This is a genomic window from Flavobacterium sp. XN-5 (assembly GCF_008033395.2).
Lineage (GTDB): Bacteria > Bacteroidota > Bacteroidia > Flavobacteriales > Flavobacteriaceae > Flavobacterium > Flavobacterium hiemivividum.
The window spans coordinates 57,672-115,342 of the sequence record NZ_VOGZ02000007.1; the positions used below are offsets into that span (position 1 = coordinate 57,672).

At 34.1% G+C, this 57,671-nt stretch carries 57 protein-coding genes and 1 pseudogene (1 of these 58 only partly in view); 32 read left to right on the forward strand and 26 right to left on the reverse strand.

The window, feature by feature from the left end; all coding sequences use genetic code 11:
* Positions 1 to 261 precede the first annotated feature (261 nt).
* The 3 genes from FQU23_RS12305 (at position 262) to FQU23_RS12315 (ending at position 2,607) form a co-directional block, all read left to right on the forward strand.
* Positions 262 to 1,233 (forward strand): D-alanine--D-alanine ligase, encoded by a 972-nt coding sequence (locus FQU23_RS12305; RefSeq protein ID WP_147674089.1) that lies wholly within the window; start codon positions 262 to 264, stop codon positions 1,231 to 1,233.
* Between the two features lie 107 nt (positions 1,234 to 1,340).
* On the forward strand, positions 1,341 to 1,796 hold the full coding sequence (gene coaD / locus FQU23_RS12310; RefSeq protein ID WP_132112395.1) for a pantetheine-phosphate adenylyltransferase: 456 nt from the start codon (positions 1,341 to 1,343) through the stop codon (positions 1,794 to 1,796).
* 232 nt (positions 1,797 to 2,028) lie between these two features.
* Complete coding sequence (locus tag FQU23_RS12315; RefSeq protein WP_147674090.1) at positions 2,029 to 2,607, forward strand: PhnA domain-containing protein; 579 nt, start codon at positions 2,029 to 2,031, stop codon at positions 2,605 to 2,607.
* A 221-nt stretch (positions 2,608 to 2,828) separates the two neighbouring features.
* Here the strand turns inward: FQU23_RS12315 and FQU23_RS12320 are convergent, their stop codons facing one another.
* On the reverse strand, positions 2,829 to 4,178 hold the full coding sequence (locus FQU23_RS12320) for a DEAD/DEAH box helicase (protein WP_147674091.1): 1,350 nt from the start codon (positions 4,176 to 4,178) through the stop codon (positions 2,829 to 2,831).
* Between the two features lie 196 nt (positions 4,179 to 4,374).
* Between FQU23_RS12320 and FQU23_RS12325 the strand changes: the two genes are divergently transcribed.
* A complete protein-coding gene (locus FQU23_RS12325; RefSeq protein WP_147674092.1) occupies positions 4,375 to 6,102 on the forward strand; it encodes a M14 family metallopeptidase in 1,728 nt (575 codons plus the stop codon).
* A gap of 168 nt (positions 6,103 to 6,270) precedes the next feature.
* Here FQU23_RS12325 and FQU23_RS12330 read toward each other — a convergent pair.
* Positions 6,271 to 6,872: pseudogene (locus FQU23_RS12330) on the reverse strand (NUDIX hydrolase).
* Between the two features lie 7 nt (positions 6,873 to 6,879).
* On the opposite strand from FQU23_RS12330, the gene pyrE reads away from it, so the two are divergent.
* Both pyrE and FQU23_RS12340 read left to right on the forward strand, forming a co-directional pair.
* Positions 6,880 to 7,530, forward strand: a complete 651-nt coding sequence (pyrE, locus tag FQU23_RS12335) for an orotate phosphoribosyltransferase (protein WP_132112405.1) — start codon at positions 6,880 to 6,882, stop codon at positions 7,528 to 7,530.
* 12 nt (positions 7,531 to 7,542) lie between these two features.
* A complete protein-coding gene (locus FQU23_RS12340; protein ID WP_132112407.1) occupies positions 7,543 to 7,935 on the forward strand; it encodes an SRPBCC family protein in 393 nt (130 codons plus the stop codon).
* Positions 7,936 to 8,016: 81 nt separating this feature from the next.
* Here the strand turns inward: FQU23_RS12340 and FQU23_RS12345 are convergent, their stop codons facing one another.
* Positions 8,017 to 8,745 carry a biotin--[acetyl-CoA-carboxylase] ligase gene (locus FQU23_RS12345; RefSeq protein ID WP_147674093.1) on the reverse strand — a complete coding sequence of 243 codons (729 nt, stop codon included), beginning with the start codon at positions 8,743 to 8,745 and terminating at the stop codon, positions 8,017 to 8,019.
* 95 nt (positions 8,746 to 8,840) lie between these two features.
* Between FQU23_RS12345 and rsfS the strand changes: the two genes are divergently transcribed.
* The 7 genes from rsfS (at position 8,841) to FQU23_RS12380 (ending at position 14,419) form a co-directional block, all read left to right on the forward strand.
* Entirely contained in the window at positions 8,841 to 9,212 is a 372-nt protein-coding gene (gene rsfS, locus FQU23_RS12350; protein WP_132112411.1) for a ribosome silencing factor, read from the forward strand.
* Between the two features lie 16 nt (positions 9,213 to 9,228).
* The gene (gene ftsH / locus FQU23_RS12355; protein WP_147674094.1) at positions 9,229 to 11,154 is read left to right on the forward strand and encodes an ATP-dependent zinc metalloprotease FtsH; all 1,926 of its coding nucleotides are present in this window, start codon (positions 9,229 to 9,231) and stop codon (positions 11,152 to 11,154) included.
* A gap of 115 nt (positions 11,155 to 11,269) precedes the next feature.
* Positions 11,270 to 11,875: an LUD domain-containing protein gene (locus tag FQU23_RS12360; RefSeq protein WP_147674095.1), complete on the forward strand. Its 606-nt coding sequence runs from the start codon at positions 11,270 to 11,272 to the stop codon at positions 11,873 to 11,875.
* 1 nt (position 11,876) lies between these two features.
* Positions 11,877 to 12,722, forward strand: a complete 846-nt coding sequence (locus FQU23_RS12365; RefSeq protein ID WP_147674096.1) for a phosphatidate cytidylyltransferase — start codon at positions 11,877 to 11,879, stop codon at positions 12,720 to 12,722.
* Entirely contained in the window at positions 12,712 to 13,365 is a 654-nt protein-coding gene (locus tag FQU23_RS12370; protein WP_147674097.1) for a phosphatidylserine decarboxylase family protein, read from the forward strand. The genes FQU23_RS12365 and FQU23_RS12370 overlap by 11 nt, the downstream gene beginning before the upstream one ends.
* Positions 13,365 to 13,634, forward strand: a complete 270-nt coding sequence (locus FQU23_RS12375) for an acyl-CoA-binding protein (protein WP_147674098.1) — start codon at positions 13,365 to 13,367, stop codon at positions 13,632 to 13,634. The genes FQU23_RS12370 and FQU23_RS12375 overlap by 1 nt, the downstream gene beginning before the upstream one ends.
* An 8-nt stretch (positions 13,635 to 13,642) precedes the next feature.
* Positions 13,643 to 14,419: a superoxide dismutase gene (locus FQU23_RS12380; RefSeq protein WP_147674099.1), complete on the forward strand. Its 777-nt coding sequence runs from the start codon at positions 13,643 to 13,645 to the stop codon at positions 14,417 to 14,419.
* A gap of 107 nt (positions 14,420 to 14,526) precedes the next feature.
* Here the strand turns inward: FQU23_RS12380 and FQU23_RS12385 are convergent, their stop codons facing one another.
* The gene (locus tag FQU23_RS12385) at positions 14,527 to 16,395 is read right to left on the reverse strand and encodes an alpha-amylase family glycosyl hydrolase (protein WP_147674100.1); all 1,869 of its coding nucleotides are present in this window, start codon (positions 16,393 to 16,395) and stop codon (positions 14,527 to 14,529) included.
* A 291-nt stretch (positions 16,396 to 16,686) separates the two neighbouring features.
* Here FQU23_RS12385 and FQU23_RS12390 point away from each other — a divergent pair, with 291 nt between their 5' ends.
* The 8 genes from FQU23_RS12390 (at position 16,687) to hemN (ending at position 26,802) form a co-directional block, all read left to right on the forward strand.
* Positions 16,687 to 18,333 carry an OstA-like protein gene (locus FQU23_RS12390; RefSeq protein WP_410503915.1) on the forward strand — a complete coding sequence of 549 codons (1,647 nt, stop codon included), beginning with the start codon at positions 16,687 to 16,689 and terminating at the stop codon, positions 18,331 to 18,333.
* 22 nt (positions 18,334 to 18,355) lie between these two features.
* A complete protein-coding gene (locus FQU23_RS12395; protein WP_147674101.1) occupies positions 18,356 to 19,552 on the forward strand; it encodes an aspartate aminotransferase family protein in 1,197 nt (398 codons plus the stop codon).
* A 131-nt stretch (positions 19,553 to 19,683) separates the two neighbouring features.
* Positions 19,684 to 21,078: a tetratricopeptide repeat protein gene (locus tag FQU23_RS12400; protein WP_147674102.1), complete on the forward strand. Its 1,395-nt coding sequence runs from the start codon at positions 19,684 to 19,686 to the stop codon at positions 21,076 to 21,078.
* A 2-nt stretch (positions 21,079 to 21,080) separates the two neighbouring features.
* Complete coding sequence (locus FQU23_RS12405) at positions 21,081 to 21,833, forward strand: shikimate dehydrogenase family protein (protein WP_147674103.1); 753 nt, start codon at positions 21,081 to 21,083, stop codon at positions 21,831 to 21,833.
* 337 nt (positions 21,834 to 22,170) lie between these two features.
* Positions 22,171 to 24,195: a DUF349 domain-containing protein gene (locus FQU23_RS12410; RefSeq protein WP_147674104.1), complete on the forward strand. Its 2,025-nt coding sequence runs from the start codon at positions 22,171 to 22,173 to the stop codon at positions 24,193 to 24,195.
* Positions 24,196 to 24,335: 140 nt separating this feature from the next.
* Positions 24,336 to 24,683: a hypothetical protein gene (locus FQU23_RS12415; RefSeq protein WP_147674105.1), complete on the forward strand. Its 348-nt coding sequence runs from the start codon at positions 24,336 to 24,338 to the stop codon at positions 24,681 to 24,683.
* A 150-nt stretch (positions 24,684 to 24,833) separates the two neighbouring features.
* On the forward strand, positions 24,834 to 25,307 hold the full coding sequence (locus FQU23_RS12420; protein WP_147674106.1) for a hypothetical protein: 474 nt from the start codon (positions 24,834 to 24,836) through the stop codon (positions 25,305 to 25,307).
* A 130-nt stretch (positions 25,308 to 25,437) separates the two neighbouring features.
* Positions 25,438 to 26,802 (forward strand): oxygen-independent coproporphyrinogen III oxidase, encoded by a 1,365-nt coding sequence (gene hemN, locus FQU23_RS12425; protein ID WP_147674107.1) that lies wholly within the window; start codon positions 25,438 to 25,440, stop codon positions 26,800 to 26,802.
* A gap of 159 nt (positions 26,803 to 26,961) precedes the next feature.
* Here the strand turns inward: hemN and FQU23_RS12430 are convergent, their stop codons facing one another.
* The 8 genes from FQU23_RS12430 to FQU23_RS12465 form a co-directional block, all read right to left on the reverse strand.
* The gene (locus tag FQU23_RS12430) at positions 26,962 to 27,663 is read right to left on the reverse strand and encodes a sulfite exporter TauE/SafE family protein (RefSeq protein ID WP_147674108.1); all 702 of its coding nucleotides are present in this window, start codon (positions 27,661 to 27,663) and stop codon (positions 26,962 to 26,964) included.
* Positions 27,664 to 27,719: 56 nt separating this feature from the next.
* Positions 27,720 to 28,169, reverse strand: a complete 450-nt coding sequence (locus FQU23_RS12435; RefSeq protein WP_147674109.1) for a FixH family protein — start codon at positions 28,167 to 28,169, stop codon at positions 27,720 to 27,722.
* Positions 28,170 to 28,285: 116 nt separating this feature from the next.
* Positions 28,286 to 29,704, reverse strand: a complete 1,419-nt coding sequence (ccoG, locus tag FQU23_RS12440; protein WP_147674110.1) for a cytochrome c oxidase accessory protein CcoG — start codon at positions 29,702 to 29,704, stop codon at positions 28,286 to 28,288.
* Between the two features lie 48 nt (positions 29,705 to 29,752).
* Entirely contained in the window at positions 29,753 to 30,640 is an 888-nt protein-coding gene (locus tag FQU23_RS12445; protein WP_147674111.1) for a cbb3-type cytochrome c oxidase N-terminal domain-containing protein, read from the reverse strand.
* Positions 30,641 to 30,664: 24 nt separating this feature from the next.
* Complete coding sequence (locus FQU23_RS12450; protein WP_132112451.1) at positions 30,665 to 30,835, reverse strand: CcoQ/FixQ family Cbb3-type cytochrome c oxidase assembly chaperone; 171 nt, start codon at positions 30,833 to 30,835, stop codon at positions 30,665 to 30,667.
* Positions 30,836 to 30,837: 2 nt separating this feature from the next.
* Positions 30,838 to 33,030, reverse strand: coding sequence for a cytochrome-c oxidase, cbb3-type subunit I (gene ccoN / locus FQU23_RS12455; protein WP_147674112.1), 2,193 nt, complete (start codon positions 33,028 to 33,030; stop codon positions 30,838 to 30,840).
* A gap of 2 nt (positions 33,031 to 33,032) precedes the next feature.
* A complete protein-coding gene (gene ccoS, locus FQU23_RS12460) occupies positions 33,033 to 33,224 on the reverse strand; it encodes a cbb3-type cytochrome oxidase assembly protein CcoS (protein WP_132112455.1) in 192 nt (63 codons plus the stop codon).
* A gap of 95 nt (positions 33,225 to 33,319) precedes the next feature.
* The gene (locus FQU23_RS12465) at positions 33,320 to 35,698 is read right to left on the reverse strand and encodes a heavy metal translocating P-type ATPase (RefSeq protein ID WP_147674113.1); all 2,379 of its coding nucleotides are present in this window, start codon (positions 35,696 to 35,698) and stop codon (positions 33,320 to 33,322) included.
* Positions 35,699 to 35,799: 101 nt separating this feature from the next.
* Between FQU23_RS12465 and FQU23_RS12470 the strand changes: the two genes are divergently transcribed.
* On the forward strand, positions 35,800 to 36,483 hold the full coding sequence (locus FQU23_RS12470; protein WP_147674114.1) for a Crp/Fnr family transcriptional regulator: 684 nt from the start codon (positions 35,800 to 35,802) through the stop codon (positions 36,481 to 36,483).
* Here FQU23_RS12470 and FQU23_RS12475 read toward each other — a convergent pair whose 3' ends face one another.
* From FQU23_RS12475 to def, 4 genes are all read right to left on the reverse strand, one after another.
* Positions 36,484 to 37,941, reverse strand: coding sequence for an APC family permease (locus FQU23_RS12475; protein ID WP_147674115.1), 1,458 nt, complete (start codon positions 37,939 to 37,941; stop codon positions 36,484 to 36,486). It lies immediately after the preceding gene.
* A gap of 223 nt (positions 37,942 to 38,164) precedes the next feature.
* The gene (mazG, locus tag FQU23_RS12480; RefSeq protein WP_147674116.1) at positions 38,165 to 38,953 is read right to left on the reverse strand and encodes a nucleoside triphosphate pyrophosphohydrolase; all 789 of its coding nucleotides are present in this window, start codon (positions 38,951 to 38,953) and stop codon (positions 38,165 to 38,167) included.
* A gap of 109 nt (positions 38,954 to 39,062) precedes the next feature.
* Positions 39,063 to 39,542 (reverse strand): DUF5606 domain-containing protein, encoded by a 480-nt coding sequence (locus tag FQU23_RS12485; RefSeq protein WP_245181117.1) that lies wholly within the window; start codon positions 39,540 to 39,542, stop codon positions 39,063 to 39,065.
* 88 nt (positions 39,543 to 39,630) lie between these two features.
* Positions 39,631 to 40,218: a peptide deformylase gene (gene def, locus FQU23_RS12490; RefSeq protein ID WP_132112298.1), complete on the reverse strand. Its 588-nt coding sequence runs from the start codon at positions 40,216 to 40,218 to the stop codon at positions 39,631 to 39,633.
* Between the two features lie 200 nt (positions 40,219 to 40,418).
* Here def and FQU23_RS12495 point away from each other — a divergent pair, with 200 nt between their 5' ends.
* A complete protein-coding gene (locus FQU23_RS12495) occupies positions 40,419 to 42,647 on the forward strand; it encodes an FUSC family protein (RefSeq protein WP_147674117.1) in 2,229 nt (742 codons plus the stop codon).
* 26 nt (positions 42,648 to 42,673) lie between these two features.
* Here FQU23_RS12495 and FQU23_RS12500 read toward each other — a convergent pair whose 3' ends face one another.
* From FQU23_RS12500 to FQU23_RS12515, 4 genes are all read right to left on the reverse strand, one after another.
* A complete protein-coding gene (locus FQU23_RS12500; RefSeq protein ID WP_147674118.1) occupies positions 42,674 to 44,170 on the reverse strand; it encodes a malate:quinone oxidoreductase in 1,497 nt (498 codons plus the stop codon).
* A 120-nt stretch (positions 44,171 to 44,290) separates the two neighbouring features.
* Positions 44,291 to 44,707: a Holliday junction resolvase RuvX gene (gene ruvX, locus FQU23_RS12505; RefSeq protein WP_147674119.1), complete on the reverse strand. Its 417-nt coding sequence runs from the start codon at positions 44,705 to 44,707 to the stop codon at positions 44,291 to 44,293.
* Between the two features lies 1 nt (position 44,708).
* The gene (locus tag FQU23_RS12510; RefSeq protein ID WP_147674120.1) at positions 44,709 to 44,990 is read right to left on the reverse strand and encodes a type II toxin-antitoxin system RelE/ParE family toxin; all 282 of its coding nucleotides are present in this window, start codon (positions 44,988 to 44,990) and stop codon (positions 44,709 to 44,711) included.
* The gene (locus tag FQU23_RS12515; protein ID WP_147674121.1) at positions 44,980 to 45,213 is read right to left on the reverse strand and encodes a hypothetical protein; all 234 of its coding nucleotides are present in this window, start codon (positions 45,211 to 45,213) and stop codon (positions 44,980 to 44,982) included. The genes FQU23_RS12510 and FQU23_RS12515 overlap by 11 nt, the downstream gene beginning before the upstream one ends.
* Before the next feature lie 173 nt (positions 45,214 to 45,386).
* On the opposite strand from FQU23_RS12515, the gene FQU23_RS12520 reads away from it, so the two are divergent.
* The 3 genes from FQU23_RS12520 (at position 45,387) to FQU23_RS12530 (ending at position 48,119) form a co-directional block, all read left to right on the forward strand.
* Positions 45,387 to 46,202, forward strand: a complete 816-nt coding sequence (locus FQU23_RS12520) for a 2,3,4,5-tetrahydropyridine-2,6-dicarboxylate N-succinyltransferase (protein WP_147674122.1) — start codon at positions 45,387 to 45,389, stop codon at positions 46,200 to 46,202.
* Between the two features lie 65 nt (positions 46,203 to 46,267).
* Complete coding sequence (locus FQU23_RS12525) at positions 46,268 to 47,341, forward strand: glycosyltransferase family 9 protein (RefSeq protein ID WP_147674123.1); 1,074 nt, start codon at positions 46,268 to 46,270, stop codon at positions 47,339 to 47,341.
* Positions 47,331 to 48,119 (forward strand): glycosyltransferase family 2 protein, encoded by a 789-nt coding sequence (locus FQU23_RS12530; RefSeq protein ID WP_147674124.1) that lies wholly within the window; start codon positions 47,331 to 47,333, stop codon positions 48,117 to 48,119. Before FQU23_RS12525 ends, FQU23_RS12530 begins: the two co-directional genes overlap by 11 nt.
* Here FQU23_RS12530 and FQU23_RS12535 read toward each other — a convergent pair.
* Positions 48,116 to 48,886 carry a lipopolysaccharide kinase InaA family protein gene (locus FQU23_RS12535; RefSeq protein WP_245181118.1) on the reverse strand — a complete coding sequence of 257 codons (771 nt, stop codon included), beginning with the start codon at positions 48,884 to 48,886 and terminating at the stop codon, positions 48,116 to 48,118. The genes FQU23_RS12530 and FQU23_RS12535 overlap by 4 nt on opposite strands.
* Before the next feature lie 86 nt (positions 48,887 to 48,972).
* Positions 48,973 to 50,079, reverse strand: coding sequence for a glycosyltransferase family 4 protein (locus FQU23_RS12540; protein ID WP_147674125.1), 1,107 nt, complete (start codon positions 50,077 to 50,079; stop codon positions 48,973 to 48,975).
* A gap of 58 nt (positions 50,080 to 50,137) precedes the next feature.
* Between FQU23_RS12540 and FQU23_RS12545 the strand changes: the two genes are divergently transcribed.
* The 6 genes from FQU23_RS12545 to FQU23_RS12570 all read left to right on the forward strand — a co-directional run bounded on the left by FQU23_RS12545 (position 50,138) and on the right by FQU23_RS12570 (position 54,958).
* Positions 50,138 to 50,707: an L-threonylcarbamoyladenylate synthase gene (locus FQU23_RS12545; RefSeq protein WP_147674126.1), complete on the forward strand. Its 570-nt coding sequence runs from the start codon at positions 50,138 to 50,140 to the stop codon at positions 50,705 to 50,707.
* Between the two features lie 66 nt (positions 50,708 to 50,773).
* The gene (locus tag FQU23_RS12550) at positions 50,774 to 51,121 is read left to right on the forward strand and encodes a GxxExxY protein (protein ID WP_147674127.1); all 348 of its coding nucleotides are present in this window, start codon (positions 50,774 to 50,776) and stop codon (positions 51,119 to 51,121) included.
* A 100-nt stretch (positions 51,122 to 51,221) separates the two neighbouring features.
* Positions 51,222 to 52,637, forward strand: a complete 1,416-nt coding sequence (locus FQU23_RS12555) for a CCA tRNA nucleotidyltransferase (RefSeq protein WP_147674128.1) — start codon at positions 51,222 to 51,224, stop codon at positions 52,635 to 52,637.
* 59 nt (positions 52,638 to 52,696) lie between these two features.
* The gene (locus FQU23_RS12560) at positions 52,697 to 53,719 is read left to right on the forward strand and encodes a COX15/CtaA family protein (RefSeq protein ID WP_147674129.1); all 1,023 of its coding nucleotides are present in this window, start codon (positions 52,697 to 52,699) and stop codon (positions 53,717 to 53,719) included.
* A 61-nt stretch (positions 53,720 to 53,780) separates the two neighbouring features.
* Positions 53,781 to 54,566 carry a CDP-alcohol phosphatidyltransferase family protein gene (locus tag FQU23_RS12565; protein ID WP_147674130.1) on the forward strand — a complete coding sequence of 262 codons (786 nt, stop codon included), beginning with the start codon at positions 53,781 to 53,783 and terminating at the stop codon, positions 54,564 to 54,566.
* A 209-nt stretch (positions 54,567 to 54,775) separates the two neighbouring features.
* Complete coding sequence (locus FQU23_RS12570; protein WP_132112272.1) at positions 54,776 to 54,958, forward strand: CsbD family protein; 183 nt, start codon at positions 54,776 to 54,778, stop codon at positions 54,956 to 54,958.
* 107 nt (positions 54,959 to 55,065) lie between these two features.
* Here FQU23_RS12570 and FQU23_RS12575 read toward each other — a convergent pair whose 3' ends face one another.
* The 4 genes in view from FQU23_RS12575 to FQU23_RS12590 are tightly spaced (at most 49 nt apart) and all read right to left on the reverse strand, a layout consistent with a single transcriptional unit that may run on beyond the window.
* Positions 55,066 to 55,821, reverse strand: a complete 756-nt coding sequence (locus FQU23_RS12575; RefSeq protein ID WP_147674131.1) for a LytR/AlgR family response regulator transcription factor — start codon at positions 55,819 to 55,821, stop codon at positions 55,066 to 55,068.
* 49 nt (positions 55,822 to 55,870) lie between these two features.
* The gene (locus FQU23_RS12580; protein WP_147674132.1) at positions 55,871 to 56,224 is read right to left on the reverse strand and encodes a 2TM domain-containing protein; all 354 of its coding nucleotides are present in this window, start codon (positions 56,222 to 56,224) and stop codon (positions 55,871 to 55,873) included.
* Between the two features lie 15 nt (positions 56,225 to 56,239).
* Positions 56,240 to 56,551, reverse strand: a complete 312-nt coding sequence (locus FQU23_RS12585; protein ID WP_147674133.1) for a 2TM domain-containing protein — start codon at positions 56,549 to 56,551, stop codon at positions 56,240 to 56,242.
* 2 nt (positions 56,552 to 56,553) lie between these two features.
* Positions 56,554 to 57,671, reverse strand: partial view of a histidine kinase gene (locus FQU23_RS12590; protein WP_165425768.1) — the 3' portion only. The gene runs 220 nt beyond the window's last position; only the last 1,118 of its 1,338 coding nucleotides appear in the window; its start codon lies off the right edge, out of view; the stop codon is at positions 56,554 to 56,556.

The window sequence follows — 57,671 nt, forward strand, 5'->3', positions numbered from 1 at the left end:
ATTTTTGATCAATAAGAAATGAAGCTACATTTAAGTTATCGCAACACTAGTTCAGCCAAAAGTGGAACTTTTATAGAGTTGATATTAATTAGGAGCTATTTCCCGTTATCCGCTATATCTTTTTCTTTTTCGTTAAAAAACGAAAAAAGAAAAAGGATGTCGCTTCTACCGGGGCTAAAACACATTCGTTTTCAAAACAACAAGCCTTAAAATTGAGTTTAAATCTAAAAATTTTAAACCTAAAACCTTAAACAACAAAGAATGAAAAATATTGCCATTATCATGGGCGGTTATTCCAGCGAATATAAAATATCACTAATCAGCGGGAATGTTGTGAACCAATACCTGGACAAAACCAAATACAAGGGATTTTGCGTACACATATTACCAGAAAAATGGGTCTATGTAGACGAAGCCGAAAATGAATTTCCCATCGATAAAAATGATTTCTCAGTAACGATTGACGGCGACAAAATCAAATTTGATTGCGTTTTTAATGCCATACACGGTACTCCCGGTGAAGACGGACTCATGCAAGCCTATCTAGAATTGCTAGGGATTCAGCAAACATCATGTGATTATTACCAATCGGCACTTACTTTCAACAAAAGAGATCTACTGTCTGTTTTAAAGCCATACGGAATTAAAAGTGCCCTTTCTTACTACTTAAACAAAGGAGACAAAATCGACACAAATGAAATCGTACAAAAAGTAGGATTGCCTTGTTTTGTAAAACCCAATAAAGCAGGTTCAAGTTTTGGGATTTCGAAAGTAAAGACAGAAGCCGAGTTACCACTTGCAATTGAAATGGCTTATCAAGAAGACAACGAAATCATAATAGAAAGTTTCCTTGACGGTACAGAAGTTTCGGTGGGTGTTATCAATTATAGAGGAAAAATAACTGTTTTGCCCATTACCGAGATTGTTTCCGAAAATGATTTCTTTGACTACGAAGCTAAATATCTTGGGAAATCTCAAGAAATTACGCCAGCCCGCATTTCTGATGAAATGACGGAAAAAGTAGGCACTATCGCAAAGCGTGCTTACGAATTATTAAAAATGAAAGGGTTCTCGAGAAGCGAGTTTATAATTGTAAACGACGAACCCTTCATGTTAGAAATGAATACTGTTCCTGGAATGACGAACGAAAGTTTACTACCACAACAAGCGCTTGCAGCAGGAATTTCACTCGAAGATTTGTTTGCAAATGCGATTGAGTTGGCATTAAAATAAGGGACTATGTCCTCACAGATATAACACAAACTTGTCATTTCGACGAAGGAGAAAACCCATATTAAGAGATTTCTCCTTAGTCGAAATGAAAAATAGAAAAAAGTATAATGAGAAAAGCCATATTTCCTGGATCGTTTGATCCTATAACATTAGGACACGAAGACATCATAAAAAGAGGCGTTTCTCTTTTTGACGAAATAGTCATTGCTATTGGTGTTAATGCCGATAAAAAATACATGTTTTCTATAGAAGACCGAAAGCGTTTTATCGAGGAAACTTTCAAAGACGAACCAAAAGTATCAGTGATTACTTATGAAGGATTGACCATTGATTTATGTCAAAGAATCAAAGCTGATTTCATTCTGCGTGGTTTGCGCAATCCCGCCGATTTTGAATTCGAAAAAGCCATCGCACACACGAACAGACATTTGTCAAAAATAGAAACCGTATTTTTACTAACTGCAGCGCGTACTTCTTACATCAGTTCGAGTATCGTGAGAGACGTTCTCCGTAATGGCGGCGAATACCAAATGTTAGTTCCAAAAGCGGTGAGAGTTAAGTAATTTTCAGGGGCAGTGGTCAGTAGATAGTGTTCAGTTTTCAGTTTTCAGAAAACAGTTAGCCTTGTATTCTAATCAAAATGGAATGCCTTTTTACACCTATAAAATCTATGAATGGATGTGGTTAAAAAATATCATCCCTAATTATTGAACAATAAACTAAATACCACATATCACAAACTTGCAGGAAGTACTTAATAAGCGTATTTTCGCACAATCATAACAAATTTCAACAATGAGTATAGAAAGAGAATTAAACAAAAGAAGCGGATCGAAATGTGAACTTTGTGCAACAACTGAAAACCTAAAAGTATACGAAGTACTACCTACTAAAAAAGGTGGAATAGACGAAAGTATCATGGCTTGCAGCACCTGTATTGACCAAATCGAAACTCCGGGTAATGAAGATCTAAACCATTGGAGATGTCTTAACGACAGCATGTGGAGCGAGCATACGGCAGTACAAGTTGTGTCTTGGAGAATGTTGAGCCGTTTGCGTTCTGCAGGTTGGCCTCAAGAATTAATCGACCAAATGTATTTTGATGAAGATACTCTAGCTTGGGCACAAGCAACAGGTGAAGGAGAAGAAGATGAAAACAAAGTTGTTCACAGAGACAGCAACGGAGTTATTCTGGAAGTTGGTGACTCAGTAGTTTTGATCAAAGATCTAAAAGTAAAAGGTTCTAGTATGGTTGCAAAACAAGGAACTGCCGTGCGTAACATCAGACTAGATCATGAAAATGCCGAATTCATTGAAGGTAAAGTTGACGGTCAAACGATCGTGATTATTACACAGTACGTGAAGAAAATATAGTAATCAGTCGCAGTTTGCAGTATTCAGTGTCCAGTCTCAGTCTCAGTTTACAGTGTTTGGGATGAAAAAGTATTCAGTCTCGGTTAACAGGATTAGCGAGATAAAAACATAAAAAAAAACGTTAGCAGTACATTTTCTGCTAACGTTTTTTTATACATTATTTTTATAACATCAAATGACTCTTTTCATTTTCAGCGCATTCAATAACTGATCACTATAAACTAAGACTCTTCTTCTTTCTTAATCACTTTCCTCGCTACTTCAATTTTAAACTTCTTGCCTTTCATTTTTTGATCTTGAATACTGTGAAGCAAGTCTTTTACTTTATTGAATTTTACGGCCGCAAAAGAAATAAAATCTTTCACTTCGATTAATCCTAAATCGCCTTTTTCTAGCTTTCCTTTTTGAGAAAAGAAACCTACGATATCAATTTTATTCAATTTGTTTTTCTTTCCACCACTAATATAGATGGTTTGAAATTCTGGAGGTTTTGGTAAAGAAACATTTTCTGCTACTTTAAAAACTTCCATTCCATAATCTACATAGTCTAACTTCTTCTCGCTTTCATGTGCAATGATGTAAGCCGTTCCCGAAGCAGTCATACGAGCTGTTCTACCGTTTCTATGTGTAAATTCATCCTCTTTTAATGGTAAATGATAATGAATAACATGATTCATTTCGGGGATATCAAGACCACGAGCCGCTAAATCTGTAGTAATTAAATAACTCACACTTCCATTTCTAAATTGGATTAATGCGCGTTCTCTCTCGTCTTGATCCATTCCGCCATGATAGTAGGTCGAATAGATTCCTTTTTCGTTTAGAGTGTCACTAATGCGCTCTGCAGCGTCTCTATGATTGCAAAAAACGATAGCCGATTGTGATTTCAACGAACAAATAAGCGCAAACAAACTTCCTATTTTGTCCTTTTCCTTAGAAACAACAATTTTTGTAGAGAGATTAGTTTCTTCCTCATTTTCTGGAATAAAATCCAAAATCGTTGGGTTAACAACTCTAGTATATTTTGGAATCTCAATATCTGAAGTTGCCGAAACTAAAACGCGTTTGTTTAGTTTGGTCAATTTCCCAATAATAAACGACATTTGCTCGTGGAAACCCAGTTGCAATGACTTGTCAAATTCATCCAAAATCAAGGTTTGAATTTTATCAGTTCTAAAAGTTCCTCTGTCAATATGATCTGCGATACGCCCAGGAGTTCCTATTAAAACAGCTGGCGGATTGCTTAAATTCTTGATTTCTGTGTCAATAGAGTGTCCACCGTAACATACATTTACTTTATAATCTGTACCCATTTTTTTCCAAACCTGCTCAATTTGAAGCCCTAATTCTCTCGAAGGAACTAGAATCAAACATTGAACCGAAAGGATTTCGGGTTGTAACATTTCTAATATTGGCAATAAAAAAGCCAGGGTCTTCCCTGAACCTGTAGGCGAAAGCAACAGTACATTGTTATCATTTAAGATCGTTTCTTGTGCTGCTTCCTGCATTTCATTTAGGTTATCGATTCCTAAATTAAATAGTATATTATTCGAATGGTGTCTCTTATTCATTTTGCAAAGGTAAATATGAAATATGATTTATAGGTTATGAATTACGAGTTTTATTACTATTGCCATTTGTATTACTATTTTTATTGATACTGCAATTGATGTTCCCGTTGATATTATCATTGAAATTGTAATTGGCATTGCCATTGAAATCCCCATTAAAAAAATATTATATTTGATTTCTGTAAAAAACTAAAACATGAAATTTTTCACTATTCCGCTATTACTTCTCACAATTTCAATTTTTGCTCAAAAAGATGCTAAGTACAGCACACATTTCGAAAAAGGAAACGGAAATCAAACAGCAACTTATCAAGAAACCATTGCATATTACAGCTTGTTAGCTAAGGATTTCGCATCAATAAAAATGATAGAAATGGGCGCAACCGACAGTGGCGAACCCTTGCATCTTGTGATTTTCAATCCCGAAAAGTCATTCGACCTTGACAAAATTCAGAAGAATAAAGCCGTTCTATTAATAAATAACGGTATCCATGCTGGCGAACCAGACGGAATTGATGCCACTATGCAGTTGTTTCGGGATTTGGCTTTAGGAAAAATTAAAATTCCAAAGAACACTGTTGTTTCCACGATTCCAGTGTATAATATTGGCGGAGCTTTAAATAGAAATTCGAACTCAAGAGCAAATCAAGATGGACCTGAAATTTATGGTTTTAGAGGAAATGGCCGGAATTATGATTTGAACAGGGATTTCATAAAGTCAGATACTCGAAATATGAAAAGCTTTACTGAAATATTTCACAAATTAAACCCGGATGTTTTTATAGACAACCATGTAAGCAACGGAGCTGATTATCAGTACAAACTAACCTACATTATGACACAGAAAAACCAACTAGGAACCGTCTTAGGTAACTATTTGGATGGTGAAATGATGCCTTCTATAGTTCTTGATTTACAGAAAAAAAACATCCCAACAACTCCTTATGTGAATGCTTTTAGCGAAACACCAGACAATGGTTTTGCGCAATTTTTCGACAGCCCTAGATATTCCACAGGCTACACTTCCTTATTTAATACCATTGGCTTTGTTGTGGAAACACACATGCTAAAAAAATATGCTGATAGGGTTAAAGTAACCTACGAATACATGACTTCGACCATTGATTTTATGGATGCAAATCACCAAAAAATCAAACAAAAACGTTCTAAAAACGAAGAACAATTCGAACCACGAAAATCGTACACCCTCAAATGGCAACTTGACACCACAAAAGTCTCTAAATTTTCATTTTTAGGCTTCGAAGCCGGACGTAAAAAAAGTGAGGCGACAAGCGGTGACAGACTTTTCTATGACAGAGCTAAACCATTCGAAAAAGAAATTCCCTATCTAAAAGAATACAAATCTGTAAAAGAAATTACGATACCAACGGCTTATATTATCCCAAAGGCATTTTGGAATGTCATAGACTTACTAAAAAGTAACAAAATCGCTTATACCCAACTAAAAAAAGACACCCTAATCGAAGTCGAGAGCTACAAAATCGCAGACTTTAAAACATCAGGTGCCGCTTATGAAGGACATTACATCCATCGAGACACTAAAATAAGTAGTATAAAGGAAAATCTGGCTTTCGCCAAAGGAGACTATGTTGTCGCTACAGAACAAAAAGGCATCAAATATCTATTAGAAACCCTAGAACCAGAGGGAATTGATTCTTTTTTCAACTGGAATTTCTTCGATACAATGTTACAACAAAAAGAAGGTTATTCTGACTATGTTTTTGAAGATACCGCAGCCCAAATCCTAAAAGACAATCCTAAACTAAAAGCAGAACTAGATCAGAAAAAGAAAGAGGATCCCAAATTTGCTAATAGTCCACAAGCACAGTTAGACTGGGTGTACAAACACTCTGTGTATTATGAAAAAGCACATTTGCAATATCCAATTTATCGCGTTTTATAAACTAAAAGAAATATCGCCGAAAGTCTGCTAGGATAAAATTTAGCCACGAATTAGCACTAATTAATTTGTGAAAATTCGTGTAATTCGTGGCTAAAAAAAATTAAGAAACTAAAACGAAATACGCCAAACTATCTAGTATACACCGAAAATATTAACAAAAAAAAACTCTTAATCTAGGAGTTTTTCTTCTTCAAATAATAATTTTATGTTTTCGTAGGAGTTTTTGAGAGCCTCTGGAATGTCCTCTGGCTTCAACCATGCTACTTTTTCTATGCCTTCTTCTATCTGACCTACAGGCGTACCTTCAAAGTCAGAATACATTTCGAACCAATGAGTGATTTTAAGTTTGTATTTCCCATTGCGCTTAAAAACATGATATGTTTTTTGGAGTTTACTTAAAATTCGTAAATTACCTACACCCGTTTCTTCCTCTACTTCTCGCATCGCGGTATTTTCAATCGCCTCGCCCTTATTGATTCCGCCTTTGGGTAAATCCCATTTTCCATTCCTGAAAATAAACAAAATCTCGCCGTGTTTATTATGAACAAGCCTCCTCCAGCCTTACAAACAGGAATCTTAGCTTTCAAAGTCTTCATAATTTCCTTTTCATCGGGATGATAGAGATAGGCTTTTTGAATTTTATTTTGAAATATTTTTACGATAAGTTGCTCAATGTCTATACTCTCGAGTAAGAACAATTGAAAATCTGTTTCTTTTGAAATTATATTTGTCAAAAAAAGTGGTTTGTCGTTAACAAAAACTTTATACATTTGTATTATGATTTTTAATAAAGATACTGCCGAAAAAACAGCCGAATTGCTTTTACAAATAAATGCAATTAAATTGAATCCAGGAAATCCTTTTACATGGGCTTCTGGATGGAAATCACCTATTTATTGTGATAACCGACTAATTCTCTCATTTCCAGCGATAAGAAATTACGTTAGAGATGAATTTTCTAAAAATATAGAAAAACAATTTGGAAAACCAGATGTTATTGCCGGTGTAGCCACTGGAGCAATAGGAATTGGGATGCTTGTTGCCGAGAGCATGGGGCTTCCATTTGTCTATGTTAGACCAGAAGCAAAGAAACACGGGCGTCAAAACCAAGTGGAAGGTTTCTTGCAAAAAGGACAAAATGTAGTGGTTGTAGAAGATTTAATAAGCACAGGAAGTAGCAGCTTGAATGCTGTTGAGGCCTTGCGTGCTGCTGGTGCAAATATAAAAGGAATGGCTGCCATATTTACCTATGGGTTTGATGTTGCTGAACAAAACTTTAAAGCTGCCAATATCGATTTATACACTTTGAGTAACTACCAAAACTTGTTAACCTTGGCTGTTGCCAAAAGTTATATTACTGAAAAAGAAGAAAAAACATTAAGAGAATGGAACGTTACTCCATCAACTTGGGATGTTGAAGCCAAATAAAACTAACAAAATATGAACTTAGAAAGTCCAAAAGTTACTGTTCAAAAATCAGCGCAAGAATTATTTGATTTATTGACAGATGTGAAAAGCTTTGAAAAATTAATGCCAGATAACATCGCAAAATTTGAGGTAATCGGCGACGATGCTTTTATTTTTGGATTAAAAGGAATGCCAGAGATTAAATTGAAAATGAAAGAAAAAGTAGCACCAAGCAAAGTGGTACTTGGAGCTGCAAGCGATAAATTGCCTTTCACTCTAATAGCAAATATTGATACCGTTTCTGATAGTTCAAGTGCTGTTAAACTTGATTTTGAAGGAGATTTCAATCCGATGATGGCGATGATGATAAAAGGACCAATTGGTAAATTTATCGAAACATTAGCTAGTAATATGTCTAAATTGTAACAATTGACCTCAAAATATTTAAAGCCTTTTAGTGCAAACTGAAAGGCTTTTTTATTTTCAAAAAATACAATCTAACCTTCTTCAATACAACATTTGAATTTCCTTGATACTGTATTCGGCAATACTATCATCTTCTAAAAGTACCTGCAGTTTTCCATAAGCTGAAACACCCTGAATAATCCCCATGAAATTCACATTAAATTGATCTTTAAAAGGCATTGGAATTCCTTTTTTAAAAAGTCGATCCGTATATTTAGACCATAAACCTTCTGATTCGCTTTCTATTTTAGCAATGTTTTGTTTCATTTTTTCGACAATAGAAACAAGCAGCTGATTTTTGTCAAAATGAGTACCACAAATCGCGGCTAAGGAAGATGCTTTGGGTAAATTATCGAAGTTTGTTTGATTAATATTAAGTCCTAATCCCACAACAGAAGAAACAGCGCCGTCGCTTTTGAGGCTGTTTTCTATCAAAATGCCACCTATTTTAAAATTATATGACATAATGTCGTTTGGCCATTTTATGCGTACTTCGGGAATATTGTAAATTTCTAAAGCATCAACAACTGCTGTTGCAATGGCAATATTGAGATTATAAATCTGTTTTATGTTTAACAACGGATCTTTTACAAAAACGCTTATTATCAGATTCTTACCCTTCTCAGAGTCCCAAACAGCACCCATCTGCCCTTTTCCTTTAGTTTGTTTTTCGGCAACTACAACAGTAAAATTATCTAATTCCTGCCTATTTGATAGCCCCTTAAGAAACTCATTTGTTGAATCTATGGCATCGAGTTTGATTAGTTTCATTTGTAATTATTTACGCAACAACATTTAATATTATGTTAAGGTCCAAAAATAATCACAAAAAATGGTAACTTTACAAACTTATATAAAAATAATTCATGGCAAAAAAGACGATAAATAATGATGACCTTCTGGCAAACATTATTAAGGGAATCGAAGAAGTAAAAGGAAATGACATAGATATTCTCGACTTAAGGGATATTGACACCGCAGTATGCGACTATTTTGTTATCTGTAACGGAAACTCAAACACACAAGTTAATGCAATTGTTGGCTCCATTCAAAAAACAGTATCTAAAGAATTAAAAGACAAGCCTTGGCATGTTGAAGGTACTGGTAATGCAGAATGGGTACTTATGGATTATGTTAATATAGTAGTTCATGTTTTCCAAAAACAAATCCGCGAATATTACAACATCGAGAGTTTGTGGGGAGACGCTAAAATAACTACGATAGAAAACAAATACTAAAGAAAGAAAAACAAGAATGGCTAAAGATAACAATCCAACTCCTAATAAATTTAAAGTAAGCCCTTGGCTAGTTTATACAGCCATATTACTTATCTTCTTATTTATTAGTTTCGTAACTGGTAGCTCCAGTTTACAAGAACCAGCACAAATAACATCTTCTAAATTTAATGAACTTTTAGAAAAAGGTTCCATTGAAAAGGTAATCGTTTATAACAAATCGGAAGCGGAAGTTTTCCTAAATGCTGCTGCGCTAAAATCATCTGACAACAAAAAAGTTGCAAAAGATATTTTTGATAGTCCTAATAAAGGGCCACATTATACTTTTATTATTGGGAACGACCAAATTTTACAAAACAAACTAGAGAAAGCGGTTAGTGAAGGTAAATTAAAAGATTTCAATTTCTTGTCAAAAAGCAATTGGTCTGATATTTTCATCAGCTTACTACCTATTATCATCATCATTGGAGTTTGGATTTTTATAATGAGAAAAATGTCAGGCGGCGGCGGTGGCGGTAGCGGACAAATTTTCAACATTGGAAAATCAAAAGCAAAACTTTTTGACGAAAAAACAGATGTGAAAACTACTTTTAAAGATGTTGCTGGACTCGAAGGAGCAAAAGAAGAGATACAAGAAATTGTAGAGTTCTTGAAAAACCCAGAGAAATACACAAATCTTGGTGGTAAAATTCCAAAAGGAGCCTTACTTGTAGGGCCTCCAGGAACAGGAAAAACTTTATTAGCAAAAGCTGTAGCTGGAGAAGCGCAAGTGCCTTTCTTCTCGTTATCAGGTTCTGATTTTGTTGAAATGTTTGTAGGCGTAGGTGCTTCACGTGTACGTGACCTATTTAAACAAGCAAAAGAAAAATCTCCTGCGATCATTTTCATTGATGAAATTGATGCTGTAGGTAGAGCAAGAGGAAAAAGCAATATGTCAGGCGGAAATGACGAAAGAGAAAATACGCTGAATCAATTACTGACAGAGATGGACGGTTTTGGTACTAATTCAAATGTAATTGTATTAGCAGCAACCAACAGAGCTGATGTTCTAGATAAAGCATTAATGCGTGCGGGTCGTTTTGACAGACAAATATTTGTGGATTTACCAGACATTCGGGAGCGTGCTGAAATCTTTAAAGTACACCTTGGACCATTGAAAAAAGTTGAAGGTCTTGATACTGACTTTTTAGCAAAACAAACTCCTGGTTTCTCTGGAGCTGATATTGCTAATGTTTGTAATGAAGCGGCATTAATTGCAGCGAGATACAACAAAACTGCAGTTGATAAACAAGATTTCTTAGATGCTGTTGACAGAATCGTAGGTGGTCTTGAAAAGAAAAACAAAATTGTAACTCCTGGAGAAAAGAAAGCAATCGCTATTCACGAAGCAGGACACGCAACCGTAAGTTGGATGTTAGAGCATGCAGCACCACTTATCAAAGTAACGATTGTTCCTAGAGGACAAAGTCTTGGTGCAGCTTGGTACCTACCTGAAGAGCGTTTAATTGTTCGTGCTGACCAGATGTTAGACGAAATGTGTGCAACTATGGGAGGAAGAGCAGCTGAGAAAGTGACTTTCGGCAGAATTTCTACAGGCGCATTAAGCGATTTAGAAAAAGTTACTAAACAAGCACGTGCTATGGTAACGGTTTACGGATTGAATGATAAAATAGGAAATGTTACTTACTATGATTCAACAGGACAAAGTGAATACAATTTCTCTAAACCATATTCTGAAGAAACTGCAAAAGTAATTGATACTGAAATTTCATTATTGATTGAAACACAGTACCAAAGAGCAATTCAAATATTAGAAGAGAACAAAGACAAACTAAATCAACTAGCAGACATTCTTATTGAAAAAGAAGTTATCTTCAAAGATGACCTAGAAGCTATTTTCGGAAAAAGAACATTTGATAAAAACCTTGAAGAGGTGGTATCTTAAAAAAAGACATATATCTCACTTATTTTTAAAATCTTAATTCAAAAATCACTTTTGAATTAAGATTTTTTTATCTTTGAACGGTTTCAACTTAATATATAAAGTACCTTAACAAAATATGAGTCTTTTCAGAAAAATTTTTGGTTCTAGTATTTCAGCTTCAGATGAGGAAAAAGAGAAAGAAAAAAACAGCTCTAGTCCTGACATGACCACTATGTCTATTGACGAACAATTCATCTATAATTTCAAGAAAAATGGCGGTAAATTTCTATACTGCGAAACTTTAGAGGAAGTAAAAGAACAATTCGAAAATATTCTCCAAGAAAATGACTGGTATGAAAGTAACGTACTATGTTATGAGCCCAAATTGTTTAGTTTACTAGATGAAAACAAACTTACTTATGTAAAGGGTGTAGAACCAAAGTTCCTTTTTTCACATTGTGAAAACCTAATCGCCGAAGAAGGTTCTATCTTATTTTGTTCCAAACAAATTAAGCAGCATAAGCCAAATGAATTGCCCATTAATATTGTTGTTGTAGCAACAACATCCCAAATTGTTGCAATAAAAAGCGATGGACTGTCTACTATAAAAAAGAAGTACGAAAGCGATATCCCAACAAACATTACCGCTATAAAATATTTTGAAAAAGCAAAAGAAGAAGACTTCACCCAATATGGTAGTGTCGCTAAAAATCTATATTTGTTGCTTTTAGAAGATCTTTAAAATGAATGAAACCCTTAAGAGATCTATTTCTGGTGCTATTTATGTAATTTTATTAATAGTTTCCATCCTGTATTCAACGGAAAGTTTTTTCATTCTGTTTGGTGCATTTCTCCTTATCGCTACTGTAGAGTTTTGCAATTTGCAACAGCTTAATAAAATAATTCCTGTTGTACTTGCTTCTGCAACTTACACCCTGTTTTATAAAATAACGATTGCTACAACTGGTTTGCTCTACCTATTGAGGTTTAACAAGACATTTGAATTGCTTGTACTCGCTACTACACTAATAGTATTCTTAAAGTGTATCCATTTTCTTTTTGACCATAAAATAGTAAAGATCGATTCTTTTTCAAAGTACGTTTATCTCATAGGATATATTATACTTCCCTTTGTCATCATGACAAAAATACCTTTTGGAATCAGTGGTTATAACCCAAAAATCCTAATTAGTATCTTTATCCTTATTTGGACAAATGATAGTTTTGCCTATATTGTAGGAAAGTCAATTGGAAGAACAAAGTTATTCGAAAGGATTTCTCCTAAGAAAACGATCGAAGGTTTTCTAGGTGGTGTTGTATTTTGCGTTATTGCCAGTTATTTAATTGGAAAATATTATATTCAAATTGCTGAAGGAAAAATGTTTATTTGGATCATAATCGCCTTGATTGTAGGTATCTTCGGAACCATAGGTGATTTAATCGAATCAAAATTTAAACGCGTCGCTGGAGTCAAAGACAGCGGAAAAATCATGCCGGGCCATGGAGGCGTACTAGATCGTCTAGATAGTGTTATATTTGTAGCACCAATTGTATTTTTATTTTATCAAATTTTAAATTATGTTTCATAAAGAAGGAGCCCAAACTATTTTATTAGGTACTATTTTTACAGCCACCGTATTATTACTATCAGACCATTTCATTGATACTATCTGGATTAGTAAGTTAATTCAAATTAGTGCATTATTGATATTAATAATCATCTTACAATTTTTCAGAAACCCAAAGAGATCGGTTATCATTAACGAAAATCAAATACTAGCTCCAGTCGATGGAAAAGTAGTAGTAATCGAAGAAGTTTATGAGGGAGAATTCTTTAAGGATAAACGATTACAAGTTTCTATATTCATGTCACCTATCAATGTACATGTTACTCGTTATCCAATGAACGGAATTGTAAAATTCAGTAAATACCATCCTGGGAAATTTTTGGTTGCTTGGCACCCAAAAGCGAGTGAAGAAAATGAAAGAACGACGATCGTGGTCGAAAATAATTTCTTCGGAGCTGTATTATACCGTCAAATCGCCGGTGCATTAGCGCGAAGAATTGTAAATTATGCTGAAGAAGGTATGCAGGTTGTTCAAGGAACTGATGCAGGTTTCATTAAATTTGGATCCAGAGTAGATTTATTTTTACCTATTGGAACACCTATAAATGTAGTTCTTAACCAAAAAGCAATTGGAGGGAAAACAATTATTGCAACAAAAGAATAATGGTAAAAAAAGATTTAGATACTAGATTTCAGGAAGCAGTAAACAGCGCTTCAGAAATGACTCAGGCATCCTTACCTCAGGATGTACAGCTACGTCTCTACGCTTTTTACAAACATGCAACTTTTGGTACCTTAGACCTAAGACAAACATCAACGTATCATTTAAGGGATGCATTTAAAACGAATGCTTGGATGCAAATCAGCCATTTAACAGCTGATGAAGCAAAAGAACAATACATAGAAATTATTAATTCCCTTTTGAAAAAATAATACTAGCAATGAAAAAATCATCTTTATTACTATCTAGCCTACTTCTGTTGGGCTTTTTAGCTTCATGTAACGATAAGAAACTAACAGAAGTCGTAGAAGTTCCATTACCAACTGCTCAAGAAAAAGTAACTATTGGATTTCCAGACGATGTAAAAGCAAATAACGGCGCATTCCAATTGGAAAAATTACCTTATGCTTACGATGCATTAGCACCCACAATCTCTCCTTTAACATTAGAGATGCATTATTCAAAACACTATTTGACGTATACTAACAACCTTAATAATGCGATTGCGGGGACTGAATATCAAAATCAGCCGATCGAAAGTATATTAGCGAAGCTAGACCTTAATAACGCCGATTTAAGAAACAATGCGGGAGGATATTACAATCATTCCTTATATTGGAAATCGATGGCTCCAAATTCAGGAGGCGTACCTAAAGATACACTTGCATCAGTAATATCAAGAGATTTTGGTTCTTATGAAAACTTTGTAACCGCTTTTAAAAGTGAAGCAACTTCCCAATTTGGTTCAGCTTGGGTCTGGTTGGTAGTTGATAAAGCAGGGAAATTAAAAATAACAAGTACTCAAAACCAAGATAATCCATTAATGAAAAACGCTGTTGCCCCTGGAACGCCCATATTGGCTTTGGATTTATGGGAACATGCTTATTATTTAGGATACCAATACCGCAGAAGAACATATATTGATTCTTTTTTCAATGTGATTAACTGGCCTAAAGTAACTGAGAATTACGAGGCTGCGATGAGACGAAAATATTAAGATCTACTACTATATAAAAAAATGCTGATACACTACCAAAGTAGAATATATCAGCATTTTTTTTTTACCTTCTCAAATCTTGAGAACTAAACCAATTTAATAAAGTCTTATAATTGGTAAATAAAAGACTCAGAAGGCGCTATCTTAATTTGCGCTTTTCCTTCTCCATTAACTACTTTCAACTGTATCGTACTATTTCTATAAAGTTGATCAGTGATCGTGTAATCTCCATCCTTTAAATTCCATTTCCCTATAACATCAGTAGGGATTTTAAGTTCGAATGAACTCGTGGTAATCCAAGAAAAATTAGAAACAACAATTAGTTTTTGAGTATCTGACCAACGTGTGAAGACATAAATACCTGGGTCAAAACCTACTGTTGATTGCCTGTTCACAGTTTGAATTTCTTGAAACTCGCCCATTAATGCCGAGCTACTATTGGAGAAATTAAGCAACCTTTTATAAAAATCTCTAAGTGCTTTTTCTTTGTCCGTCAGTTGGCCTCCGTCAAATTTACCATTATTCATCCAGCGTTGATGACTTGGTACACCCACATAATCAAAAATTGAAGTTCTAGAATTCGTCCCGAAACCTCCGTTCTCCTTTCCAGCCTCACCTACTTCCTGTCCAAAATAAATCATCGTGGGCGCTGAACTGATCGTTGTAGAAACCACCATCAAAGGTTTACCTTTTTCTGGACTACCGGCAAACTCAGGACTAGACAAACGTTGCTCATCGTGATTATCTAAAAACTGCAACATATGCTGTTCTATATCTTTCATTCCTTTTTGAATGTCCGAAAGTCCATCAGGCAATGATTTTCCTTGAATTACTTCTTTCAATTTATCATAGGTTTCCACCTTATCATACAAGTAATCCATTTTCCCTAATCGAATGTAATTGCGGTATTCCTTTGGATTGTAAACTTCAGCCAATAAAAAAGCATCCGGATTTTTCATCTTTATCGCTGAGTTCATATAACTCCAAAACTCATAAGGAACCATTTCGGCCATGTCATATCGAAATCCATCTACTCCCTTAGCTGTCCAAAACAGAGCAATATCCTTAAATTTTTTCCAAGAATCAGGTACATCTTTTCCTTGCCAAAACTCAAAATGCTCCGCAACTGATTTTGTATCGAATCCTGCTGGTAGCTCTGGAAAATCTTTTGAGCCATCAGGACGAATTCCATAATTCACTTTTATGGTTTCATACCAATCATTTTTATCTGGTTTAGCCATTCTAGATCCATTTCCAGTCCATTTAGCAGGAATTTCAGTGAACTTTCCGTCGCTTAATGGATTTGCTTCCCCATTTAATGGTTTAGCTGTATCTGGCACTTCAAATTTAGAATTTGGAATATAATAGAAATTATTATCTCTTTTGTATTCTACTTTAACATCGTCATTTGTTCCGAAATCAGTTACTCCTGCAGGATTATTTCGTCCTTCATATTTTCGTGCAATATGATTGGGAACAATATCAATTAACAACTTTAGCCCTGCATTATGTGTTCTAGTAATAAGCGCTTCAAATTCTACTAACCGATTGGCTGGATTAACGGCCAAATCAGGGTTTACATTGTAATAATCCTTTACTGCATAAGGTGAGCCCGCTCTTCCCTTTACAACATCGGGATCGTCATTTGAAATACCAATTGAAGTATAATCTCTAACTAAGGCATGGTGTGGTACTCCAGTGTACCAAATATAGTTTGCACCCAAATCTTTGATTTCATTAAGCGCTTTTGCTGTAAAATCATTGAACTTCCCCACTCCATTTTCTTCGATGGTTCCCCAAGGTTTGTTTGCAGTGTTTTTATTACCGAATAATCGGGTAAAAACCTGATAAACAACTATTTTATTTTCGACCTTTGTATTTTCTTTCGCTGTATTCATTGGTAAAGCTGCAGTCTTACAAGCTGCGGTGACAAGAATTAAACTTATTCCTGCAATAAGAATCGTTTTTTTTATCATTTTAAGTTAGTGTTACTAGCTGTGCCATTGGATTCTTATAAAGCAAATGACCTAGGTAATTAGCTTTTAAAATTAACCTATTTTTTTAAAATTAGGAGTTCTATTTGTCCAGCATAAACCAATAAACTATAGAAAACAGGTACTACAACGAGAGAGTTAGACTATTTGTTGATAACTTAATAAGCGAAGTAAAACCAGCATTTGTAATTGATAATTTTGAATTTATAAATAAATGCTAATATCCATTAGGATTGTTTCCTTTTTCTTAAATTTGAACAAAAAATAAATCCATTGAAGAAGTCCTTATTTTTCATCTGTTGTTTGGCAATACTAAGCTCAAAATCCATTTTGGGACAAGCACCAAAAAAAATTATTGTTGAGCATTCTGATTTTGCAGATGTAAATCAGGCGGAGATGCCAGATGCCTTTTTGCTTACCGGAAACGTACGTGTGAATCATGATGGCGTTGTTTTAACCTGCAATAAGGCGTATTATTTTCAAAAAGAAAACTACATAAAAGCTTTTGGAAATGTGCAACTAGTTCAAGGAGACACTCTTTTTCTAAACAGCAAATATGCAGAATACAGCGGTAATGTAAAGAAAGCATTTGCTACCGGCGAGGCTTTTATGAGTTCGCCAGATGCTACACTAGCAACTGACACGATAAACTTTGATCGTAATTCTCAAGAAGTATATTACAATACAAAAGGAACCATTGTCAATAAAGACAATACATTGGTTAGCAAATCTGGAAAATATTATGTGACGCAAAAAAAATTCCAGTTCTTGACTGCAGTTACAATCACTAATCCTACCTATGTAATTAAATCCAATCATGTGGATTATTTCACCAACTCAGGTCACTCTTATCTTTTTGGTCCATCCACAATTACTAGTAAGAAAAATTATATCTACACCGAAAAAGGATTCTATGACACCAAAAAAAATGTGGGGCATTTTCTTCGAAAGTCCTACATAAAATATGAAGATCGGTTGATTGAAGGCGATAGCTTGTATTATGATCGAACTAAAGAATTTGCTTCGGCCACAAGAAATGTAAAAATAACCGATTCTGTCAATCGCGGAATTGTAAAGGGACATTATGCCGAAATGTATAAAAAACAAGATTCTATGTTTGTTACCAAAAGAGCGGTCGCTGTGAATTTTGTCGAAAATGACTCCGTTTATATTCACGGTAAAAGATTGATGGTAACTGGTAAAGAAGACAACCGGATTATTCGCGCTTTTAATAATGTGCGTTTTTTTAAAACAGACATGAGCGGAAAATGCGATTCAATTCATTCCAGTGCAAAAACTGCGATTACAAAATTGATAGGAAATCCAGTGCTATGGAACGGAGAAAGCCAGATTACGGGAGATGTGATGCATCTTATAGGGAATAATACTTCTCAAGAACTCGATTCACTCAAAGTACTCAACAATACTTTTCTGGTCTCCAGAGACACTATAGGAACTGGCTATAATCAGGTGAAAGGACAAAATCTGTATGGGAAGTTTAAGGAAGGAAAACTACATGATGTCGATATTGTAAAAAATGCAGAGGTACTCTACTATATGCGAAATGACGCTAATGAACTAATTGGAATCAATAAAAATGTAAGCAGTAAAATCAATCTCATTTTAGAAGATAATGCGGTAGAAACCATTACTTTTTTCAACCAAATTGATGGTGATATTTACCCTGATGCTGAGTTGCCCGAAAACGCAAGAAAACTGAGAGGACTTGTCTGGCGGGGTGATGAAAGAATAAAATCTAAAGATGATATCTTTTCGGATGAAGACAACGAACTCAATGATAAAATGATAAAAGAGGGAAAAAAGGAAGATGCAAAAGAAAACGTCCCGATGAAAATTCGAAAGGAAACCTTGAATTACGATAAGAAAAAAAGTCCCTCTTCAAAAAAAGAGGTAAAGTAAAACAATCCAATAATATATAATTTTGAATACTGATTTCATAAAATACCAAGCACAAACCTCTCCGTATCCCTTGGGTATGGAAGTATCTCATGCCAAAGGATCTTATATCTACGACACTAACGATAAAAAATACCTGGATTTTGTGGCAGGAGTTTCTGCTTGTACGCTGGGACACCAACCCGCAAGAGTAAACCAGGCCATTAAAGATCAGCTAGACAAATATTCGCACGTAATGGTTTACGGAGAGTATTCTCAAAGCCCAGCCGTGGAATATTGCAAACTACTTGCCTCCCTCCTACCGGCACCATTAGACAAGACCTACCTCGTTAACTCAGGAACTGAAGCCATTGAAGGCGCACTAAAGTTAGCTCGACGCGTTACGGGTCGCAGTCAATTGATTTCTTGTCACAATGCTTATCATGGAAATACTATGGGCTCGATGAGTATTATGGGCTTTGAAGAACGAAAACAAATCTTTCGTCCCTTGATTCCTGACGTAGATTTCATTACCTTTAATAATGAAGCCGATTTAGAAAAAATCACTTCTAAAACTGCTGGAATTGTACTAGAGACAATTCAAGGTGGAGCTGGGTTCATTCAACCTCACAATGACTTTCTAAAAAAAGTTAGAAAACGCTGTTCTGAAGTTGGAGCCCTTATGATACTAGACGAAATCCAACCGGGTTTTGGACGAACAGGAACACTTTTTGGATTCCAGAATTATGATGTCGTTCCTGATGTTATTGTTATGGGAAAAGGAATGGGGGGCGGAATGCCCGTAGGCGCTTTTACAGCTTCGGCGTCAATGATGGATTTATTGAGCGATAATCCAAAACTGGGACATATTACGACTTTTGGTGGGCATCCTGTCATTGCGTCAGCCTGTTTAGCGACTTTGCAAGAAATTACTGAGACCGATCTAATGGCCCAAACTCTAGAGAAAGAAAAATTATTTAAATCACTTTTGGTACACCCTTTGATACAAGACATTCGAGGAAAAGGGTTAATGCTAGCAGCTATGACAAGCAGTACGGCAATAACTAATGAAGTGATTTTAAAATGTCAAGACAAAGGACTTATTTTATTCTGGTTACTATTTGAAGGATGTGCGATAAGAATTACGCCGCCACTTACAATTTCAGAAGATGAAATACGTGAAGGCTGCGCAATAATGTTAGAAGTAATGGATGAAATACTATTGTCGAGTCAAATTGATTAACACACCATAACAGCTTATAAATAAAAATTCTATTTTTTGTTAATTAAATTGTTCACAACAATTCTGAATTTTCTTCGCAACAAAAGTAAGGATACCTAATTTTAAATAGGCCAAATTCTAAAAAACAAAGTATGCAATTAAGCAACGAAGAAGAAGACTATAACTTATCTCTTTCAAAATTTGAGTCTATGTTGAAAACCAACAAAGTTCTCTTTTTTGACTCCGAGGAATTTGAAGAAATTATTCTTCATTATCTGGATATGGGTAAGGCCGCACTGGCAAAAAAAGCACTAAAGCTTGCACTGGATCAACACCCAAAATCAACTGGATTGAAGTTGGTTCAAGTAGAAATGCTCGTGTATGATGATAAACTGGATATAGCCGAGAAATTACTCAATGAGCTATATGCCATCGAACCTACAAATGAAGAAATCTTCATTCAAAAAGCCAATATCTACTCTAAAAGAGACCAACACGAGAAGGCTGTTGAATTTTTAAATACCGCTCTGGAATATACTGATGATTATGCTGATGTGTATAATTTAATTGGGATGGAATATCTATTTATGGATAATCTGGAACTTGCAAAGCAAAGTTTTATCAAATGCCTAGAAGAAGATCTCGATGATCAATCAGCACTTTATAATGTGGTGTATTGTTTCGAATTTTTAGACCAAAATTTAGATGCGATTGCCTATTTGAATAAATACATCGATAAAAATCCATACAGCGAAATAGCTTGGCATCAAATGGGTCGTTTGTATTATGGAGTTAAAGATTATGAAAACGCCATACGCGCTTTTGATTATGCTACCTTAATCGATGACGAATTCCTTGGTGCATTCATGGAAAAAGCAAAAGCTTTTGAGCGATTGAAAAAATATGAAGAGGCAATAGAAAGCTACAGCCGTACTATCGAGTTAGACGATGCCACTAGTTATGCTTTGCTTCGAATAGGAAAATGCCATGAAAAACTAGGCAATAAAGTTTTAGCCCTAAAGTTTTTCGACCAAACAGTTCATGAAGATCCTTTATTAGACAAAGGATGGATTGCGATCACCGATTTTTACATCCGTCAAAAGAACTATCAGAAAGCCTTATTTTATGTCAATAAGGCTTTAGCAATTGACAACCAAAACCGTTTGTACTGGAAGCGTTTTGCCACTATCAACAAACACATGAACCTATTTGAAGAAGCTGAATTTGGTTTTAGAAAAGCAGTGGAGTTTGGTGATCATGAATTAGACACTTGGTTATTTTGGGTGGACATTCTGCAGTTTTTAGGTGAGTTTGAAAGCGCTATTCAAACCTTGTTACAAGCATCTGAATATTATCCTGAGGAAAATGAAGTCGAATACCGTTTAGCGGGATTGTACTTTATGATTCAAGACAATACAAAAGCAAAGTTCCATTTGAGTAATGGCTTGCGATTGAACTTTGATAATTATATTATTCTCGAAGATTTATTTCCTGTCGTTTGGATCAAAAAGATGGTGCAAAATTACATTGCAAAAAATAAAAAATAAAAATGTTAGAGAACGCTAGAAAACGCTTTGGTTTATTGGGTCGAAATATTAGCTATTCTTTTTCGAAAGGCTATTTCACTGATAAATTCAACAATGAAAATTTTGAAGGTTGTACATACGAAAATTTTGATGTTCAGAACATCGCTGAATTTGCAGATATTATAAAAAACAACTCCAATTTAAAAGGAGTTAATGTTACTATTCCGTATAAGGAAGCTGTACTTCCTTTTTTAAGTAAATTATCAAAAAAAGCAGCTCTTATTGGAGCTGTAAACACCATAAAAGTCACAAAAAAAGGGAAGTTAAAAGGTTATAATACGGATTACTACGGCTTCAAGAAAGCGCTAAAACCTTTATTGCAGAAACATCATAAAAAAGCACTAATCCTAGGGACTGGAGGCGCTTCAAAGGGCGTTGCTTTTGCTTTATGTGAATTAGATATAGAATACACTTTTGTTTCCAGAGAAGCTAAGGAAAACGCTATTGCTTATAACCAAATCGATGCGAGTACTTTTGATACGTACCAAATTATTATAAACACATCGCCAGTAGGAACAAGCCCTGATATCGAGGCATCGCCAGCACTTCCTTACGAATACTTCACGGCGAGACACATCGCTTTTGACTTGATATACAATCCTGCTGAAACTCAATTCCTAAAAAAGGCAAAAGAGCAAGGTGCCCAAATTAAAAACGGTTATGAAATGCTTGTTTTTCAGGCGGAGAAAGCATGGAAGGTTTGGAATAAAGGATAAGTAGATTCCTAACTTCATAATGACAATCCTCTATTCAATGGTAACGCCTCGGCAATTCCATTTAATAAAGGATTTTTCATTTCTATAAATAAACCTTCTCATCACTGCACCACTATACGCTAGCCCTGATAGCAGCGGCATCCTTTTTATCTTGATCTTAGTTCAGGATACTGAGCTAAAGTAAGGATTAAAAGATATAGCGAATAGCAGGAAATTGCTTCAAAAAAAGCAAATCACTAAGCTAAAACGACTATAAATAAGGTAATTATTTTGTATTTTAACATTCCTTTACTATCTTTCGTTTTCGATAAAATAGGAACCTTACACATTTAAAAAAATGTTAGAAGAAAAGAATGACAACCTGCCAACAGCAGATGGAAATGTACCAAATGATTCAAATGAATCTATTCAAGTAGAGAGCGTAACCGCAGAAAACGAAGCAACTACCGCAGAAACAGCTAATGAAACAGTTGAGGCTGCAGCAGAGAATACTGCCGTAACAACTGAAGAAGAAGTGGTTAAGGTGGATACTGAAACGGAGCACGTAAATCAAAAAGCTTTAAACTCAATAGATGATTCTAATGCTGAAGAAAGTGAAGACGAGACTTTAAAAGACCGTCACCACATCCCGATGCAAGATTATGACACATTATCGATGGAACAACTTGTAGATGAACTTCTAATTCTGGTTGCAACCGACAAGGTAATGTCAGTAAAAGAGCATGTTGAAGAAATAAAAAAAGCATTTTTAGCGAAGTACAACCATTTTATCGAAGAGAAAAAAGAGGAATATCACGCTGAGAATCCTGATACAACCGAAGATTTTCAATACCATTTCCCTTTAAAAGTGAAATTTGATCAGTCCTACTCTACTTATAGAGATAATAAAAACACTCATTTCAAGAGCTTGCAAACCAACTTGAAATCGAATTTGGAAAATAGATTAGCTATAGTTGAAGAATTAAAAGAGCTGATCAATCCACAGGAAAACATCAAAGACACCTTAAAGCATTTTAATGAGTTAAGAGAAAGATGGAAAAATGCAGGTTCGATTCCGAAAGACAAATACAACCACGTATGGAATAATTACCATTTTCATGTAGAGAATTTCTATGATTACTTGCATTTAGATCGTGAAGCCAGAGACTTAGATTTCAAACACAATCTAGAGCAAAAGCAAAAAATTGTTGCGCGAGTTGAAGAATTAGTGAACGAAGCTGATGTAAATAAAGCTTTTAGAGAATTACAAGACCTCCATAAAATCTGGAAAGAAGATATAGGTCCAGTTTCTAAAGAACATCGTGATGAGATTTGGAATCAATTTAGTGATTTAACAAAAAAAATGCACGACAAGCGTGAGGTTTTATTTGAAAAATTAAGAGGTACTGAACTAGAAAACCTAGAAAAGAAAAAAGAGATTATTGCTGCAATTGAAGTTTTGGCTACTGTAAAAGTAAATAGTCATTCGCAATGGCTTGCTCAAATTGAAAAAGTAGAAGCCTTAAGAGCTGCTTTTTTCGCTGCAGGAAAAGTACCTTCGGATGTCAATGAAGAAACTTGGGGAGCATTTAAATTAGCCGTTAGAAATTTTAATTCTTTTAAAAACTCTTTCTATAAAGATATTAAAAGAGAACAAAATGAGAATTTAGAGAAGAAAAATGCGCTTGTCGCTAAAGCACAAGAATTACAGGAAAGCACTGACTATAATGCTACTACTCCAATCATGAAGAAAATTCAAGAGGAATGGAAACAAATAGGTCATGTCCCAAGAAAATACTCTGATAAAATCTGGAAAGAGTTTAAAGATGCTTGCAACAATTACTTCAATAAATTAAAAGAGCAAAAAGACGAACATAACGCTGAAGAAATAGAAGCTTTTGATAAAAAGAAGTCTTATCTAGAGACCTTGCGTGAATACCAATTGACTGGCGATCATAAAACCGATTTGGATGCTATAAAACTGCATATCGAAAATTGGAAAAACTTGGGGAAAGTCCCTTTTCCAAGAAGACATATTGAAGGAAAATTCAATAAAATCCTGGATGCCTTGTTTGATAAATTGAGTTTAAGTAAAAAAGACACTGATCTTTTGCGCTTTACAAATAGAATTGAAGGTTTATCTGAAAATAACGATACTCGAAAGATCGAAAGCGAAAAGATTTTCTTGATGCGTAAGATTGATGAAGTGAATAATGAAATCTTGCAATTAGAAAATAACATTCAGTTTTTTACAAATACCAGAAATGCAAAAAAAGAAAATTCAATTGTATTAGAAGTCAGAAAAAACATTGCTATTCATAAAGAAAGCTTAGACGGCTGGAAAGAAAAACTAAAGCAATTGCGAAACTTGAAAGTAGAATAATTTTTTTTAATTCATAATCAAGATACTAAACCTCGAACAGTAAATGTTCGAGGTTTTTTTATAAAATGATTTTAAACTATTTAACCTTCATTAACACTAAATAATTTTATAAACTCAATGTTAAGCTCTATATTTACCGCATGAATTGGATAAGGAAAACCATATTTATTATGGGGCTTTCATTAGTTTTATTGTTTGCTTTTAATGCAGATAAATCTCTGGGTCATTCCATCGAAATAGAAAAATCAGTTTCCGTTTTTTCGTCTGATAACATCCATACTTCCGCTTTCATTCAGCCGCAGATTAGCAATATATTTGTTGTACTTCAAAAAACTTCCAATTCTTCACTTTTAAAATATCTGGATAGTTTCTTGACTGCAATTCCAGATTTTAAAATTAAAACCCTCTTTCATCGTTTTGCAAATCAAGACATCAATCGATGTGAAATGGTTTCACTACTATTATTTCCCTATCATTCTTTTTGGTAATTTAAAATCTCAAATAATTATACAAGCACAGTTAATACTTAAACTGGTTTGTTTTTAGAGGGCCTGTTTTTCGTCCTTTATCGAATTGCTATCTTTTGATAGACAATTCAAATTATCTTGTTACATAAATCACTAAAAAAAATAAAAAAAATGGACACATCCATAATCATAATAGGCATTGTAGTAACATTTCTATTTGCTATACCTTTCTACTATTCCGCAAGATCTTCATCAGTTAATAAATCAAAAATAAAATCTATAAAAGATCAATTCAGTCAAAATGGTCATTTCAACTTTGAGGTAACAGAAACTTTAAATAAAAAAGTATTGGCTTTAGACGAAAAAAATAAAGGTTTCCTATTAATGGATTTTAATTCTAAACCAGAAATCGTTTCTTTTGTGAATTTAAATGATATTCTATCCAGTAAATTAGTAGTAAGTACTGAAAACAAAACTAATACAACTAATAGAATCGAATTGGAATTTAATTATAAAGAGAATAAAAAAGCAGCAACTGCTTTGTTTTATAAAATTGAGAACGATCAACTTGGACAGATTCGTTTGCATGAAGATCATCAACTAGCAAAAAAATGGAAAGACAAAATTGACAGTTGTATTTCCTAATTATAACTAATTAATATTCAATGAAAGAGGCTCAAAAAAGCCTCTTTTTTTATGTTTTTTTTAATATGATAATTATCATTTTAAATATTTAGCCTTAGTATTACTTTTGATTAATGAAAATTGATATCTCATGAAAAAATCGCTGATTCAAAAATATAATGTTCCCGGTCCACGATACACCAGCTACCCAACGGTTCCTTACTGGAATGAATCGCACTTTGTATATCAAAACTGGATCGATACTTTTAAAAAATCATTCACCCAAAGCAATTCAGAAGAAGGCATCAGTCTTTATATACATCTACCTTTTTGCGAAAGCTTATGTACTTTTTGCGGTTGTAATAAACGCATAACTAAAAACCACACTTTAGAAAGTCCATACATAGATGCTGTTTTAAAAGAATGGTCTTTATACTGTGAAATCTTAGATAAAAAACCCGCAATCAAAGAAATCCATTTGGGCGGAGGAACACCCACGTTTTTCTCTCCTCAAAATCTAGAGTATTTAATTGACGGTATTTTTTCATTAGCTACAAAGGCAAAAGACTATGAATTTAGTTTTGAAGGACATCCAAACAACACTACGCACGAACATTTACAAAAGTTATATGATTTAGGATTTAGAAGAGTAAGTTTTGGTGTTCAAGATTATTCTGAAAAAGTTCAAAAAGCCATTCACAGGGAACAACCTTTTCACAATGTTGCTAAAGTAACTTTTTGGGCAAAGGAAATAGGCTACACTTCAATAGGTCATGATATTATTTTTGGACTTCCTTTTCAAGAAATTGAAGATGTAATCGATACTATCGAAAAAACAAAATCATTGCAACCAGATCGCTTGGCTTTCTACAGTTACGCTCATGTGCCTTGGATAAAGGGCAATGGACAACGTGGCTTTAAAGATGAAGACATTCCAAAAGACAATGAAAAGAGAAAGCTGTATCAAACAGGTAAGGAATTGCTTCAGGAAAACGGCTACCATGAAATAGGAATGGACCACTTTGCCTTAAAAACCGATAGCCTATATGAAGCTTATGAGAACGGTAAATTGCACCGTAACTTTATGGGCTACAGTTCGTCAAAAACACAGTTAATGATTGGATTGGGCGTTTCTTCAATAAGTGATAGCTGGTATAGTTTTGCACAAAATGAGAAAAAGATAGAAGATTATTATAAGAAATTAGAATCAGATAAATTGCCTATTTTCAGAGGCCACTTGCTGACAGATGAAGACCTTATCATCAGAAAGCACATCTTAAATTTAATGTGTGAATTTGAAACTTCCTGGACAGATACCTCAACTTATTTCAAAGAAATACCAGAAGTTCTTATCCAACTGAAAGAAATGGAAAAAGACGGACTGCTAGAAATGCACAAAGAGCGTCTACAGGTAACTGAAAGTGGTAAGCCATACATTCGTAATATCTGCATGGCGTTTGACCTGCATTTAAAACGAAAAGCCCCAGATACTGCGCTGTTCTCCATGACAATTTAATATTTTGGCTGCAGCCAAAGATCAAATCATTAGATGAAAATAATAAATACCAGAAAGGGTAGCCGTTAAAACGCTACCCTTTATTTCGTTCCTAGAACTAATCTTAATTATTTATTGTTTTCGAAAAAAATCCTCCAATGACGAACAGCGATTAAAGATCTAATTACAATGTGGAGTTGCCTGAATAAACAAACTGGTATTTGAAGGAGAAACATAAGGAATTCCCAATCCCAATCCTCTCAAAATAAATAAGACTCCAATTAAGACAGCAACATAGGGAATCACTTTTTGAATTTTGTTTCGAATAGGAAGAGTCAAATACGAATTGATATAGATCACACTGCTCATCATGGGCACAGTTCCTAATCCGAATAAGAGCATGTATAAGACTCCAAAACCAGCATTTTGCATCGCTATTGCTCCAAATAAGGCAACATAAACCATACCACAGGGTAAAAACCCATTTAATAAACCTATGGTGAATAGTGACTTATAACTTTTGTTTCTAAATTGACTTCCTAAGGTTGTTTTCATTTTTGAAATTAAAACGAAAACAGGTTTTGAGAAGTTGTATTTTGCGAAAGTTTTCTCGGGAATCAAAATAATAGCAATCATTGCAACACCTATGAATATCGATAAATTTTGCTGGATTCCTGCCATAAAAAAACCTTTGCCTACTAAACCGAAAATGAGTCCGATTGTTCCATAAGCAGTCAATCGACCAATGTGATAAGTGAAAATCTGAGTCACTTTTTTAGTCGGATTATTTCTATCGACAGGCAACATCATAGCAATAGGCCCACACATTCCTATGCAATGAAAACTACTGATTAGACCGAAAAAAAAGGCTGTATATAACATTTGACTCAAATGTTTGAAAGTCGAATATCAGAACTGCTGAAATTCTAACTACATGACTAATTAATATAAATTGTTTCCTTTGTTAAGTACTCCTTGCCGTCGTATTGCCATTCCATATTAATGTCCCATCGACCGCCTACCAAATTTGATTTAGGTATGAGCAAAGATGGATTAGATAACGAAATTGACGTTTCAAAATCTAATTTTTTGTTAGACGGTCTATAAAGGGACACCGTTCCTTTAATCTTATTTGGAATAAAAACAGCTGGAAAAACGATCGTTACTCCGGCCGTAGTTTCTGTAATTACAGGTTTCTCAGCTAAATCTTGCGCGTTTTGTACCCGTTTCATCTCTTTGCCAAAAACAGCATCTTGCTTGTAATATTCTTCGACAACCAATTCATTATCATATTTTGAATTTGATTGTACCTTAATAACAAAATATAATATAAAACTGATGAATAATGCGATAGCAATTGCAATTCCTGTTCCCCAATTTATTTTCATAATACAAAGCCAACTAACCCATAAAAGGTAATTCTCGATGGCAGATGAGAATGTTTATTATTAATTATTCTAAAGGTAATTTATACCTTAATTCACATAAAGTCAAACCAACCTATTTATTCGAAATTTCTAGGGCTTAAAAAATTAGTTGAACTAGTTACCACTTTCCTATCGCCTTCATAAACTTCAATTTTCAGTGTTGTTTTATCACTTTCCAATAAAACTTCATTAATTTCTACAAACAAAGTTCCGTTACTCATTCCTTGTTTTGGCACTTTTATAGACTGGTTTCCTACCAATTTTAACGTTCCTTTAATTCCTGCTAATTTGAAATGAACGTCTTTAAAATCATTATTCGTTTTATTAATGATTTTATAAGTATAGATATTGCTGATATTGTCTCCTTTGTGCTGAAACAATTGTCCCGGCAGTCTTAAAATGGTCGCTTCAACATCATTGCGTAAAAAGAGTAAACCAATTAATATTCCGACTAAAATAGCCAAAATAGCGGTATATCCTTTCATTCTAGCCGTGAATTTAAACGGTGCTTTTTTCTCAATTTCGTCTTCAGATGCATAGCGAATTAATCCCTTTGGCAATCCTACACTCTCCATTATTACATCACATTCATCAATACAAGCTGTGCAGTTGACACATTCTAATTGCGTCCCGTTACGAATGTCAATTCCCGTAGGACAAACATTGACACATTGTTTACAATCGATACAATCCCCTTTTCCAGCAAGCTCTCTGTCCTCATTCTTCTTGAATTTTGCACGGCCTACTTCTTTTTCACCACGTACAAAATCATAAGCTACATTTATTGATTTATTGTCTAAAAGAACACCTTGCAATCTTCCGTAGGGACAGGCGATAATACAAACTTGTTCTCTAAACCAAACAAAGACGAAATAGAATACTCCCGTAAAAATAGATAAGGCTACTAATGTACTTAAATGACTAGAAGGTCCTTCTTCAATCATTCTTATCAATTCATCGCTACTAATCACATAAGCCAGGAAGACATTAGCAATAAGGAAAGAAATTATTAAAAAGATAGTCCATTTGAATGCCTTCTTTTTTATTTTTTCGCTATTCCATTCCTGTTTTTCTAATCTAATCTGAGCACCTCTATCTCCTTCAATCCAAAATTCGATTCTTCGAAAAACCATTTCTAAAAATATGGTCTGCGGACAAATCCAACCACAAAAAATCCTTCCAAAGATGACCGTAAATAAGATGACAAAAACGATACCGACAATCATAAAGAGCACGAATAAATAAATATCCTGCGGCCAAAAAGGAAATCCAAAAATATTAAATCGCCGCTCCAGTATGTTGAACATCATGAACTGATTGCCATTGACTTTTATAAAAGGATTGGCAATCAATATAATCAATAAAAAATAACTAACCCATTTTCGATATTCCCAAAATTTACCCGAAGGTCTTTTGGGAAATATGAATTTTCTATTGCCTTCATCATCGATGGTACCAATGGTATCTCTAAAAGCTTCATCTGGTAACTTTGACATCTATTTCTGTTTTTTACTGGTCTAATTATTCACCTATAGTAACGTTTACTATTGTGCAGCCTCTTCAACCCATACTTCTCCTTCAGCAGCTTTTGCGTCTGCAGGATTACTACCCTTCAAAGATAATATGTAACTTGCTACTTTCTGTATTTCTTTTGGTTTCAAGGTTCCTTTCCAGGCAATCATCCCTTTACCGTCACGACCTCCATTCGTTATGGTATGGAAAATTTCTTTTATTCCGCCACCTAATATCCAATTTTCATCAGTTAAGTTTGGTCCAATTTGACCTCCACCATCAGCTCTATGACAAGCAGCACAATTAGTTGTATAAAGTGTTCCTCCTTCTGCTAATTCAGCAGGATCTGTTAGTAAACTTACCGTTTTCTCATCCATTAAATCTGGAGCCGTTTTCATATACTCTGCCACATCAATTTTGGCTTGAGCCAACTCTTTCTTAAGTTCCATTTCTTGATTATCGCCGTCCATGATTTCAAATCGAACTAAATAAATTGCTGAGAAAAGAATAGAACCATAGAATAAATACACCCACCATGGCGGTAAATTATTGTCCAGTTCCTTGATTCCATCATAATCATGATGCAACAACAAACCTGCCTCATTTTCAATTGGCTCAGTCCTAGTAAGCTTTTTCATCAGTTTTTGATACCATTCTCTATCCTGAATACTTGCACTTGCGGCTTCATCCACTTTTACTTTCTCCTCTGCCGTAAGCATCTGATAAGTGATATTATTAATTGCAGTTACCGTAATTTCGATCGCTATTAATAGAAATAAGAATACGAACATAAATACCGAAACCATCGGGTATTTTACAAATGCTGGGGTATCTCCTGAGTCGATAAAAAATTCCATTACACCAAGAATGATGAAGAAAATTACCGGTACTCTGAAATATGCTGGATTTAATTTTTTCATTGTAATTATTTTGAAATTATACTATTAATTATCGTCCAAGGGCATTTGACTCAGTTCATCAATTTTATCCTTTTTATAGGATACTACCCATAAACCTAATCCCACAAAGAAGAAAAAGAAAATTAATAAAGACAGTATCGGATAGATCTCAACTCCCGCGATCGTTTCCATGTTGTGTTTTATTTGTTCAAACATGTCTATTCGTTTTTAGTATTATCTTTTACTTTAATATCTGTTCCAAGTCTTTGTATGTATGCAATTAAAGCTACAATTTCTCTTTGACGCATCGGAACAAATTCTTCTCCTTTTGCGGCTGCTTTCTTCTTGCTGTTTTCATAGCTTTTCACAAAGTCAGGATCTGCATGAAGGTTATCTTCAATTTGTTGCGATTGTTCGTTAATCGAATTCTTAGCGTTTGCAACTTCAGCATCTGTATAAGGAACACCTAACTGTTGCATCACTTTCATCTTTCCTTCAATATCTGAAATATCTAAAGCACTATTGTCAAACAACCATTTGTATCCTGGCATGATAGAACCTGCCGAAGTACTTTGTGGGTTCCACATGTGGTTAAAATGCCAATTGTCGTTATACTTTCCACCTACTCTTAATAAATCTGGACCAGTACGTTTTGATCCCCAAAGGAATGGATGATCGTATACAAATTCACCTGCTTTGGACTGTGGTCCATAACGTTCCACCTCACTTCTAAACGGACGTACCATCTGAGAGTGACAACCCACACAACCTTCACGGATGTATAAATCACGTCCTTCTAATTCTAATGGAGAATACGGTTTTACACTTGATATGGTTGGAATATTAGATTTCACCATTATAGTAGGAACAATTTGAATAATCCCTCCTATTAAGATTGCCACTGTTGCCAGTATTGTCAACTGAATCGGTTTTCTTTCTAACCAAGGGTGGAATTTCTCTCCTTTAATTCGTCCGCTGCTGATTTTTTGTAATTCTGGAGCCTCAGCTAACTCATCTTCGATTTTTGCATTTGCTCTAACTGTTTTTATAATATTATAAGTCAAAACAAACATTCCGATAATATACAATGTACCTCCGATAGCTCGCATCCAATACATTGGCATAATCTGCGTCACCGTTTCAAGAAAGTTACCATAAGTTAATGTACCGTCAGGGTTGAACTGTTTCCACATAGAAGCTTGTAAGAAACCAGCAACATACATTGGAATCGTATAAAGTACAATCCCAAGGGTTCCAATCCAAAAGTGAAAGTTTGCCAATTTCATAGAAAACAAAGGCCCTTTTGTCATTCTTGGTATCAACCAATAAATCATACCAAAAGCCATAAATCCATTCCACGCTAGTGCACCTACGTGAACGTGTGCAACGATCCAATCTGTAAAATGCGCAATTGCATTTACATTTTTAAGAGACAACATTGGACCTTCAAAAGTTACCATTCCGTAACCGGTAATTGCAACTACGAAGAATTTTAATACAGGATCTACACGTACTTTATCCCAAGCACCACGTAAAGTTAATAAACCATTGATCATTCCCCCCCAAGAAGGTGCCAATAACATAATTGAAAACACTACACCTAAATTTTGTGCCCAATTAGGTAAAGCAGAATATAATAAATGGTGTGGTCCTGCCCAGATGTATAAAAATATTAAGGACCAAAAGTGAACAATCGACAATCGATAAGAATATACTGGACGATTTGCAGCTTTAGGAACAAAATAATACATCAATCCTAAAAACGGTGTCGTCAAGAAAAAAGCTACGGCATTATGACCGTACCACCATTGCACTAAAGCGTCTTGAACTCCAGCATAAACTGAGTAACTTTTCATTGCTGAAACTGGAATCGACAAACTATTGAAGATATGCAATACCGCTACCGTTACGAAAGTGGCTAAATAAAACCAAATAGCAACATATAGATGGCGTTCTCTTCTTTTTAAAATCGTACCGATCATATTGATACCAAAAACAACCCAAATCAATGTAAGAACAATATCAATAGGCCATTCTAATTCAGCATATTCTTTTGAAGATGTATATCCCAACGGTAAAGTAATCGCTGCCGCAACAATTATTAATTGCCATCCCCAGAAATTTAAGTTACTCAAAAAGTCACTGTACATTCTCGCCTTCAGCAAGCGCTGTAAAGAGTAATAAATCCCGGCAAACATTGCGTTTCCAACGAAAGCAAAAATAACGGCATTAGTATGTAAGGGTCTTAATCGACCAAAACTCAACCACGAAACACCATCTGTTAGGTTTGGGAATAAAAATAAAGTTGCTAATAATAAGCCGACAGTCATTCCCACTATTCCAAAAACAATGGTAGCGTAAATGAACTTCTTTACAATTTTGTTGTCATAATAAAACTGCTGCATTTCCATAATTAATTCTGTTTTTCTTCTGTTGTTTGTATTTCCTTTTTGGAGGCAATCTTGAGTTCATCGTCGAATAACATTCGGACTGATGGAGTATAATCATCGTCATATTGACCACTTCTTACTGCAACTAGAAATGCAATAAAAAAAGCTATAGCAACAACTATACTGATCGAGATTAATAAATAAATGACACTCATACCTATAATTTGTGTTTGCAAAGTTAAATTCCTCTTTCTATATATAATATGACAATTGTCATACTTCCTTCGATCTTGTTAACATTTATATAAAATTATCTTAATTTTTTAGCGTAATAATTACTCATAATAGTTACAAAACTGACTACTGTTATAGTGCTTAAAGGCATAATTATAGCTGCAACTAAGGGTAGTAAATGCCCTGTAATCGCAAAAGATAAGCCTATAACATTGTAAATCAATGAGAGTCCAAAACTCATCTTAATGGTCTTCATCGCTTTTTTAGACAACTTCAAAAAGTAATGTAGTTTTTGAAATTCATTTGCTTCTAAAATCGCATCACAAGCCGGTGAGAATACATTCACATTCTCAGAAATCGAAATTCCTACGTCGCTTTGCGCCAATGCTCCTGCGTCATTCAAGCCATCGCCCACCATCATTACATTCCTTCCCTGCTCCTGTAATTGCTTAATAAATTCAAGCTTTTGTTCTGGTTTTTGGTCGAAAATCAATTCGGTTCCCTGAGGCAGTAAAGCTTCTAAAGAAAGTTTTTCGCCCTCATTATCGCCAGACAAAACTTTTATTTGATAATTTCCCTTTAAACTTTTAAAGAGCTCTTCTAGTCCTTCTCGATACTGATTATTGAAAATATACTTCCCGTAATATTCCTTATTTACAGTAATATGAACTGCTGTTTGCAGCAACGTATTCTCATCTATACTTCCTGCAAAGGCAGCTGATCCAATTAAAATCTCCAGTCCATCAATTTTAGCCCGAATCCCTTTTCCAGTAATTTCCTCAAAATCTGTAATAACAACACTTTTAAGTTCGGGAAGAGAATCGTATAACATTCTACTTAATGGATGATTAGAACCACGAAGTACCGTTTTAATATTGATCAAATTCTCATTCGACAAAGGCCTACCATCATACGAAATTTTTGCTTTTTTATTCGTCGTAATGGTTCCTGTTTTATCAAAAACAATAGTATCCACTTTTGCTAATTGCTCAATAACCAACGCGTTTTTAAGATAGAATTTCTGCTTTCCTAAAATGCGAAGGACATTCCCCATTGTAAACGGAGCGGTCAATGCTAGAGCGCAAGGACAAGCGACAATCAGGATAGCGGTAAAAACATTAAAAGCAGTATTTGTATCGATAAAAATCCAATAACCAAATGACACGAAAGCAATCAACAATAAAGCAGGAGTGAAATACCTGCTTATAGTATCGGTTGCACTTTTATACTTTTGGGCTACTCTTTTTTGAAAAACATCATTACTCCATAGTTGCGTGAGATAACTTTGAGAAACGGAGTACAATACTTCCATTTCAACAACTTTACCAATTTGTTTTCCGCCCGCAAATACCTTATCCCCTGATTTTTTAGTAATGGGAACTGCTTCACCGGTTACAAAACTATAATCAATTGACGCTTTCTCACTAATCAATATCCCGTCTACAGGAATTAATTCCTGATTTCTAATTAGCAATCGATCTCCCTTTTGAATATCATAAACTGGGACACTTTCTTCAGAAGTATCGCTATTTATTCGAGTGATGGCAATTGGAAAATAAGATTTAAAATCTCTTTCGAAACTTAAAAAGCTATAGGTCTTAATTTGAAACATTTTACCTAACAGCATAAAGAAAACTAGGCCAGTCAAGCTATCAAAAAAACCAGAACCATAATCAAATATGATATCAGTAGCACTTCTCACAAACATCACAATAATTCCTAAAGCAATAGGAATGTCGATATTTAGCATTTTAGACTTAATGCTTTTATAAGCCGAAACATAATAATCAGATGCTGAATATAAAAACGCAGGTAAGGACAATGCAAAAATCAACCACCGAAAGAATGGTTTATAAGTATCTAACCAATATTCATTTACCTCAAAATATTCAGGAAAAGAAAGTAACATAATGTTACCGAAACAAAAGAAAGCCACACCCAATTTATAGGTCAAACTTCTGTCTATATTCTTTTTACCTGTTTCATAATTTTCTAAACTAATGTAGGGCTCGTAGCCAATGGAACTTAGTAGATAAACAATTTCACTAAGCGAAACAGTTTTGGGGTTATACGTAATTCTGACTTTCTTTTCTGGAAAATTAACCTGCGAATAACTGATCCCTTTTTGAAGGCGCTGTAAATTTTCTAATATCCAGATGCAAGAGCTACAATGAATGTGCGGTATGCTAAGGGAAACAATCGCAGTAGCCTCTTCTTGAAATTCCAATAACTTTGAAACGATACTTTCGTTTTCTAAAAAATCATATTTACCACTTATGTCAAGTGGTGTTGCTCCAGGGGATTTTTCGAAATCATAATAGCAAGTCAAATCATTGACACTAAAAATTTCGTACACCGTTTTACAACCGTTGCAACAAAAATTTTTATCGTCAAAAATAATTTCTTCTGCTTTAATAACGTCTAACCCACAATGGAAACAATTTTGTGTGTCCATAATTTTGCTCATTTTACCTGATGCAAAATTCCTAAAAGAATGTTAAGGATAATATGATATATGTCATATAAACATGTAAATTTACAGTTAAAAAGCTCACTATGTCAAAATGCGAACAATGTATTGTAAGAGAGTTCAGCTCATTGAAAGCCCTAAACAAAGATGAACTGGTAAAACTTGCTGGTTGTAAAACATCACGTATTATCAAAAAGGGTGAAGTAATTTTTGAAGAAGGAGAAAATGTAAATGGAATATTTTGCATTAAAGACGGGGTTTGTAAACTCACAAAACTAAGTCTAAATGGAAAAGATCATATTGTCAAACTAGTTTCAAAAGGAGAATTACTAGGCCAACGCTCAATGATTAGCGATGAACCAGTCAATTTAAGTGCTGTTGCACTTGAAGATATGGAAGTGTGTTTTATTCCAAAAACCGAAGTCATGGGATTCTTTGATAAAAACAATCAGTTTTCAATGAATGTAATGAAAACGATATGTGGCGACTTAAAAGAAGCCGATGTTCATGCTGTAAATATGGCACAAAGAACCGTAAAAGAACGATTAGCAGAAACACTACTTCACTTGCACAATACCTACGGGAAAAACGAAGATGATTCCCTAAAAATTCAACTTTCAAGAGATGAATTGGCGAGTTTAGTAGGAACAGCAACCGAAAGTTGTATCCGTTTACTATCTGATTTTAATAAATTAGGGCTTATAAAATTAGTAGGCAAAAAGATTACTATTACTGACATCTGTAAATTAAAAAAGATTGCCGAAAATTAATTAACTGTCACTATTCTTTTTATTCATAAATAAGTAATAGACAGGAATTCCTAATGCTACAATTCCTAAACCCAGACCGGTATTTAAGGTATCATGCACTAGTAAAATAATACAAATTGCTGTCGTAACCATTATATACAAAGCAGGAACGATAGGATAACCAAAAGCTCTGTAAGGCCTTTCTGCATTGGGTTCTCTTTTCCTTAAAATAAATACACCCATAATAGTCAGTATGTAAAATAGTAAAGAGGCGAAAGTAGCATACGTCAATAAATCGCCAAATTTACCCGACACGCAAAGCACACAAGCCCAAGCACATTGCACCCATAATGCTTTTGCTGGAACTTGGTTTCTATTTAAAATCTTAGCTTCTTTAAAGAAAAGTCCATCCTTGGCCATAGCATAAAATAATCGCCCACCAGAAAGAATCAATCCGCTATTGCAGCCAAAAGTAGAAACCATAATTAAGGCAGCCATAATAAATACACTACCGTTCCCCATAATCATTCCTGCCGCAGCAGCTCCTACTCGATCATTACTTGCAAACATGATTCCGTTGCCAGATATACCAGCAGCATCAGGAGTTCCATGCATTGGCAATAATGCCAAATAAGCCAAGTTTGCCAGGATATAAATAATAGTAACAATCAGCGTTCCTAGAAATAAACTTCTTGGTATATTCTTTTTTGGTTCCTTTATTTCACCTGCAATAAAAGTGACATTATTCCAAGCATCACTTGAAAACAAAGAGTTTATTATCGTTGCACCAGCAGCTCCCAGAAGTGCCATTCCAGCCAACTCAGTAACTGTAATTGTGCCGTCAGCATTTAAAACAGTCCTACTTGCGTCCCACATATTGGCAAAATTATTGGACAATACGTCATTGTTGAATCCAACATACAAACCAAATACTATCAGTATAAAAAGGGCTAATATTTTAACAGCTGTTAAAATTAATTGAATCAACTTCCCGCTTTTTATTCCCTTTGTATTGATGAAAGTAAGTAAAACAATACTCGCTATAGCTAATAATTTACTAGTAGGAAAAACAAAACTGTCTCCCAAAGTGAAAAGTGTATTGTCTAAAACCGGAAAAAATATGGCTGAATAGTTCGCAAAAGTCACCGCAATTGCCGCAATAACTCCAGTTTGAATCACGGTAAAAACGGTCCATCCATATAAAAATGATACTAATCTACCGTAAGCACGCTGTATGTAAACAAATTGACCACCAGCTTTTGGCATCATCCCAGCTAATTCACCATAACTTAATGCCGCTGCAACAGTAATCAAACCAGTCACTAACCAGATTATTAGTAACCAAGCTGCCGAACCAATATCGCGAGCCATCGCGGCGGTAACAATAAAAATACCTGAACCAATCATCGAACCAGCTACTAAACTTGTAGCATCAACTAATCCTAAAGAACGCTTTAACTCCGTTTTATTTTCCGACATATGTATTTTCAATTGACTTTTAAAAATAATGCTATTATAATTGCTTCGCTTCTTCCCAAATTGGAATATTTGAAAATTAAAATTTTCCTATTCCTGATTTTTGGCTAGAAGCTTCGCTTCTTCCCAAATTGGAATATTTGAAAATTAAAATTTTCCTATTCCTGATTTTTGGCTAGAAGCTTCGCTTCTTCCCAAATTGGAATATTTGAAAATTAAAATTTTCCTATTCCTGCTTTTTAGCTAGAAGCTTCGCTTCTTCCCAAAAAACATCCATTTCAGCCAAAGTCATGTCCATTAGGGGTTTTCCTAATTCTCCAGCTTTACTTTCTAAATATTGAAAACGCTTGATGAATTTTTTATTGGTTCGTTCCAAAGCATCTTCAGGATTTACATTTAGAAAACGAGCATAATTAATCATCGAAAATAAAACGTCACCAAACTCAGCTTCAATATTATCTTGATTTCCAGCTTCTACTTCTACTTGCAATTCCTGTAATTCCTCCTGTACTTTATCCCAAACTTGGTGCGACTGTTCCCAGTCAAAGCCTACTCCTTTTACTTTATCTTGTATCCTACTTGCTTTCACCAGGGCTGGCAAACTTTTAGGAACACCTTCCAGCACCGACTTTTTTCCTTCTTTGAGTTTTAGTTTTTCCCAATTCTGCTTAACTTCTTCGTCGTCGGCCACAACAGTATCCGAGTAGATATGCGGATGACGATGAATTAATTTATCGCAAATTTCATTGCATACATCAGCTATATCAAAATCATTTGTTTCGCTTCCTATTTTAGCATAAAAAACAATATGCAACAATAAATCTCCAAGTTCCTTTTTTACTTCATTAAGATCATTATCCAGAATAGCATCGCCTAATTCATAGGTTTCTTCGATAGTAAGATGACGTAAGCTTTGCAGAGTTTGTTTTTTATCCCAAGGGCATTTCTCGCGCAGCTCCTCCATAATAGTTAATAATCTATCAAAGGCTTTAAGTTGGTTTTCTCTTGCAATCATAACATTTAGTTCTTAGTCGGCGGCTTTTTTGTCCACAGGCGTGTAAAAATAAGAAATCCTGTCTTCTAAATTATCGAAGACAGGATTTTTTATAAAAAATAAGAATGTATTATTCTTTAACTTTTTTTTCTTTTTTTGGTTTCTCTGCATCTACATCTACTTCAGCAACAACTGGAGTTTCATCAGTAGCAGCTGCAGCTGGAGTTTCATCAACTACCAATCCTTTAGCTTCAAGCATGTTATACCAGTTTATAATTTTTTTAATATCTGATGGATATACTCTTTCTTCATCATAGTCAGCTAAAATCTCTTTAAAATACGCAGCTAATGTAGCATTGTCTTCTTTATGTGAAATTGCTGGTCCATTACTTTCTTTGGCAGCGATTTTCGCCATTATTTCAGTTAATGGTTTTTCTCCTTCATAAGTGTACACTGAAATTTCAGATAATAAACTTACATTGCTTTTTAAATTTACCGTAATTTTCTTTCCATCTGCTAATGATTCTGCAACAAAACCAGTACGAGTTTGTACCTTAAGCACATATAAACCTGGTTTCCCAGAAATGGCTAGTATTTTTTCTAAATTCATATTATTTAAATTATTATTAAGAATTCGATTTGTAAATATTTTTTTTAAAGTCCAAAATCCATGCCCAAATGTCGCATGTTTAAATTTATTACCTTCCTTTTTTGGCAACAAATCTCATTCTATAATCTTGAAATGTCTTACCTTCAGTAATATTCTTTAGTTTCTTTTGAATCAAACGTTTTTTAAGGGATGAAATTTTATCTGTAAACAAAATTCCTTCGATATGATCGTATTCGTGCTGAATAACTCTCGCAATTAAACCGTCAAAAACTTCAGTTTTCATAACAAAATCCTCTTCACAGTATTCGATAGTTATTCTTTCGTTTCTGTACACATCCTCGCGAACATCAGGAATACTCAAGCATCCTTCATTAAAACACCATTCTTCACCTTCTTCTTTCAACATTTTTGCGTTGATAAAAGTTCTTTTGAACCCTTTTAGTTCATTTTGTTCTGATGATTCTAAATCTTCATCTTCACTAAAAGGAGTCGTATCTACAACAAACAAACGAAGAGCCTGCCCAACCTGTGGTGCAGCAAGACCTACTCCACATGCATTATACATTGTATCATACATATTAGCAATCGTTTCTTTCAAGTCAGGATGTTCCTGTGAAAGATTCTCTCCTACTTTTCTTAAAACAGGATGGCCATATCCTACAATTGGTAAAATCATTATTGTTATTTTAAGTATTATCAGTCCTAAATTCAGGATTTTCACTCCTTCAAATACGGTTGGCAAAAATAGTAAAAATTTAGACAATGAATAATTCCTAAAGCACATTTAGCATTTATTTCTATTTTACAGTGAAATCGAAGCCAATTCTGCTATGGATAAATCGTACAATTATTATATTTGTAGGTAACACTCAATATATGATCCCAAAAATCAAGAGATTTGCAGACAGTACTCATTTTACAAATGCTTTAAAGATAACTATTGCAGCAGTTATCCCTGTTTTACTGTTTTCTCAGTTAGGCAATTTTACAATTGGATTTGCCATTGCTCTAGGTACAATACTCGTGTATCCTAGCGACATACCTAGTAATCTCAAACATAAAATTATAGGGATTCTTGTTACCGCTTTTATCGTTTCCAGTGTTAATTTATTAATAAACCTACTCCATCCCTATTCTTGGATATTTTATCCTTTTTTGGCTGTATTATTATTTTTCCTCTCGATGATTTCAGTATATGGACAAAGAGCGACAATGGTTTCTTTTTCGGCTATAATAACGATCCCATTAGCTTTTGCTCACCTGCAAACTGGATGGGACAGAATTGAATATGCTGGACTAATCCTTTTGGGCGGCGTATTTTATCTCTTGGTTTCTATAATTTTCTTCCATATAAAACCACATCGCTATGGTGAGCTACAAATTGTCGAATGCATCAAATTAACTTCTAAATATTTAAAATTAAGAGGGGATTTATGGGAAGTTAATTCAGATCGAAAAGCAATTACAGAAAAACAGCTGCATTTACAAGTTGAGCTCAATGCCATACATGAAAATATAAGACAAATTCTGATCGATAATCGAACAAATTCTGGATCTTCCAATCAAAATCGAAAAATGCTCCTGGTATTTATTTCGCTAGTCGAAATCATGGAACTAGCGATCGCTACTTCATTCGACCACAATAAATTACATCAAAAATTTGACAATCATCCCAGAGTTCTAAAAACCTACCAAAAACTAGCTAACAATCTTGCAAAAAGCCTCAGAGATTTATCTCAAAGTATTGAGGATGGTAAAAAATACGTTTCCACTCATAACCTACTTTCAGATTTGAATGATCTCGAACTAGCCATTGAAAATTATGAAAATGATTTAGGAAAATCTGCTGCTTCTGAAGGTGTTCTAATGTTAGCAAATATGTTGCTGTATGCTGAAAAACAAGTCGAAAAAAGTAAAACCTTAGAACGCGCCTTTACAGGTATTGTCAATTTACAAGACTTAAAAGGAAGAGATAAAGATTTAGAAAAATTTATAACTCCGCAGTACTATCCGATTAGCACGCTAATCGAAAATTTAAGTTTCTCCTCTACTGTTTTCCGTCATTCTCTACGTCTAACAATTACCATTCTCATTGGCTTTCTTATTGGAAACATCCTTCCTTTTCAAAATACCTATTGGATTGTGCTTACTATTATAGTTATTATGAGACAAGGATATGGCTTGACCAAAGAGCGAACTTTTCAAAGGATAATTGGAACTATTGCCGGGGGATTTATAGCTTTTGGAGTCCTTTTTTTAGTTCATGACTCAACCATCATTGGCGCACTAGCGATAATTTCCATGCTTCTTGGTTTTTCATTTACTCCAACTAATTATAAAGTAGGAGCTACTTTCGTAACCGTTTATGTAATTTTTCTTTACGGAATTTTAACTCCAAATATCCAAGATGTAATTGAATATCGCATTTTAGACACTTTAGTCGGTGCTCTTTTTGCTTTTCTAGCCAATTACTTTTTATGGCCATCCTGGGAATTTGTAAAAATCCCGGTTTACTTGGAAAAATCGATTGAGGCAAATAAAAATTATTTGAAACAAATTTCTCTGTTTTACAATACAAAAGAAGAGGTTTCTATTTCCTATCGCTTGGCGCGAAAACATGCTTTTATCGAAGTTGGTAATCTGATGGCTTCGTTCCAAAGAATGCTTCAAGAACCAAAGTCGAAGCAAACTAAATTAACAAAAGTCTACGATCTCACCGTCCTGAATCATTCCCTGTTATCGTCTATAGCTTCTCTGGGAACCTATATTCAATCACATAAAACATCGGCGGCTTCTGAAGCTTTTAATGTGGTGGTTGACAAAGTAATTGAAAATCTCGAAGATGCAATCACAATTTTAAGAGAAGAAACAGTAGCTCCAAAATTAGATACGGTTAACGAAGATTTAAGCAAACGCTTTATTGAATTAAATAAAATTCGTACTAAAGAATTAAAAGAAGAAAATGATAATGATGAAGATACTTTTCAATTAAAAATGCAGGAAGCGCAACTGGTAATCGAACAGTTAATCTGGTTGACAAATCTATCCGAGAATATAGTTAAGACGACTCGGAACTTGATTAAAACAGAAAATGAACTTCGATAAAGTATCGAAGTTCATTTTTTATAAATCTAAGTATTCAGTTTTAAAACTTCAGCGGTATATTTTCTTATTTCGTCTGACAAGGCCGGATTATCATTTAATGATTGACCATAAGATGGAATCATTATTTTTAATTTTTCTTGCCACTTTGTTGAAGCTAGCTCTTCCTTAAAACATCTTCCCACTAAGTCTATCATAATAGAAACTGCGGTAGATGCTCCTGGCGAAGCGCCAAGTAAAACAGATAGTGATCCATCTGCGGTAGTGATTACCTCAGTACCAAACTCAAGTATTCCGCCTTCTTTTTCGTCTTTCTTAATGACCTGAACGCGCTGACCAGCTCTCTCAATTACCCAATCCTTAGCAACTGCAGTTGGTACATATTCTCGTAGCGCTTCAATTCTATCTTCTGGTGATTGACGCACTTGCTGTATCAAATATTTAGTAAGTGGTATGTTTTTTATTCCTGCCGAAATCATTGGCAATATATTGTCTCTTTGTATAGATAAAGGCAAATCTGAATACGATCCATTCTTTAAAAAACGAGTTGAAAAACCGGCAAACGGACCAAACAGCAGCTGTTTCTTACCATTAATCATTCGTGAATCGACATGTGGAACCGACATAGGTGGAGCTCCCACACTAGCTTTACCATATACTTTTGCCTGGTGCTTTGCAATAACTTCAGGATTTGTACATTTCAGCCATTGACCACTAACTGGAAAACCTCCAAAACCTTTACCTTCTGGAACATCAGCTTTTTCTAATAACGGCAGGGATCCACCGCCAGCGCCTATAAATACAAACTTAGTGTAAGATTTCCTTTTTTGGCCAGTAGCCAAATCAGTAATTTTTATTCTCCAAGTTTTATCCTCTCTTTGTTTTAATTTTTGAACCTCGTGATTAAAATGCATTGTAACACCTTCAAGTCCATCTAAATAATTAAATATACTGCGTGTTAGCTCTCCAAAATTCACATCCGTACCCAAAGCCATTGAAGTTGCCGCCACTTTCTCGGATGAATCTCTACCTTCCATCACTAATGGCATCCATTCTTTCAATTGGGAATAATCAGTACTAAAGACCATTTCCTTAAAAAGTTGATTTTTCTGCAATGCATCAAATCTTTTCTTTAAGTATTCTACGTTTTTATCGCCCCAAACAAAACTGAGGTGCGGCACGCTTTTTATAAAATTTTCAGGAGAAGAAATCTTTTTTTGCTCTACTAAATAAGCCCAAAACTGGCGTGAAACCTCAAATGATTCCGCAATACTGATCGCTTTTTTTGGATCAATGGTTCCATCTGCTTTTTCAGGTGTATAATTGAGCTCACAAAAAGCAGAGTGTCCAGTTCCCGCATTATTCCACGCGTCAGAACTCTCGGCAGCTGCTCTATCTAACCTTTCGAATATCTCAATTTTTATATCTGGTTGAAGTTCTTTTAGAATTAATCCAAGAGTGGCACTCATTATCCCAGCACCTATAAGTACTACTTCAGTATTTGAACGAATTGTTGTATCAGGCATAGCAAAAATTTTAAAGTGCAAAGGTACTTTTTATAATTGCAAAAAAAATCATAAATTAAGAGAGAAACGTGAGAAACTGCGAAAACGTTTTAGCCTTACCTAGTCGTTTGAAGCTGACCCCTAAAATCTTTTTCGGTTCAAATAATCTTGTAACATAATCGTAGCCGAAATCTCATCAATTAGTGCTTTATTTTGACGTTGTTTTTTGTTCAAACCACTATCGATCATGGATTGAAAAGCCATTTTTGAAGTAAAACGTTCATCCACCCGAATCACTTTCATATCTGGAAAATGATTGGTAAAATGGGTAACAAAACCCTTAATTATAGAAGCGCTTTCTGAAGGTTGCCCATTCATTTGTTTGGGTTCACCAATAAGCACAGCCTCGACTTTCTCCTTAGAGAAATAATCCTTTAAAAACGCAATGGCAGTCGCACTTGGAATGGTTGTTAGTCCAGAAGCAATGATTTGCATTTCATCAGTCACCGCAATACCGGTGCGTTTTTGTCCGTAATCTATGGAGAGAATTCTTGGCATTTTATAAGGAATCTTTAAATTTTATGAAACCGAAAACAGAAACAAGGTTTGTTTCTGTATCTATGAAATAAGTAATTATATAACCTTTAAAAACATAATCTCTTATATTTTCATCGTCAAAATAAATTGATTTTTTATAATGGAAAGGGGATTGTAAATCTTTTTTTAAGTTTAAAAGTAAATCCTTTTTAAATTTTATAGTAGCAGCTGGTTTATTTCTCGAAATGTAATCAACCTGATTATTTAAGACCAATAAAAAATCATCTTGAAGTCTAATTTTCATATTTAGAAATTGTTTCTTCAAATATAACATCTACTTCTTCAATAGTATAAAATTTTGCCGTTCCATTTTTAATTTTAGAAAAAGAATTTTCTATTTTTTTTTTATTTTTATCAAAATCATCATCTTCCTGAACTATTTCCAATTCATCTGAAGAAAACGAACTCAATAACTCTAAGATTTTATCTTTAATATTTGAATTGAATTTAAGTCTAATAGTTTCCATGACACTTATTTTTAATATACAAAGATAGCTAATTTATAACTTTTATCTTTTTTTTCATTCCGTCTTTTGACCCAAAATAAAAGTCTATCGAAGTTAAATATGTAACATTTTCAAAAGAATATAACTTTTTGTTATTGCATTAAAAACTTATCTTTGCGTAAAAATTATCACACATGAATCCATTACAAACTATTATAGAACAAGCCTGGGAAAACAGAGCTTTGTTACAAGAAGAAACGACTACTAAAGCTATTAGAGAGGTTATTGAATTATTAGATTCAGGTAAACTACGTGTTGCTGAACCAAAAGGAGATGCATGGCAAGTAAACGAATGGGTTAAGAAAGCAGTTGTTATGTACTTTCCTATTCAAAAAATGGAAACATGGGAAGCAGGAATTTTTGAATACCATGATAAAATGGAATTGAAGAAAGACTATGCTGCCAAAGGAGTTCGTGTGGTTCCAGGAGCATCTGCTCGTTATGGTGCATATATTTCAAGCGGTGTAATCATGATGCCAAGTTATGTAAACATCGGTGCTTATGTAGATGAAGGGACTATGGTTGACACCTGGGCAACAGTAGGAAGTTGTGCTCAAATAGGTAAAAACGTACATTTAAGTGGCGGAGTAGGAATTGGTGGTGTCCTTGAACCTTTACAAGCAGCGCCGGTAATTATTGAAGATGGTGCTTTTATTGGTTCTCGTTGTATCGTTGTTGAAGGCGTTCACGTAGGGAAAGAAGCAGTTCTAGGCGCTAACGTGTGCTTAACTGCCTCTACAAAAATCATTGATGTAACTGGTGACGAACCGGTAGAGATGAAAGGATATGTTCCTGCACGCTCGGTAGTTATTCCAGGAAGTTATACTAAAAAGTTTGCTGCAGGGGAATTTCAAGTTCCTTGTGCTTTAATCATTGGTACTCGCAAACCATCCACTGATTTAAAAACATCTTTGAACAATGCCTTACGTGAATATGATGTAGCGGTTTAAATTTATTTTGTTATAAAATATTATATTGTATATTCCTCCCTCAAAAAGGGAGGTTTTTTTATCTTATGAAAATACTAGTTATACAGCAAAAAATGATCGGGGATGTATTGGTAAGCAGTATTATCTGCAACAATCTTAGACTCGCCTACCCTGATGCTCAAATCGATTATTTGGTTTACAAATCTACAACAGCCGTTTTAGAAGGAAATCCAAATATTGATACGATTATTCGCTTTGAAGAAAAGCATCGAAAAAGCAAAAAAGAATTACTAAAATTGGCCCTCCAAATCAGAGCCAATAAATACGATCTATTAATTGACGCCTATTCAAAATTGGAAAGTTGGTTAATCGTATTATTGAGCGGTGCCAAAAGAAAAATATCATACAAGAAAAAAGGACGCACTTTCCTATACACTGACAATGTACCGTTTGAGGAATTCCCAAAAACTAATTTAGGTTTAGCTATCGAAAGAAGGTTGTCACTTCTTGAACCACTTCAATTGTCGGCGAAGATAGACCCGCTACCTAAATTGTTTGTGACTCCCGAAGAAAATCGAAATGCTATTGCCCTTTTTAAAAAACATCAACTTAAAAAAGATCGAAAAACAGTCATGATTAGTCTTTTGGGTAGCGAAAACCTAAAGACTTACCCACTAAGTTACATGACTGAAATTGTTGATACAATTGCAGATAGCAACGATGTGAATATTCTTTTTAATTATTTCCCAAAGCAAATTAACGATGCAAAAACTGTTTTTAATAGTTGCAAACCATCAACTCAAGAAAAAATATTCTTTGATTTATTAGGTGGTGATTTGAGAGCCTTTATTGGAGTACTAAATCAATGTGATTTAATTGTAGGCAATGATGGTGGCGCCATAAATATGGCAAAAGCACTGGAAAAGCCTTCTTTCATTATCTTTTCTCCTTGGATTGAAAAGAAAATTTGGGCTACATTAGAAGATGGGATTCAGCACATGTCAGTTCATTTAAATGATTACAAACCAGAATTACTCGCTCAAAAAACCGAAAAGGAACTTAAACAGTATACTCTTAGTTTATATAAAGAATTTGAACCACAACTATTTAAAGATAAACTCAAATCCTTCCTATTAAAGAATCTTTCAGATGACAATTAATAGTAGTGGATTATCATCCAATAAAATAGTATTGAGCGCACTAATTATCACTCATAATGAAGAGCACAATATAAAAAACGTTTTAAACGACTTGGATTTTGCCGACGAGATAATTATCGTCGATTCTTTTAGTACAGATAAAACTGTAGTATTAGCATCAGCTCATAAGAATGTAAAAGTAGTACAACATGCTTTTGAAAGTTATCCTGCACAAAGAAATTATGCCATTAGTTTAGCTAGTCATTCCTGGATTCTCTTCCTCGATGCCGATGAAAGACTAACCGCCGAACTGAAAGAAGAAATTAGCAATATCATCCACAGTAAAGACTCCTTATCAGCCTATTATTTCTACCGTATTTTCATGTTCAAAAACACTAAACTACACTTTAGCGGATGGCAGACAGATAAAATAATACGGCTTTTCAAGAAAGAGAATGCTCAGTATGACCTAGCAAAAGTTGTTCATGAGAAATTAAATATTACCGGCAAAACGGGGGAACTAAAAAACAAGCTGTTGCATTATTCCTATCGCAATTACCACGAGTACAAGCAAAAAATGAGCATTTACGGGAAGTTAAAAGCAATCGAAGAATTAAGCAAAGGAACAAAACCTACTTTTTTCCATTTTTTCCTCAGACCGATATATCAATTTTTATATCAATACATCGTTAGATTAGGAATTTTAGACGGCAAAAACGGAATTATTATATGCTATTTAAACGCCTATAGTGTTTATGTTCGTTTTCAGGAATTAAAAGCCATTCGAATAAAAAACTAGAATTTCCAAAATTTTAATTTCTTTTTCAGCCTGCGTTTTCTTGCAAATTCATCTTGAAACTGAACGGTAAACTGCCACATTTTTTCAAAGACTACGCTTTCACTTTCTGGATAATATTTAGCATACTCATTGCTCATGACAGCTATCATTTCTTTTTTTGGCGTAAGCCTACTGAAGTTTTTCATTCTACCAGCAAAATCCATGGCATCATGAAAATTCATACGATTTAAATCAACTAGATAAAAACTATAGCTGCCATCTTCCTGCTTCTTAATTAACGTATTTCCTGGAGAATGGTCTAGAAACTCAATTCCTTTTTCGTGTAAATCGAATGTGAATTTTGTAAATTGCCTTAAAATATTTTCATGATCTGGATAACCTGGAACTTCTACCAATTCTCTAAAAGTAAGATTGGCATCTAAATGTTCGCTAACATAATAACTATCTCGCAATCCTAATTTATTGAAATTTTCAAAATATGCCAACGGCTGCGGAGTTCCTATCCCTCTTTCTAATAAAAGAGTAGCGTATTCAAAAGACCGTTTTGCTTTAGATTTTCTAAAATACTTATAAGCGATCTTATTAACGATATTCGGAATCTTGAATGATTTTATATTTACTGTTTGCCCATTTAAGTCAAACAATTTAATTACGTTTCTATCTCCATTTCCAAAAACAGTTCCTAAATCAGAATTGAATTCTTTAATAAAGCGAAGGATTTCTTTAGAGTTTTTAACTGATTTAGAAAACATTAGTTTTATTGTCATTACTATATTATTAACGAAATTATATTAATTCTTGTCTATATTCACTTTATCTCAAAACAGTACTTAAATTAGGAACGAAACAACATTTAAACAGAAAATAGTTTTTCGTAATGTCTTACTGTTTCTTCTGCTATAATAGATGCTGTAAATCTCTTTTGGATGATATCTCTACTTCTTGTAACAAATTCCTTTTCTAAATTTTCACTCTCCAAAAGCATTTTGATTTTAGTTGCAAGGTCACTAAAATCTTTAACTCTTGAAGAATATCCATTAACTCCATTTTCAATCACATCTGGAACAACCCCTACATATGTGGAAACAACTGGAACTCCTATTAACATCGCTTCCAATACTGAAGTTGGGCCTCCTTCTCTTTGTGACGTCATTAAAAATACATCAAATTGAGAGTTTAAACTAAAAGCATTTACAATCTTAGCTGTGAAAATAATATAATTTTCGAGTTTTCTCTCCTTAACTATACTCTCAAACTTAGCAGTTAACTTAGTAAATTCTCCTATTTGAAAAAAAACGACATCTTTCTTATTCAAGGAATTTACCAAATAATCAACTACGTCAATAAATGTAATTAAATCTTTTGCATCTGTATGATTGGCAATATTCCCAATAAGCTTCTTATCTGTCGCTATTGAATACCGCTCTCTTAAATTTACTTCCGATTTAACATTTAAAATATCCGTTGAAACACAATCATGAATAACAACAGCCTTTTGTTTATTTAGTTTAGAAAGCACATTACTAAAATTATCTTTTACCGTTTTGGAAACACATAAAATCGAATTTATTCCAGAATAATTATATTTATACTTGCTTAAAAAACTACTGCTAGCACTCATTGCCTTCTTAGAAAAAACACATTTTATTTTAAAATTATACCATAAATCTGATAAAACATAAAAAGTCAAGGAATTACTAGTATGTAGATGTATAATGTTGGGTTTAAATTCATTTACAATGGATCGCAAATAGCTGAAGTTTTTATAATTTTTTAATTTACTACCCTTAGTAGGAATAAAAGTGATATTTTTTAATAAACATTCCTTTTCTAATACTGAATTTCTTACTCCAAAAACAACATTTTCACAACCTAGTTTCTCAAGTTCAGGAATACAGTAAATCATTTGTTGCTCATTTCCTCCCCAACCTTTGGCACCAGAAATATGTAAAATTTTCATAATAATTATTCGTTTCTTTGCAAATATAAACTTGTCACTCTTATTTTAATTATAAAAGATGGAAAATCTTAACGAAGAAATACACAAAGCATACGAAATCATAAAAGAAGGCGGAATCATCCTGTACCCTACTGACACCGTTTGGGGAATTGGCTGTGACGCCACAAATCCAGAAGCTGTTGCTAAAATCTTCAAACTTAAAAAGAGAGTAGAAACACAAAGCATGATTGTTTTGATGAATGGGGAAAGAATGATGTACAATGTCTTTAAGGATATTCCTGAAGTGGCTTGGCAAATCATGGATTTATCTGAAAATCCTACCACTATAATTCTTGATAACCCAAGAAATGTGGCTGCTAATTTAATCGCTCAAGACAAAACCTTAGGAATCCGAATCGTAAAAGAACCATTCTGTTTCAAATTAATGGAAAAAATGAAAAAACCATTGGTTTCTACCTCGGCTAATATTTCAGGGCAACCAACTCCAAAAAGTTTCAAAGAAATTAGTCCCGAGATTATAAAAGGTGTGGACTATGTTGTAAATTTGCAGCGCGATAAAATTGCCGGAAAACCGTCAACAATTATAAAATTGACGAGTGATTCTCAGGTGAAAGTGATTCGTAAATAGTTTTTAATTACCGTAGATTCACAGATTTTTTTTTCAAAAAAAGTATTAACAAAAATTTTAAAATTTATGTCTGAATATTTATTTGAACAAGAAACATATCAAATAATCGGAATATTATTTGAAGTGCATAAAAATCTAGGAAAAGGTTTCTCTGAAATAGTATATAAAGATGCTTTGGAATTTGAGTTTAATAATGCTCAAATTCCATTTGAAAGAGAAAAAGAATATGCAGTAAATTACAAAGACACTATTTTGAAACATAAATTTTATGCCGATTTTATAGTTTTTGATTCTATAATTCTTGAAATCAAATATTGCGAGTCTTTTAGTAATAGTCATATTTCACAATGCCTTAATTATCTAAAAGTATCAGGAAATGAACTAGCCATTTTAGTTAATTTCAATAAATCATAGTTAGAACACAAGCGTATAGTACTATCTAAAAACTAACTAAAATCATTTTTAAAAATTAGCGAATCAGCGGCAAAAAACAAATTCGTGGCAAACAAAAATTATGAATTACAAAGAAGCATTACATAATAAAATTTTTCAAGTCATCTCTCAAGCTTCCCAAGAACTAAACGTCGATAGTTACGTGATTGGTGGTTTTGTAAGAGACTTAATCTTAAATAGAGACTTTAAGAAAGACATTGATATTGTTGCCGTTGGTAGCGGAATTGAACTGGCTTTAAAAGTTTCAAAATTACTTCCAGCAAAACCAAAAGTACAAGTTTTTAAAACCTACGGCACTGCGATGCTGCGATTTGAAGACACTGACGTTGAGTTTGTTGGTGCAAGAAAAGAATCCTATCATTTTGAAAGTCGGAATCCCGTAGTAGAAAACGGAACACTTGAAGACGATCAAAACCGTCGTGATTTCACCATAAATTCACTGGCATTATCCTTGAATGCAGCTAATTTTGGAGCGTTGTTAGATCCTTTTGGAGGAATGGAGGATTTAGAAAATAAAATTCTAAGAACACCTCTAGATCCAGACATCACTTATTCTGATGATCCTTTACGCATGTTGCGAGCCATTCGCTTTGCCAATCAATTGGACTTTCTAATTGAGGAAAAATCATTCGAGTCCATTACTAAAAATGCAGAGCGCATCAAAATTATTTCTGGCGAGCGTATTGTAGACGAACTGAATAAAATTTTATCTACAAACAAACCATCGGAAGGCTTTTTATTGCTCTACAAAACAGGCCTTTTAGATATTATTCTACCCGAATTAACTGCTTTAAATCAAGTCGAAGAAATCGAAGGTCAGACTCATAAGAACAACTTTTATCATACCCTAGAGGTCGTTGACAACATATGCCCAAACACGGATGATGTGTGGTTGCGTTGGGCTGCTTTATTGCACGATATTGGTAAAGCACCAACAAAACGTTTCAACAAAAAACAAGGTTGGACTTTTCACGGACATGAGTTCCTTGGCGGAAAAATGGTCAAAAAAATATTTGAACGTTTGCACATGCCTTTGAACCAAAAAATGAAATTTGTTCAGAAAATGGTAATGATGAGCTCCCGTCCTATTGTCTTATCTCAAGATACAGTAACTGATTCAGCAGTACGTCGCTTGGTTTTTGATGCTGGAGATGATGTCGAGAATTTAATGACATTGTGTGAAGCAGATATTACCACCAAAAACCCAAATAAGTTCAAGAAATACCACAGCAATTTTGAAATTGTCCGAAAGAAAATTGTGGAAGTAGAAGAGCGCGATCACGTTCGACAATTTCAACCACCAATAACTGGAGAAGAGATTATGGCCATTTTCGACCTGAAACCTTCAAAAGAAATAGGAATGCTAAAAGAGGCAATTAAAGAAGCAATTTTAGAAGGGGAAATTCCTAACGATTATGATGCGGCTTATGGTTTTATGATGAAAAGAGCTCAGAAAATAGGACTCATAAAAGTTTAACAATTGTTGAGTTAACAATTGCTGTTATATAAAATATCTTTACCAAAATTAGTTTCAAAATGAAAAAAGAGAATAGATCTATAATTATTTGGCTATTATCCGGTTGCGTATTATTGTTTATAATGGTTACTGTAGGAGGCATTACACGATTAACCAACTCCGGTTTATCAATGACCGACTGGCATTTAGTAACAGACACATTTCCTCCATTAACAGAAGAAAAATGGCAAGCAGCTTTTGATCAGTATAAAAAATTTCCCGAATACCAAAAAATCAATATTCATAATGATTTTCAACTGTCAGATTATAAGTTTATCTACTTCTGGGAATGGTTTCACCGCTTTATAGGTCGCATCATCGGATTAGTTTTTATAATTCCGTTCGTTTATTTCTTAATTAAAAAGAAACTCTCTAGAACAACCATAAACAAATGCATCGTTCTTTTGGGAATGGGTGCCTTTCAAGGATTTCTTGGTTGGTTTATGGTAAAAAGCGGTTTAATTGATGATCCAGATGTAAGTCACTTTAGACTGGCACTGCACCTCACTTTTGCCTTTATTACCTTCGCCTATACTTTTTGGGTAGCCTTAGATTTGATCTATCCAAATCGAAAAAACAGCCTGCAACCTTTAACAACAATTGCAAGATATTCTTTGGTATTTTTATTAATCCAAATTATATATGGAGGATTTGTTGCCGGTTTAAATGCAGGGTTAATTCACAATCATTGGCCACTTATGAGTGACGGTCAATTCATGCATGATAGTGTTTTTCTAGAACAAAAAAATCTATTATTAAGCTTTACAGAAGGAAAAAGCGGCGTGCAATTTATCCACCGTACTTTAGCCTATGTTGTAGTAGGCTTTATGATTTATCTCTATTTTAAGAGTAGAAAATTCATTTTAGATCGCGGACAATCCATCGGTATAAACTTAATTATAATTCTTGTTTTTATACAATTTGCTTTGGGAGTTTTTACCTTGATATATGGTGTACCATTATGGCTAGGATTGACGCATCAAATCAATGCTTTTTTCCTTTTATCGGCAATGACATATACTTTACATCGATTGTCTAAATAACAACTTATTACTATATTTACCTTTGACTATATTGTCACATTTCTTTTTGTTCCTATAAAAAATGTCTAAACTTGCCGCGCAAGACACCTTCTTTGATCTGTCAGATTACGGAAGACCTTTTGGAAAAATGCTCGCAAATCAGTTAAAAAATACGCGATTTACACCAATACATGTCACCTTACTTTTTGGTATTTCAGGACTAATTGCGATCTACTGTATTTTAGAAAACTACTATTATTTAGCAGGTTTTTTCATCATTTTAAAATCAGGTATCGACGCCGCCGATGGTGAGCTCGCGCGAATAAAAAACACTCCTTCTTATACCGGAAGATACCTAGACAGCGTCTTTGACATCATCTTAAACTTCCTTTTTTTAAGTGCTATTTGTTACGTCTCAAATACCTCTTTTATTCTCACTTTAGCAGCCTTTTTCTGTATACAATTACAGGGGACTTTATACAATTATTACTATGTTATTTTGAGAAACAAATCCATTGGCGGAGATAAAACGAGTAAGATTTTCGAAGACAAATCACCCGTTGCATTAGCAGGTGAAAGTCAAAAATCAGTTGATATTTTGTTTAAAATATATACTGTCGTTTATGGCGGTTTTGACAAGATCATTCACACCTTAGACAGCGACGCCTATAAAGTTAAAACCTTCCCAAACTGGTTTATGACTTTCGTTTCCTTATATGGATTAGGCTTTCAATTACTACTAATTTCCCTGATGTTAGCCTTGGGTTATATCAAATATATAGCTCCTTTTTTTATTGGGTTTTCTTTTCTTATATTTGTTTTAATCGGGATAAGAAAATCATTTTTCAAAGCTCAAAACACACTATAGACAAAAACTATATGATGTCAAAAAAATTACTGTAAACCAGTAATTTACCTGAATTTACTTATTAATTCACTTTAATCAATAATCTCTTGTACTAATTCCGACATACTCAAGCAATTATACAACTATTTCCACGAATTCCATAACAATTTCCACCTTCTATTTCCTCATCTTTGTAATAGTAAATTTATTAACTATTAAACTATAGTATTATGCCAAATTCAGAAGAGATTAAAGGAAACTGGAATGAGATGAAAGGGAAATTAAAACAAAAATTTGCCGACCTTACCGATGACGACTTGTTATTCGAAGAAGGGAAAGAAGATGAAATGTGGGGAAAACTACAACAAAAATTAGGAAAAACTAAAAAAGAAATTAAATCATTATTTGACTAATTTTAAGTTTTAAATCCCTGGAAAACTGTTTTAAAAAAAAGCGTTCTATTTTATTCAAACAAAATAGAATCTAGCATTTTTAAAACAGTTTTTTTTATGCTGTTTTACTACCCAATCCACACTTTAAAATCAGCTACTTTTTCTCTACTCACAATGACCTCATCATCGCAATAAGAAGGCAAAATAACTTTCAATCGAGAGTTGCTGTAAAGTATAATTTCTTTTATCGCTTTGATCGGAATTATAAATTTTCGACTAATTCTATAAAAATATTTTGGGTCTAATTCTTGTTCTAGAAATTCTAAAGTTGATTCGATAAGGTAATTTCTATTGTCGAATGTATGAATATAAGTTCCTTTATTTTCACTAAAAAAACATTCGATTTCATCTAACGAAATTACTTTTAAATGTTGCCCAATTTTTACTGTGAACCTTTTTTTGTATTCTTTGTCAAAAGGATTACTTAGCATTTTTTTTATCTGTTCAAAATCTAATTGTAACTTTTCATTTTTTGGAAGTCGGTCTTTAAATTTAGAAATCGCCAGTTCTAAATCATCTTCATCGATTGGTTTTAAAAGATAGTCCACACTATTCAATTTGAACGCTCGCAAAGCAAATTCATCATAGGCCGTTGTGAAGATTACAGCGCTCTTAATTTCTACTTTTTCGAAAATTTCAAACGACAATCCATCCGACAATTGTATGTCTAAAAAAATCAAATCTGGATGTTCATTTTTCGAAAACCAGGCGACAGCTTCTTCGACAGAATGAAGCATCACTCCTACTTCGATATTTAGTTTTTCGAGCTTTCTTTGCAATAACCTTGCGGCTGGTTTTTCGTCTTCAATTATGATTGTTTTCAATATAAAATAATTAGCGGTTTGAAAATTGTTCACTGGCTTTTTTAAATAATTACTCCCATTTATTCTCCTTGTCCTTATCCATGAATTCCTGAATTTTCTTTTGTTCCCAGTTGGTCCCGAAAAAAATATTTTTTCCAAAAACAGACAATCCATGCGCAACTAATCCAATTCCCCAAAAGAATACCGTATTCCAGGTTTGCCATTCCCAAAAAACCGCATCCCCAACCCTGCTACTATTAGAAATGGAAAGCAATATAAAGGTATTTACTAGTACATAAACCAATGCATGAATATAGAATCCTTTAATTCTCTTTACCCTTTTGTATGCTAAGTTATATCGCTCATCAGAACTGTTATCCTCAGGTTGATAGCTACCGTCCATTCTTTTTCTAAATCGTCCCATCTTGTTTAGATTTAATTATATCCAATTATCTTTTCTTTGATTCTCCTTTTCTTTTTCCATAAACTCTTTAATCTTTTGCTCCTCCCAATCTTTTCTAAGAAAAGGCATATAATTAAATACTATCATTCCGTGAATAACCACTCCAATTCCCCAACCCATTAAGGGCCAGAAAAACCACAAATGATTAGGAGACGTCACTAAATTAAGTGCGAGAAGCCCAATATTTACAATAATATATGCAATTAAATTCCCGTAAAACCCTTTGATTTCCTCTACTCTCTTTTTAGCTTTAAAGTAGCGTTCCTCGTTTTGATATTTATCTTTCATGATTATTTCCAGGTTTGTTTATTATCTTCATTTCTCAAAATCTCTTGTATTTTTCTCTCTTCCCAATCTGAACTGTATCCAAATACTTTCAATGCATGCATCGTCAATCCAAATCCCCATCCACCAGCAGAAAACCAAAACCATTGAAAATGTGGAGAATATCGTAGATTAATAAAAATCAAAATCGGAATTACGATGCAATACGATATCAAATTGCCATAAAATGATTTTAACTCCTGTACTCTCTTTTTTGCTCGGTAATAAGCGTTGTTTTCGTTATATTTTGCAGTTGCTTCCATAACTGATATTTGTTTCGTTAAAATAGGTATTTTGACTGTAAAAGTCTTCTCGTCTTGCGCTATCGTTACTTTTCGGTTGGTTACAATTGCATAACGGCTGATGATATTTTGTAATCCCACTCCGCGACGATCTTGCAAAACTTCTTTCTTTTGATAATCATTTTCAACAACCAAATAGCCATTTTCAACAAAAATCCGAATATGCAATGGCCTTTTTTCGCTTACTACATTGTGCTTCACCGTATTTTCGAGTAACAACTGTAAGGAAAGCGGAACTACTTTTGCTTCTGGGTCAATGATTGATGTGGGTAACTCATAAAACAAACTGTTCTCAAAACGCATTTTAAGTAAGTTCATATAAGTTTTGGCGAAAGCCAACTCCTCCTCTACTGGAACCAATTCTTTATCTTTTTGTTCCAAAACATACCGATAGACCTTAGACAATGAAGTAGTAAAACGTTGTGCATTATCTGGATTTTCTTCGATCAATGAGCTCAAAACATTCAAACTATTGAATAAAAAATGGGGATCTATCTGATTTTTTAAACTCTCAAATTTTGCCGAGGCAGTTCCGGCAATTATTTTTTGTTCTTTTACTCTGTTCTCATTGTAAGCTTTATAGAAATACAGAGAATGAATTCCTAACAACACAACAAATGATACAATTGAGGGCACGATATAGTTTGAAGGCTTCTCGTCTTTAAAAAACGCACTAAATGTGTTGTTCTCAACTACTACATCTTCAAAAATTCTCAATAAGAATATTACAAATAAAGTAAGCGCAAACGAACTTGAAAACCCCGTAATCACTCTTTTCAAAC

Coding starts and splice junctions, on each gene's coding strand:
- FQU23_RS12305 (WP_147674089.1), top strand. CDS start 262: ATGAAAAATATTGCCATTATCATGGGCGGTTATTCCAGCGAATATAAA.
- ccoN (WP_147674112.1), bottom strand. CDS start 33,030: ATGGAAATGCAGCAGTTTTATTATGACAACAAAATTGTAAAGAAGTTC.
- mazG (WP_147674116.1), bottom strand. CDS start 38,953: ATGATTGCAAGAGAAAACCAACTTAAAGCCTTTGATAGATTATTAACT.
- FQU23_RS12375 (WP_147674098.1), top strand. CDS start 13,365: ATGGTAAAAAAAGATTTAGATACTAGATTTCAGGAAGCAGTAAACAGC.
- FQU23_RS12555 (WP_147674128.1), top strand. CDS start 51,222: ATGAATTACAAAGAAGCATTACATAATAAAATTTTTCAAGTCATCTCT.
- FQU23_RS12370 (WP_147674097.1), top strand. CDS start 12,712: ATGTTTCATAAAGAAGGAGCCCAAACTATTTTATTAGGTACTATTTTT.
- FQU23_RS12315 (WP_147674090.1), top strand. CDS start 2,029: ATGAGTATAGAAAGAGAATTAAACAAAAGAAGCGGATCGAAATGTGAA.
- FQU23_RS12415 (WP_147674105.1), top strand. CDS start 24,336: ATGAATTGGATAAGGAAAACCATATTTATTATGGGGCTTTCATTAGTT.
- FQU23_RS12405 (WP_147674103.1), top strand. CDS start 21,081: ATGTTAGAGAACGCTAGAAAACGCTTTGGTTTATTGGGTCGAAATATT.
- FQU23_RS12400 (WP_147674102.1), top strand. CDS start 19,684: ATGCAATTAAGCAACGAAGAAGAAGACTATAACTTATCTCTTTCAAAA.
- FQU23_RS12550 (WP_147674127.1), top strand. CDS start 50,774: ATGTCTGAATATTTATTTGAACAAGAAACATATCAAATAATCGGAATA.
- FQU23_RS12345 (WP_147674093.1), bottom strand. CDS start 8,745: ATGAAACTAATCAAACTCGATGCCATAGATTCAACAAATGAGTTTCTT.
- FQU23_RS12380 (WP_147674099.1), top strand. CDS start 13,643: ATGAAAAAATCATCTTTATTACTATCTAGCCTACTTCTGTTGGGCTTT.
- rsfS (WP_132112411.1), top strand. CDS start 8,841: ATGGCAAAAAAGACGATAAATAATGATGACCTTCTGGCAAACATTATT.
- FQU23_RS12560 (WP_147674129.1), top strand. CDS start 52,697: ATGAAAAAAGAGAATAGATCTATAATTATTTGGCTATTATCCGGTTGC.
- FQU23_RS12500 (WP_147674118.1), bottom strand. CDS start 44,170: ATGCCTGATACAACAATTCGTTCAAATACTGAAGTAGTACTTATAGGT.
- FQU23_RS12365 (WP_147674096.1), top strand. CDS start 11,877: ATGAATGAAACCCTTAAGAGATCTATTTCTGGTGCTATTTATGTAATT.
- FQU23_RS12515 (WP_147674121.1), bottom strand. CDS start 45,213: ATGGAAACTATTAGACTTAAATTCAATTCAAATATTAAAGATAAAATC.
- FQU23_RS12450 (WP_132112451.1), bottom strand. CDS start 30,835: ATGTTTGAACAAATAAAACACAACATGGAAACGATCGCGGGAGTTGAG.
- FQU23_RS12360 (WP_147674095.1), top strand. CDS start 11,270: ATGAGTCTTTTCAGAAAAATTTTTGGTTCTAGTATTTCAGCTTCAGAT.
- FQU23_RS12580 (WP_147674132.1), bottom strand. CDS start 56,224: ATGGGACGATTTAGAAAAAGAATGGACGGTAGCTATCAACCTGAGGAT.
- FQU23_RS12485 (WP_245181117.1), bottom strand. CDS start 39,542: ATGAATTTAGAAAAAATACTAGCCATTTCTGGGAAACCAGGTTTATAT.
- FQU23_RS12520 (WP_147674122.1), top strand. CDS start 45,387: ATGAATCCATTACAAACTATTATAGAACAAGCCTGGGAAAACAGAGCT.
- ccoG (WP_147674110.1), bottom strand. CDS start 29,704: ATGTCAAAGTTACCAGATGAAGCTTTTAGAGATACCATTGGTACCATC.
- FQU23_RS12565 (WP_147674130.1), top strand. CDS start 53,781: ATGTCTAAACTTGCCGCGCAAGACACCTTCTTTGATCTGTCAGATTAC.
- ruvX (WP_147674119.1), bottom strand. CDS start 44,707: ATGCCAAGAATTCTCTCCATAGATTACGGACAAAAACGCACCGGTATT.
- FQU23_RS12530 (WP_147674124.1), top strand. CDS start 47,331: ATGACAATTAATAGTAGTGGATTATCATCCAATAAAATAGTATTGAGC.
- ftsH (WP_147674094.1), top strand. CDS start 9,229: ATGGCTAAAGATAACAATCCAACTCCTAATAAATTTAAAGTAAGCCCT.
- FQU23_RS12420 (WP_147674106.1), top strand. CDS start 24,834: ATGGACACATCCATAATCATAATAGGCATTGTAGTAACATTTCTATTT.
- FQU23_RS12535 (WP_245181118.1), bottom strand. CDS start 48,886: ATGACAATAAAACTAATGTTTTCTAAATCAGTTAAAAACTCTAAAGAA.
- FQU23_RS12495 (WP_147674117.1), top strand. CDS start 40,419: ATGATCCCAAAAATCAAGAGATTTGCAGACAGTACTCATTTTACAAAT.
- FQU23_RS12540 (WP_147674125.1), bottom strand. CDS start 50,079: ATGAAAATTTTACATATTTCTGGTGCCAAAGGTTGGGGAGGAAATGAG.
- FQU23_RS12585 (WP_147674133.1), bottom strand. CDS start 56,551: ATGAAAGATAAATATCAAAACGAGGAACGCTACTTTAAAGCTAAAAAG.
- def (WP_132112298.1), bottom strand. CDS start 40,218: ATGATTTTACCAATTGTAGGATATGGCCATCCTGTTTTAAGAAAAGTA.
- FQU23_RS12475 (WP_147674115.1), bottom strand. CDS start 37,941: ATGTCGGAAAATAAAACGGAGTTAAAGCGTTCTTTAGGATTAGTTGAT.
- FQU23_RS12510 (WP_147674120.1), bottom strand. CDS start 44,990: ATGAAAATTAGACTTCAAGATGATTTTTTATTGGTCTTAAATAATCAG.
- FQU23_RS12430 (WP_147674108.1), bottom strand. CDS start 27,663: ATGTTATATACAGCCTTTTTTTTCGGTCTAATCAGTAGTTTTCATTGC.
- FQU23_RS12545 (WP_147674126.1), top strand. CDS start 50,138: ATGGAAAATCTTAACGAAGAAATACACAAAGCATACGAAATCATAAAA.
- FQU23_RS12325 (WP_147674092.1), top strand. CDS start 4,375: ATGAAATTTTTCACTATTCCGCTATTACTTCTCACAATTTCAATTTTT.
- FQU23_RS12435 (WP_147674109.1), bottom strand. CDS start 28,169: ATGAAAATAAATTGGGGAACAGGAATTGCAATTGCTATCGCATTATTC.
- FQU23_RS12410 (WP_147674104.1), top strand. CDS start 22,171: ATGTTAGAAGAAAAGAATGACAACCTGCCAACAGCAGATGGAAATGTA.
- FQU23_RS12445 (WP_147674111.1), bottom strand. CDS start 30,640: ATGAAAAAATTAAATCCAGCATATTTCAGAGTACCGGTAATTTTCTTC.
- FQU23_RS12385 (WP_147674100.1), bottom strand. CDS start 16,395: ATGATAAAAAAAACGATTCTTATTGCAGGAATAAGTTTAATTCTTGTC.
- FQU23_RS12465 (WP_147674113.1), bottom strand. CDS start 35,698: ATGGACACACAAAATTGTTTCCATTGTGGGTTAGACGTTATTAAAGCA.
- pyrE (WP_132112405.1), top strand. CDS start 6,880: ATGATTTTTAATAAAGATACTGCCGAAAAAACAGCCGAATTGCTTTTA.
- FQU23_RS12320 (WP_147674091.1), bottom strand. CDS start 4,178: ATGAATAAGAGACACCATTCGAATAATATACTATTTAATTTAGGAATC.
- FQU23_RS12470 (WP_147674114.1), top strand. CDS start 35,800: ATGTCAAAATGCGAACAATGTATTGTAAGAGAGTTCAGCTCATTGAAA.
- hemN (WP_147674107.1), top strand. CDS start 25,438: ATGAAAAAATCGCTGATTCAAAAATATAATGTTCCCGGTCCACGATAC.
- ccoS (WP_132112455.1), bottom strand. CDS start 33,224: ATGAGTGTCATTTATTTATTAATCTCGATCAGTATAGTTGTTGCTATA.
- FQU23_RS12340 (WP_132112407.1), top strand. CDS start 7,543: ATGAACTTAGAAAGTCCAAAAGTTACTGTTCAAAAATCAGCGCAAGAA.
- FQU23_RS12570 (WP_132112272.1), top strand. CDS start 54,776: ATGCCAAATTCAGAAGAGATTAAAGGAAACTGGAATGAGATGAAAGGG.
- coaD (WP_132112395.1), top strand. CDS start 1,341: ATGAGAAAAGCCATATTTCCTGGATCGTTTGATCCTATAACATTAGGA.
- FQU23_RS12525 (WP_147674123.1), top strand. CDS start 46,268: ATGAAAATACTAGTTATACAGCAAAAAATGATCGGGGATGTATTGGTA.